This window comes from Actinoplanes sandaracinus (assembly GCF_030009775.1).
GTDB lineage: Bacteria > Actinomycetota > Actinomycetes > Mycobacteriales > Micromonosporaceae > Actinoplanes > Actinoplanes sandaracinus.
On record NZ_JASCTH010000042.1, the window covers coordinates 1 to 56090 of the forward strand.

The following is a 56090-nucleotide window of genomic DNA, read 5'->3' on the forward strand; positions in this document are numbered from 1 at the left end:
CGGCCCGGGACGGGCAGCCGGACCAGGCGGGCGGCCCACCGCTGCCCGTCCCGCCACGCGACCTCGTCGTCGCCGTCGCCGTCGCCGTCGCCGGCGGCGAGCTCGGACCACAGCCGGGCGGCCTGGGCGCCCGGGTTCTCGGCGGGATCGAGGTCCAGCCAGGTGGCGCGGGTCAGCGGCTGCTCGAACGCGAGGGTGCGCACCAGCCCACGGAGCCACGCGAGGTCGGGCTGTCCGGGCTCGGCCGACCCGGGCGTCGCACCGCCCCGGGTGACCAGCAACAGCCGCCGGGCGCCGGCGGCGGCCGCGTGGACGGCCGAACCGGCGAGGCGCAGCGCGGCCACCGGGTCGGGCAACGCGCCGGCGGGCGGCGCGATGAGCACGAGATCCCGGCCCGCCAAATACCCATCGGCCCCGGCCGGCTGATCTCCCGCCCCGGCCTCATCCGCTCCCGCAGGCTGCATGCCCGGCTCGTCCCGGTCTGCAGCCGGGGGCCGGACATCCGGCTCGTCCAGGTCCGCTCGCCGGGTGTCCGGCGGTGCCGCCGGGTCCGTCAGGACCGCCCGGACCAGCGGATCGTCGTCCCGGCCGAGCAGCGTGACCGCTCTGGCCGCGCGGTGGTCGGCCGTGGGGTCGTCGGACGCGGGGTCGTCGGACGCGGGCGCCGGTTGCCGCCGCCACGCCAGGCCGAGCAGTCCGTCCAGGAGCGCCGGCCGCGCGGCGTCGGGCGGACCGGCCCGATCCGGCACCGGGTCGATCCAATGCCGGTCGCCTCGCCACGGCGGCGCCGGCAGATCCAGGATTCTGGAGGGTCCGGCAGGCGGCCGATGCCCGTGCGCACAGACTGTCGCCAGGGCCCGGCCGAACGCGTCCGGGTCGTCACGGCGCAGCGTTCCGGTCACCAGCGGGTCGGGCACGCCGGCCGCGGCCAGTGTCTGGCCGATCGGGCGGACCAGCACCGGGTGCGGCGAGATCTCCAGGAAGAAGCCGAAGCCCGCGTGCGCCGCGCCCCGCACCGCGTCGGCCAGCCGCACCGGTTGCCGCAGGTTCGCCAGCCAGTATTCAGCGTCCAGGTCCGGTGTGCTGGGCGGAACGGGTGTCCCCGGCAGCACGGGTGGTTGGGGCAGCACCGTGGAGAAGAACGGCAGGCGGGGTTCGCGGGGCCGCAGGCCGCGCAGTGCCTCGCGCAACTCCGGCAGCAGCGGGTCCACCGCCGGGGAGTGCCCGGCTCCCTCCGTGGTCACCGTGCGCACGGCGTGGCCCCGCGCCGCCGCCCGTGCGGCCAGGACGTCCACCGCCTCCGGTGGGCCGGTGACGACCAGTTGACGGGGTGCCGCCAGCACGGCCACCGACACCTGCGGCAGGTCGCCGGCCAGGTCGGCCAGTTCCTCCTCGGACAGTTCCATGACGGCCATCGCGCCCGGGCCGACCGTGGCGAGCAGCCGCGCCCGGCGGACGATCAGCCGCACCCCGTCCTCCGGGGACAGCGCGTCCGCGACGACCGCCGCGGCCACCTCACCCATCGAGTGCCCGATCACGGCGGCCGGGCGCAGGCCGTGCCGGCGCCAGAGCGCGGCGAGCGCCACCTGCAACCCGAACGTGACGGGCTGGGCCTGCGCCACGGACAGCCGGGCGTCGCCGCTCAGGGCGTCACGCAGGCTCAGGCCCAGCTCGGCCCGGAAGGCGGGCGTCAGGTCGTCGACCGCCGCCGCGAAGGCGGGCTCTCGTTCCAGCAGCGCCCGGCCCATGCCCGGCCAGTGGGCGCCGTAGCCGGAGAAGACCCACACCCCGCCCTCGGCCGCGCGGGAACCGCTGCCGGTGGCCGACAGGGGGTGCGCACGCCCGGCGGCCACCGCGGACAGCCCCGCCACCAGCGTGGCCGGGTCGCGGGCCAGCACGGCGGCCCGCACCGGTCCGCGGTCGCCCCGGCGCGCCAGCGTCCCGGCGACGTCCCGGGCCAGACCCGCGTCACGGTCGCCCGCACCGGGCTCTTCGCCGTCGGCCCGGTCGGCCCGGTCGGCCTGATCGCCCCGGTCGGCCAACCAGGCCGCCAGTGCGCCAGCCTGGTCACGGACCCGGTCCAGGTCACGATCGGAGATGACACAGACGGCCGCCTCATCCCGCTCGGTCGCCGGCGAGTCCGGGAAAGCCACCGAATGATCCGGGTACGCCTCCAGGACGGCGTGCGCGTTGGTGCCGCCGAAGCCGAAGGCGGACACCCCCGCCCGGGCCGGCCGGTCACGTGCCGGCAGTGGTTGCGCCGCCACCGGCACCCGCAGCCCCCAGGCGTCCAGCGGGATCCGTGGATTGACGCGTTCGGCGTGCAACGTCCGCGGAACCATCCCGTGGCGCAGGGCGAGCACCGCCGTGATGAATCCGGCGACGCCCGCCGCCGCCTCCAGGTGCCCGATCCGGGACTTGACCGAGCCGATCAGCAGCGGGTCGCCCGCGGGCCGGCCGGCGCCGCAGACCGCGCCCAGCGCTCCGGCCTCGATCGGATCCCCCAGCGGGGTGCCGGTGCCGTGCGCCTCCACGTAGTCCACCGTCGACGGCGGCCAGCCGGCATCCGCGTACGCCTGGCGCAGCAACGCCTCCTGAGCCTTCGGGTTCGGCGCCACCAGCCCGTTGGAGCGCCCGTCGGAGTTCACCGCGCCGCCGCGCAGCACCGCCAGCACGCGATCGGAGTCCCGGACGGCGTCGGACAGCCGCTTGAGCACCACCACGCCGCAGCCCTCGCCGCGGACGATGCCGTCCGCATCGGCGGAGAACGGCCGGCACCGGCCACCGGCGGCCAGCCCGCCGGCCCGCCCGAACGCCACCGTCAGGGCCGGGTCCAGCATCAGGCTGACACCCGCCGCCAGGGCCAGGTCCGTCTCGCCGCTGCGCAGGTCGCGGGCCGCGAGGTGGATCGCCACCAGCGACGACGAGCAGGCGGTGTCCACGGCCATGCTCGGCCCCCGCGCGTCCAGCAGATACGACAGCCGGTTCGCCGCGATGCTGAGCGCCGCGCCGGTCGCGGTCCAGCCCTCCACCCGGTCCAGTTCCGCCGTGGTCAGGTGGGCGTACTCGCTGGCACAGATGCCCACGTAGACGCCGGTGCGGCTGCCGCGCAGCGCGGCCGGGTCGAGCGCCGCGTGCGCCAGGGCGTCCCATGCCACCTCCAGCAGCAACCGCTGCTGCGGGTCCATCAGCCGGGCCTCGCCGGGCGCGATGCCGAAGAACGCGGTGTCGAAGCGGGCCACGTCGCCGAGAAAGCCGCCCGCCCCCTGCACCGGGCCGGTGGCCAGACGCCGCTGCCAGCGCTCCGGCGGGACCGTGCGCACGGCGTCCCGGCCGTCCATCAGCAGCCGCCACAACCGGTCCGGATCGTCGGCGCCGCCCGGAAACCGGCACCCCATGCCGATCACGGCGACCGGTTCCGGCGTGGTGGGCGGGACACGCTGATCCGCCGGCGCCGGCTCGCCGGTCATCGCCCGCTCGATCGCGTTGACGGTCGGGTGCTCCCAGAGCAGGGTGGCGGGCAGCGGCCTTCCCAGCCGCGACTCCAGCAGCCCGGCCAGTTCGACGGCCTCGACCGACGAGATGCCGAACTCCACCAGCGGGCAGTCCCGGTCGATCTCCTCGGGCGCGAGCCCGCAGCGGCGGGCCACCCAGGCCGACACCGCGGCACCGACCGGCAGGTCGGGGGAGAGTTCGTCACGCATCGCCGGCACCCCCACGGCCTTCCGCCGCCGGGCCGAGCGCCAGGTACTGGTCCCGGCAGGCCGTTCGCGAGACCTTTCCACTGGTGGTCCTGGGTATGCTGCCCGGCTCGACCAGCACGACGTCGTGCAGGGCCAGGTCGTGGCGCCGCCACACGGCCCTCCGCACGGTGCGGGTGATCTCGTCCGGGCGCCAGTCCGCGGCGCCCGCCGACCGGGACCGCTCGGCCACCACGACCACGCCTTCGTGCTCCTCGACCGGCACCGTGAACGCGGCCACCCGGCCCAGCACCCCGCAGGCTCCGGCCGTGGTCTCCTCGACGTCCTGCGGGTAGTGGTTGCGCCCGGCGACGATCATCAGGTCCTTGAGGCGGCCGGTGACGTACAACTCGCCGTCGTGCCGGACTCCCAGGTCGCCGGTGCGCAGCCAAGGACCCTGCGGCAGCCCGTCCGGCACCGGCCCGGCGAGCGTCGCCCCGAAGGTCTGCTCGCTGTGTTCGGGCCGGCGCCAGTACCGGCGGGCCACATTGGGCCCGTGCACCCAGATCTCTCCCACCTGACCGTCCGGCACGGCCACCGCCCGGCCGAGGGCGACGATCGCGACGCGCTGGCCGACAGGGTGGCCACACGAGACGAGCGTGGCGTGGTCCGCTCCGGCTTCCGCGGGCACGGCCTGGCCGGCGCCGAGCCGGGCCCGGTCGAACGCCGTGGTCCGGGGCCGCCGGTCGAGGCCGTCGGCGGCGACGAAGACGGTCGCCTCGGCCAGCCCGTACGCGGGGGCGACAGCGTTCTCGTCCAGGCCGGTGCCCGCCGCCGTGAGCCGCCGCGCGAAGCGTTCGAGGGTGGCCGCCCGGACCGGCTCGGCGCCGTTGAGCCAGCGGAACACCCCGCGCAGGTCCAGTCCGGCCAGGTCGTCGTGGCCCAGCCGGCGCAGACAGTAGTCGTACGCGAAGTTCGGCGCCGCCGTGTACGCGGCCGGTTGTCCGGAGAGCAGCCGCAGCCAGCGGACCGGTTGCATCAGAAACGCCGCCGGGTCGAAGAACACCGCCCGGGTGCCCGCCCACATCGGGATGGCGACGGTGGCCAGCAGGCCCATGTCGTGGAACAGGGGAAGCCAGTTCACGCCGGTGACCGGCGACCGGTCACCGATCAGCGCCCGCTGGATCTGGTGCACGTTGGCGGTCAGATTGCCGTGCGTGATCTCCACTCCGGCCGGTGTGCGGGTCGAGCCGGACGAGTACTGCAGGTAGGCGACGTCGTCCCGGCGGACCGGTCCGGGCGGCGGGCCGGTCCCCGGGGAGCCGTCGGCCACCACGATGGTGGCCCGGCGTCGCCGGGCGGCGACGAACTCGTGGACGCCGGCGCTGCTCGCCGGGTCGGTCACGACGCAGGCCGGGGCGCAGTCCTCGTAGGTGGCGGCCAGCCGGTCGGCGTGCCCCGGCAGGCTGGGCGCGAACAGCGGCACCGCGATCATGCCCGCGTACCACGCCGCCGCCATCGCGACGACGTACTCCAGGCCGGAGGGCGCCAGGACGGCGACCCGCTCGCCGGGGCCGGCGACCCGGCGCAGCCGCTCGGCCAGCCCGGTCGCCTGCCGGTGCAGCTCACTCCAGGTGCATCCGTGCGGGACGCCCCGGGGATCGGCGAGATGGTCGACATAGGTGTACGCGAGGGTGTCCGGCCGGGTGCGGGCCCAGGTGGCGAGCCGGTCAGCCAGCGGCTCGTCGTTGCGCACCACGGCCAGCGTCATGGATTCTCCCCAGGGGTGGCGCCGGCGGCGTGCCGGCGGACTGGGGATCGAACGTAACGGCGGGATCCGGGACCCGGATCGAGCCCAACTGATCCAGTTTTCCGGCGATGTTGTCAGCGGCGTGACACCCCGCGGGCGGATCCATTTCCGTAGTGCCATTTCGACGATCGGCGTGGATATGATCCGGCACCCGGCTCCCGCCATCGCGATGGCGTATCGGAAGGAGCAACCATGGGCATGGCACCACTCGGTACGAGCGTTCCGGTCGGCCACATGCTGCGGCGATGCGCCGCGAACCTGCGAGCCGACATCGACATGGTCGTCGCCGACACGGTGCGCGCGGTGGAGTCGGGCATCCCGGAGTACGCGAGACCCGCCGACGAGGCCTACCACCGGACCCTGCACGCCGGCGTCGAGCAGGCGTTGCACGGTTTCCTGGGCATCCTGGAGCGGCGCGACGACACCACCTGGCGGGACGTGTACCGGGCGATCGGCGCCGGTGAGATGCGCGAGGGCCGCAGCCTGGACGCCTTGCAGGCGGCCATCCGGATCGGCGCCCGGATGGGCCTGCGGCACGTCGTCGAGTTCGCCGAGTCCGAGTCGCTGACCCCGGGCATGGTCGGCTCGCTCGCCGACGCGATCTGGTCGCACGTCGACGACCTGGCGGAGGCGGCCGCGGAGGGTTACGCGGAGGCCCGCGCCGCCGAGGTCGGCGATCTGGACCGGCGCCGCCGCCGGCTGCTCCACCTGCTGGTCGCCGATCCGCCGGCCGGCGACGAGGCGGTTGCGGCGGCCGCGCTGGCCGCCCGATGGCCGATGCCCCGGCGGCTCGCGGCCGTGGCGATCGCCCCGGGCGAGGTGCAGACCCTTCCGCCGGTCCTGCCGCCGGATGTGCTCGCCGACCCGCGGCACGCCGAACCGGTGCTGATCGTGCCGGACCCGGAGAGCCCGGCGCAGCTCCGTCTGATGGTCAACACTCTGGCCCGGTACCGGGTCGCGGTCGGCCCGGCGGTGCCGCCGGAGGCGGCGGGCCACTCGCTGCGCTGGGCCCGGCGCGCCCTCGATCTGCACGGCCGGGGCGTCATCGGCGGCGACGGCGTGATCTGGTGCCAGGAGCACCTGGGCATCCTGGCCGTCTTCCAGGACGAGGCGCTGCTCGCGGCGCTGGTCGAGCGGCGGCTCAGCCCGCTGGCGGCCATGCGGGCGAGCCAGCGGGAACCGCTCGTCGACACGTTGCTCTCCTGGCTGCAGCACAACATGAACGCCAACGCGGTGGCGGCACACCTGCACCTGCACCCGCAGACCGTCCGGCGCCGGCTGCGCCAGCTCGACCGGCTGTTCGGCGAGCGGATCCACGACGGCGACGCGCGGTTCGAGCTGGAGATCGCGCTGCTGGCCGAGCAGGCCGGACGGGCGGAGCGGGTCCGGCACGCGAAACGCGACGAGCCGGCGCCACACCCCGCCGCCGCGCGGGTCACCCGTCCGGGAGCTCCGGCCGTACGCCGAGCGCGTTGAGCGTGCCGGCCAGCATCGCGTACTGGCCGGCGAGCAGGCACAACTCGATGAGCCGGCGCTCGTCGTACGTCTCGCGCAGTCGTTGGAAGACCGCGTCGTCGAGGGTCCGGTGCGCGATGAGCTGGTCCGCGGCGTACAACAGGGCCCGTTGGTGCTCGCTCCAGCCGGGCGCGTCCGGGCCGGCGCCGACCCGGGCGATCTGCTCGGCCGTGAGGCCGGCCCGCCGTGCCAGCCGCACGTGCTGGTGCCACTCGTAGTCGCTGCCGCAGCCGACCGCGACCCGCAGGATCACCAGTTCCGCGTCGGCCCGGTCCAGCGTGCCGTAGGGCATCAGCCGCGCCGCGAACCGCAGCCAGGACCGGAACAGCCGTCGGTGCCGGCCCAGGGTGGTGAGGATGTTCGGCACCGGGCCGCCGAAGCGCCGCGCGACGGCGCGGCACAGCGCGGCGTTGATCGCGCCCAGTTCGGCGCGCGTCCCGGGCGGCACGCGGGGGTGTGCCGGGCGGCGGACGGGCCCGGGGAACGGGATCATCGCGGCTGTGTGGTGGTCAGCGGGGCATGCTCGGACCGGGCGATCGCCAGCGTTCGCGGCAGCCCGCGCCGCGCGCCGACGTCGACGATCCGCTGCGCGAGGGCCCGCACCGGCAGCACCGCGGCGACCCAGCCGGGCGCGATCACCCGGCGGGACCGGCGCGCGACGCCCCGCTCGATCGCGCCGACCGCGGCGTCGATCGGCGCCACGCGGGTGCCGGGCAGGTCCGGCAGCCGGCGCGCCGCCGCGGTGCCGAAGCCCCGTGCCGTCATGTCGGTGTCGATCTTGGCGAAGTACGCGACGCCGACCCGCGCGCCGGTCGCGTGCAGTTCGATGCGCAGCGTGTCGGCCAGTGCCTCGACGGCGGCCTTCGAGGCGCTGTAGGCGCCGAGCAGGGGCGGGTGCAGCGCCGCGGCCAGCGAAGCCACCGCGAGGGCGTAACCGCCGGGGTGGGCGATGTGCGGCGCCGCCGCGCGCAACGTGTAGTAGGTGCCGAGCAGGTTGACCCGCACGGTGCGCTCGAAGATCGACGGGTCGCCGCCGGCGAGCGGCAGTTGCGCGGCCACCCCGGCGTTGGCGATCACCACATCGAGACCGCCCAGCATGTCGGCGGCCGTCGCCACGGCCGCGTCCACCTGCTCGCGGTCGCCGACGTCGCACTCGTACCAGGGAGCCCCGCCGCAGTCCGCGGCGACCTGGCCGAGCCGTTCGGGCTCCAGCCCGGCCAGCGCGAGCCGGTAACCGCGCTGGTGCAGCCGGCGCGCGGTCGCCGCGCCGATGCCCCGGGCCGCGCCGGTGACGAGCACCCGGCGGCCGGCCGGCGTCGCCGTCATGACGCCACCGCGAAGCGGGCGAGGGCGGTGGAGACGATCTCCGGCCGGCCGCCGTGCTGCACCGGCGCCGCGGTGAGCACGTCCAGGTGCTCGTATCCCGGCGCGACCAGCACGTTGTGCTCGGGCGGCAGCGTCCGGCCGGCGAGCAGACCGTTGCCGGCCAGCAGCGTGATGACGGGGTTGGCGGTGAGCCCCCGCGGATGCGCCACGAAACGGGTGATCTCCGGCGCGGTGTGCAGCTGGATGTCAGTGACCAGCCTGGTGGGGAAGTACTGCTCGGTGAAATCCAGCGGGTGCTCGGCGAAGCTGCGGGCCAGTTCCGCCAGGTCGGTCACCTCTTCGGCGGGCGTGCTGAACAGCTCGCCGTCCGAGGTCCGGTAGGCCGGGTCGTCCGGCGCGCCGATCCGGTCGTAATTCCGCCAGGTGTACAGCGGCCCGTCCGGCTCGTCGGGAATTCCCAGCGGCCGGTCGCCGAGGAGGCCGGCGACCGGGCCCAGGGCCGGATCCCGGGTCAGGTCGGCCGGCACCGGGAAGTCCTTGTCGGCGATCCGGCCGCCGTCGAAGAAGCCGGCGCTGGCCGCCATGAACGACAGCGGCTGCGAATTGTCGTCGAGCAGGCTGCCCAGCACCGCCGCGTTGGTCATCCGGAAGTCGCGTGCCGACGGCGTACCGGTAAGGAAGGTCTGGAAGTCCTTGGAGAACAGGATGCGCTGGGTGGTGTCGATGGTGGGGTTCGACGGCAGCGCCGGCTGCAGTGTCTCGCCGTCCGGATCGGTCCGGGCCGCGAGCCCGGCGATGGCGAGCAGGTTCATGGTCTCCGCGTTGATGAGCGCGGACGCGGAGACGGTACGAGGCAGCACGCCGCTCTCCAGCCCGGCCTTCACGAGCGCGTACCCGAGGCCGACGTCCGGCAGCATCCCGTCCGGCGTCGCCCCGCTCAGGTCGGCCAGCGACGTCGAGATGGTGGTGTCGAGCGCGAAGTATCCGGCGCATTGGCGGTATCCGGCGTCGGCCGTCGTGCGCCGGTCGCCGTCGAAGTCCCAGACGGCGAAGTAGCCGGTGATCACCCCGCCCAGCGAGTGCCCGCCACAGTGCACCTTGCGCTCGCGGGTCGCCTGATCGGGCAGTTCCGCGACGAGTAGGTCGTACTCGTCGCGCACGGTCTGCTCCAGACCCACCCGGGCCAGCCAGCCGACCCTGCTGTCGTCCAGGAAGCCGGCGAACCGCCGGTCACCGACGGCCCGGCCGTGGTAGTAGTAGTCCAGCGCCACCCGCACGTCGCCGGCCGCCAGCCCGGCCCGGATGCCGGTGCGGTCCTCCAGGCAGTTGGAGCGCCGGTCCAGCGCCCAGAACTCGATGTGGCTGCCGCGCCGGGCCGCATCGGCGACGGTGTTGCGGGCGACGCTGTCGAAGGCGCCGGCGCCCTCCAGGATGCCCGGCTGGGCGATCAGGATCCGGTCCGCCTGCTCCGATCGCACCGGCCCGCCACGGTCCCGGTACCGCAGGTAGCGCAGCCAGTCGCAGCCTGACGGGCGCGGCCCGGCCGACGCGGGCAGCGGTATCCGCACGGCGACCTCGGTCTCCACCACGCTCGTGATGGGACTGCCGCCGGCGACGACGGTTTCGGTGCGCGCGGCGGCCCGGGCCGCCGGCGTGGGCATCAGCGCGCCCGCCAGCAGTGTGAGAACGACGAGACCGCGCGTGTTTCTGCTCGTCAACATCATGGCGTTCGGTCTATCAGCATGGATCGATGCCTGTCGTCGCACTGCGGTGACACGTTTGCCGCGGCGTCTTGTCACCGGCCCGACATCCCGCCACCGGCTGGTCGGTGAGCGTCGATTCCCCGATCAGCGAAGGAAGCAAGACCGACCAGGACGCACATCGCAAGGCCAAAGGTTCGAAAGATGGGCGGCCACCCGCCTTCGAGCCGCAGCAATACCGGCTCCGTCACGCTGTGGAACGCCCTGCCGAGCTAGATCGTGGTCGGAAGCGTCGCAGTGCACGAGAATTGTGTGGCGACCGGCCGATACCCGAGCCGAACATTGACCGCCAGCATCGGCAGGTTCGACTCATCGTTACTGGTGTAAGCCACCTTCGCCCCGACAGCCGCGGCCCGGTGCAAAGCGGCGGTCTTGACGAGTAGCGCCAGTCCTCGGCCTCGGTACTGGGGCACCGTGGCCGTGATCTCCGACCACACGCGGTCGCCGTCGCGCAGCACCAGCGAGAACGACGCGATCTTCGTCCCCATGACGGCCACCGTGCTCGCGTCGAAGTCCAGATCGGGATTCTCCCAAACGTCGCGCCGCCACGATTCATATGGCATCGGCTGAGGCGCGGCATCGCCGGGCTCGTCCGTCGCGGCGGCCATATCCGCCTCGTAGAACGTTGCTTCATCTACCTCGCTCAGGGGGACAAGCCGGATTTGGGCGGGACTCACGGGCAGATCTGGGAGAGCCGACAACTCCAACGCGGAGTAGCGGATCTCGCGGGTCGGTGCGAATCCGTGCCGGCGCGCGAAACCCACCGCCTCGGCTGTCGCGATGGTCGCCACCCGGCTGACGCCCAAACCTCGCAAGTGTTCCCGGGCGGCGCCGAAGAGCTCATTCCCGATGCCGCGACGGCGATGCGCGGCGTGCACGTGCAGCAGCGAGATGCGGCCGAACCCCGGCTCGGCCACACGCAGTTCCCGGTGCGCGACGACCCAGCCCACGACCCTTCCCGGCTCTGTGACGGCGACAAAGCTCGCCCGCTCCTCTCCAGCCGGCGGAGACTCGATCATGGCGCGAACCGCGCGCTCCCCGCGTACCAGATAGGGATAGACGGAGGCACGCAGCGCGACTACTGCCGGGGCATCGGCCGGTGCTGCCGGCCTGATCACAAGGGTGGACATAGCCGCTCACTCTAAAGTTCTCGCGGGGAAGGCACTGTCCCGGACGATATCTGTCCACACCGCACGACTCTTACGGTTGAAGCGATGAGAATCTGACCCGCCGTCGGCACGTCCCCGCCCGCCGTCTGCGGGTGACTCCGAGCAGTGGGGCCGGCGGGTCCTCGTCATAGCCGGGCGGCCGTGCGGATGAGCCCGGCGACGGCTCGGGAGCGGCCGTGCGGTGTCCTCGGTGTCGAACCCGGCGAGGGCGTCGAAGGGGCGCTGCATGAGCGCCACGTCCGCACGGCCGTCGCGCAACATCCGCGCCTGGTCTCCCATTCCGCACAGCAGCACCTCGATCTCGGCCGCCTCCGGTTCGGCGGCGTGGGCATCGAGAAGCTTCCGCAGCAGCTCGTGATTCGTGCCGGCCTTCGTCGCCAGCGTCAGGCTGTTCGGAAAGGACGCGGCGCGGCGGGTGCGGCGGGCGGCCGCTGCTGCCGCGTCGAGAATGGCGCGGGCCTCGTGGAGCAGCACCTGACCCGCGCCGGTGAGGGTAACGCCACGACGGTTGCGGTCGAACAGGGTGACACCGAGTCGCCGCTCGAGCTGCTGAATCGCCCGGGACAGAGGCGGCTGAGCGATGCCGAGGCGCTCAGCCGCCGGGCTGAAGTGCAGTTCCTCGGCGACGGTGACGAAGTACCTGAGTTCGCGCGTCTCCAGTGTGTCCACCGCGCCACGATACGGCGGTGATACCGGTCGGGTATGACAGCACACCTGATCGGTGTGGGGATCCCGATCGCCGGCGGCCAACATCAAGGTCATGAGCGACAAGAAGACCGCGCTGGTGACCGGCGCGAACAAGGGACTCGGGTACGAGATCGCGGCCGGGCTGGGCACGAGGAGCTACCGCGTGGCGGTGGGCGCCCGCGACAAGGCCCGTGGCGAGGCGGCAGTCAAGGCTCTGCACGCCGCGGGGGTGGACGCGTTCGCGGTTTCGCTGGACGTGACCAGTGACCGGAGCGTCACCGAGGCCGCGGAGCTGATCGGACGCCGGAGCGGGCGCCTGGACGCCCTGGTCAACAACGCCGGCATCTCGGGGGAGACGGGACCGGGATGGGTGCAGGATCCGACCACCCTCGACATCGCCGTCGTCCGTGAGGTCGTGGAGACCAATGTCTACGGTGTGATCCGGGTGACCAACGCGATGCTGCCGTGGTTGCGGCGCTCGGCGTCGCCGCGCATCGTCAACGTCTCCAGCAGCGTCGGATCGGTGACCTGGCAGGCGGACCCGGCCATCGAAGTCGGTCCGGTCATGGCGGCCTACTCACCGACGAAGTCGTACCTCAATGCCGTCACCGTGCACTACGCGCGACAGTTCACCGGCACGGGCATCCTCATCAACGCCGTCTGCCCCGGCCTGGTCGCGACCGACTTCACGGGTTTCCAGGGGCGGCCGCCTCAGCAGGCCGCGGCCGCCGCGGTTCGTCTCGCCACGCTGCCCGACGGCGGCCCGACCGGCTCGTTCTTCAACGACGACGGCCGCATCCCCTGGTGACGCCGAGGGCCCCGCGACGAACCGTCCGCCGCGAGCGGTACCCGGCCGGCCGAGCGGGAACATCGGCGCCTCGACCGGCTCGCCGCCCGTGGCCGGATCCGCCGGGTGCCGGGCCCCGGTCACCGGCTGAGACCGGGATCAGCCGGCCGGGACGAGGAAGTCGAGCCGGTGGTCGGCCATGCCGGGCGTGATCTCCAGGATCTCGGCGTCGACGACGCGATGCACGACGAACGGGTCCTCGGCCACCCGCCGCTGCAGCTCCGGCAGGGTGGTCTCGTGCGCGAGCACCGCGCCGCCGAGGCCGGGCCGGATGCCGCCGACCAGCAGGAACACCTGGTCGTCGAGGCCCTGCCGGATCCATTGCTGGTGGCCGGGCATGTGCTCGGCGGCGGCTGCCTTGTTCTCGGAGAACCGGAGTAACACGATGAACATGCGATTCCTCTCTACAGGGTGAGCCCGCCGGCGAGCCAGGCCTCGAGGCGGTCCACCTCACGGCGTACGAAATCGTCGTCGCCGAAGGCGTTGGCCAGGGTGGCGACGCCCTGGCTGAAGGCCAGGACGTGCAGGGCCATCGCGTCCGCGGTGGCCGGGTGATGGCCGAGGGCGGTGAATTGTCCGGCCAGCCAGTCGCGGAACAGCGTGAACAGGGCAACGGCCTCCGGCCGCGACGGGTGACGCAGCTTCGCCAGCTCCGCGGTAAGGGTGCCGACCGGGCACCCGAATTCGCGGATGTCCGCGCCATTGGTCAGCACGATGCGGATGAAGCGACGGATCCGCTGTGCCGGGTCGGCGGTCTCGGCTGCCCACTGCCGCAGCATGTCCCTCGTGGTCTCGATGCGGAAGTCGATCACCGCCGCAAGGATTTCGTCCTTGGTGCGGAAGTGGTAGTAGAAGTTGCCCCGCGAGATCCCCACCGTCTCGGCGATCGCCGTGAACGACGTGTGCTCGAAGCCCTGCTCGTAGAAGAGGCGGTCAGCCGCCTCGACGATCTGCGCACGAGTCGTCGCGCTCACTGCCATCACTGAGTCCCGTCGCACACCGGCCGTTGCTAGGACGGCCGTCCTAGCAAGGGAGATCCTAGGACGGCCGTCCTAGTCGCTGCCAACGGGGTGTCCACCGCGACCACCGCACCCGGCAGGGTGTCCCAGCGGTGGAGCCGAACGGACCGGCCCGCTGTCGACCTATTTCGACAGGGCAGGGCAGCAGCCCGGCGAAGTTTTCTCGCCGGGCCGCTGCCGTTTTGATTCAGCTGCCTATTGTTCGGTGTATTCGCAGTTGACGAACGTGTCGTTCCCCGCGCCGCCGTAACAGTAGTCGTAGCCGGGTCCCCCGTCGATGGAGTCGGCCCCGGCGCCGCCGTAGAGGCGATCGCTACCGGCGCCACCATACATGCGGTCGCCTCCGGCGTCGCCGTATTGGGTGTCGTCGCCGTTGTTGCCGTATTGGGTGTCGGATCCGGGCCCGCCGTATTGGGCGTCGTCGCCGGCGCCGCCGTATTGGGTGTCTGCCCCTGCCTCGCCGTATTGGGTGTCAGCGCCGGCGTCGCCATACTGGGTGTCGGCGCCGGGGCCGCCATTCTGCCGGTCGTTGCCGGCGCCGCCGTATTCGAAGTCGGCTCCGGCCTGCCCGTAGGTGGTGTCGTTTCCGTCGCCACCGCAGATGTAGTCCGATCCCATGCCGCCGTAGATGGTGTCGGCGCCCCCGAGCCCGTCCAGGTATTCGGCGCCGCCACTGCCTTGATACGTGTTCGCCGCATCGGTTCCGTACCAGTTCGCGGGCGCGCATCGGGAGTCCGCGCCCGGCGGCGCGACCGCGGTGGTCGGTGCGGCGGCCTGGCTGGGCAGAGCTGTCGCGAAGAGTCCGCCAGCGGCGAGAACGAAAGCACTACCCGTACGCGTCATCAGTCTCATTGATGATTTCCGCATCCTTGTCTCCTCCTGGCCGGGATGTTCCGGACGGCCAGAGTGCTCTCGCTGAATCTGTTTCCGGCCCATGAATAATTGGGCCGCTCGCAAAAGCGTGATCCGGAATCCGCCCGGGATTCATCTGACGCCTTGAGCATGCACCTGTTGAGGCGAAGATCGGAAGGCGGTTCCCCCAAAAAGAATGTGAAATATTTCTGACGACTGCCGTGGACGGTTTGTTACGCACGTTGATGGCCATCTTCACTCGATGGCGATCATGCGTTTTCGTGGAGGTGGGGAGTTGCCTATGTAAAGAGCTGTCTTCACTCTTCATATACGGGCGGCGGGCGTTGACCTCATTGGATCGCGAAGACGCATTCTGTCGATCATAATCTTGTCTTCGGATCGAAATATTAGACGCCCCCTGGTTTATGGAGGACTCTGGTGGCCGCCGCCCGGCTTGATCTCTTCCGGTGGGCATGGGGACGCAGCGGCATCCATCTCGCAGTGACTTGCCGGACGCTCGGGGGCATTGATCGAACCGCGGCCGTCGAGTATCGGAACGTCGCCGACCTGCGGTGTGGTTAGCCATGCGGTCGTACGGTGAAGGTAACTGTCGGCGGGGTGGCCAACTCGATCGTCGTCGTGACGCGCTTCTCGCAGCGCCTCCCGCCGTTGGAGCCATGGACGCAGCCGATGCGAGGGAGACATGGTGGCAACTTTTGACTCCGAGACCGACCTCCGGTTGCTCGTCGCCGCGGCGCGAGACGGCGTGCGTGAGGTGGAACTGTCCGGCAACCTCGACTTCTCCACCGTCGAACGTGCGCGACGGGAGTTGCTGGATCTGATACCGGGCACGCCCGTGTTGGCACTGAACGCGGCAGGGCTGTCATTCTGCGACGCGGCGGGGTTGCGGCTGCTGCTCCAACTGCATGATCAGGCAAAGGCGTGCGGGTGCCGGATCGTCGTGTGCGCCGCGTCGCCCGCAGTGGACTGGTTGCTGCGGTTGACCGACCTCGCCATGATCTTCGACTATCCGCCCGCCGCGCCGTCCGTCTGTGACGACCTGCCACGGACGCAGGAAACCCACAGGACACCGACGTGGACGAGTGATTCCTAGACGAGTGATGACCGGGGTCACCTGTGTGGACGTGGGTGGTTGCGGGGTGAATAGGTGAGGGTCTCCATGATCGACGTTGCCGAGCACCATGGCGGTCTGCAGTCGCTGCTGAACATCCGCTCAGAACGCACGAGCAGCTAACATCCGTCCTGACTCGATTCGATGCGCAGGGTACGGCTGGGAGGCTGGCCGTAGGCGGTGCGGTAGTCGACGGCGAACCGGCCGGGGTCGGCGAACCCCCAGCGGCGGGCGATCGCGGCGACGGTGTCGCCGCGGGCAGGGTCGCCGGTTTGCAGGTCGCGGTGCGCGCCGTGCAGTCGGGCGCGGCGTAGGTAGCCGGTCGGGGTGGTGTCGCCGTGCCGGGCGAACGCGGCCTGCAGCCCGCGCACGCTGATGCCGGCGGCGGCGGCGATGTCGTCGACGGTGATCGGCTGGTCGGCGTGCGCGTCGATGTAGGCCATCGCCCGGCGTACCGCGGCGGGCGGGACGCGGCCGGGCCCGGGGGTGTAGTCGATGCTCATCGTGGTGTTCGGGAACACCGCCAGCACCGCCGCCGCCACGGTGTCCACCGCGACAGCTCGCAGCAGCGGCTGACCGATGGCGGGGTCGGGCCCGGCGCACATCCGGCTCAGATACGCCAGGGTGCCCAGCCAGTGCCGTTTCATCTGAGCTGATACCGCCGCGAGCCCGTCGAACCGCAGGTTTGCCGGGTCGACGCCGAACCGGCGGGCGATGCGCGTCACCGCGGGCAGCGGGATCCGTATGGTCCGCACGGTGAAGTGGTCCCAGACCGCCTCGAGCGTCCGGTGAAGGGGGATCAGTGCGGCGTCGCCGGCGGCGAACTGGTCACGCTGGCCGAGGCTGAGGACGGCCGGCCTGCCCGGCTCGCTGCCGCCGGTCCGGTTCGCCAGCGATGCGGGCATCGCCGGGCTGGAGGCGTTGCAGGACACCTGGGACGAGGGCCCGGCCCGTGACGCCACCCGCCGGCACCGGCCGGTGCCGGCCACCGATCTGAAGACGCGTTCTGGCAGCGGTGCTGGCCCCGGTTCACCCCGGCCGCCCTCGATGCCGGGGTGCGCTCGGTGTACGCGCTGCCATTGCACGCCGGCGGAACCCGCCACCACGGTGCCCTCACCGTCTACCGGCACACCTCGGGCAGGTGGGACGACACTCACCAGGACAACGTCGAGACGTTCGCCACCGCGGCCACCGAACTACTCACCCTGCAACAGCGTGGCCTGGACCTCACCGGCGCGTTCAGCGACGCCCGCCGCGACGACAGCATCCTGCTACTGGCCGCCGGCACACCACGGGGCCCCCGACCCGATCCCACTCTGCCGCTGATCCGCTGGTTCCAGCACGCCACCCTGCCCGCCGTCCGCACACACCTGCACGCCGTCGCCACCCGCCACGGGCCGGCCCACGACCGGTACCGGTTCGTGCTGGCCGTCCACTATTCACCCCGGAACCACCCGCGTCCACGCAGGTGACCCCGGTCATCACTCGTCTAGTGTTCGTGGTTGACGAGGCCGAACTGTTGATCGAGGTCGGCGTGGAAGGCCGGCGGGGTCACCGTGGAAGTCAGGATGAATTCGTAGGCGGCGTCGTCGGGTCCCTGGGCGAGGAGATGGCCTCGGATCTCTACCTCGTACCAGCCGGGCGGCACGGCGACGTGGCGGTGTTCGGGGTGGTCAGGCGCCCAGGCGGTGAGGTGCCCGGCACCACACAGCAGCAGGGACCCGGTTTCGGTGCCCAGGACCCATCCGGGGGATGACAGCTGCGGGGTGGTCCACGGCGAGCGGTCCGAGGCATGTCGAACGAGCACGGTGTAGTCGCCGGCGTCGACGCCCATGACAGGTATGGCGATGCCGTCGTGGGCGACGCGGTCGCCCTGCTCGGTCGTGGTGAACACGTCCAGCAGATTCGTGCCCTCGGTGTTGCCGCCGAGGGCGTGGTCGAGGCGGGCCGGGTCGAGCAGCACGAAGCCGAACAGCTCGGGAAAGCAGCCGGTGAACCGCGCGACGGGAAACACCATGGCGGTGACGGTAGACGACCGGCGCCGGACACGATCGCCCGCCACCTTGAACCGCGCAAGGGGAAGGGTTCGATGTTCTCTTCTTTCCAGGCCACAAGAGGTTCAGTGTGAAGACAACGTGAATTCTCCACTCGGGCATGCGAGGGGATTGTTGCAGGGGATTGTTGCACGTATTAATAGTGATCTCAGACGTGCTCCATACTCGATGACAATGAGATTCCGCGGCCATGGGACTCGGATGCCGGCGGCTGAATACCCGATCGAGAGATTGTGCCTTGATAGGTGTCGCCGTTCGGGGCGACGATGGAGTGTCAGACTGCCCGACGAGGCGAAGGCATCCGTATGGAGCATCCCGTGCACGTCGAACTCACGGCGCCGGACACGGTCAGGATCGTACTCACCGGGCCGGTGATCCTGGTGCGGCACGGCGAGGTACTGGCGCTGGTCGAGCGGGCGTGGAAAGCGGATCCCGTCACGCAGGTGTTCGTCGACCTGAGCGAGGTCACGTCGCTGGACTCGTCCGGAGTCGCACTGCTGCTCCTGATACGCCGCCGCGTGCTTCGTGCCGGCAAGGCGTTCCGCCTGCACGGGGCGCGCCCCGAGGTGCGTCGGCACCTGGACCTGGCAGGCCTGACCATGTTGTTCGGATTGCCGCCGCTGAACGATGCCGGCCGCTCGGACGCCGGTCACCGGACCGCGGATACGTCCGAAGGAACGGGAAGCAGCGCCGAGGCCGTGGTCGAGATCCTCGCCGAACCGTTCGACCGTGCCGGAATAAGACTCGTCCGGCAACGACTGTCCAGTTACGCCGCCAGCTGCGGAATATCCGAGCAGGAACAGTACAAGCTGGTGCTCGCCGCGTCAGAGATCATGGCCAACGCGGTGCTTCACGGTGGGGGGTCCGGCCGCATCACTGCCAGCCGCCGGGGCGACCGTCTATGCCTGGAGGTCGTCGACCACGGCCCGGGCATCCCGCGCCACTATCTGGGTGAACGCCCCCGACCGCGCCCGGGCCGCATCGGTAGCTCCGGCCTGTGGCTGGCCGATCAGATATGTGAGCGCGTCGACATCGACACCGGGCGCGACGGCACCACGGTGCGGCTGGTCTTCGTTCTGTCCACGATCGACTAGGGCGGGTCCCGCCATGGACCGAGCCCTTGACGACATGACGAACAACGGCGGCGCCGCGGCACGAGAGCTCACGCCGCCGGACCTGCTCATGGCGGCCTACCGGACACTGGGCGGAACGCTCAACCTGCACCGCAACGCCGCTGCCGCCGTCCGGCTCGCCGTGCCTTCACTGGCCCGGGTGGCGGTACTGGTGCTCGCCGCCGACCGGCAGCAGGCGCAGTGGTGGATGGCGGGCCACCGGCCGGCGGCTCACCCACCGGATCACGAGAGCTACGGCGCTGTGGCCTGCTTGCCGAGCTGGATCGGGCGCATCCTCGCCGACGCGATCGGTGTCAAGGCGCACCCCGTGCCGAGTGGACGACGGTTCCTGCCTGACGGTACCGAGCACGACGGCCACGGAATGGTCGTGACGTTGTCGTGCGCATACCAGTGCCAGGGTGTGTTGGTGCTGCTGAGAGACGTTCGGCAGGAGACTTTCGCTGATGCCCATCAGTCGGTCGCGGTGGAGTTCGCCGCAGCTGTCAGCCGTGCCGTGACCGCGGCGATGCTCTATCGCGACCAGGTTCAGGTTGCCGACACACTGCGTGCCGCGCTGATGCCCACTCCGTTGCCGTACGTCGCGGGCATCGAGCTCGCGGCGTCGTACCGGCCGGCGCGCGAGGCGCTTCGTATCGGCGGTGACATCGTTCATGTCGAGCCCCTTGCCGAAGGGAGCGCGCTCTGTGTCCTTGGCGACGTGTGCGGTAAGGGCATCGACGCGGCGGTGGCCGGCAACCGTCTGCGACAGTCCCTCCGAGTCCTTCACCGGGTCACTCGCCAGCCTCTGGACATGCTGAACCTGTTGAATGACGCGACCTTCGATCCCGACACGGCAGAAGCGACTCAGTTCACCACAGTGATCATCGGCGTGGTACGGGCGATACCCGGGGGAGGCGCTCTGTTGCGCCTGGCGGCAGGCGGTCACCCAGCTCCGCTGGTGGTGCGGCGGACCGGCACGGTACAGCGAGTGCACATCGGCGGCATGATGCTCGGAGCCGAATGCCCCGCGACGTTCGCCGAGGCGGTAATCTGGCTTGCCCCGGGGGAGAGCTGCGTTCTGTACACCGACGGAGTGATCGATGCCGAGGGCGGGCCCCGGGGAGAGGCCTTCGGCCAGAACCGCCTCGTCGCGCTCCTGGCCGAGTACGCCGGCATGCCCGCCGCTCTGGTGGCGGAACGGATCGATCAACGCACGGACGACTGGTTGAACAGGGCCGACCATGACGACATCGCGGTGCTCGTCCTGAGGGCGCCTCAGCCGTTCGAGGCGTCACCGCACTGAACGTCGTCGCGGTATCGGGCGTCGCTCTCGGCCGTGAATGTTTCCAAACAATTGCAGATTTGTTAGCTGGTTCCAACGTTGAAGAAATTTGCAAAAATTGCGCGCCATCCTTGCTCATTTGTGACATCGAGTGCAAGGCTTTCCAGTGCGAGTTTCGGCTGGGACGGCCGACGCTGCGCGCTAGGCACTTGGTTGTATCGCCCCGTCTGCGATCACTGAGGAGCGTGCGCCATGGAGCGCATCCACTATTCAGGGTCCCCGCTACGGCGCAGCCATCGGTGTCCGCACCCGGCCGCTGGCATAGCAGGCTCTCCGCCAGTCGCAGAGAGCGCCTCATGAGCTACTGGGCTGTGGGCCGGCCCTGTGCAACCGAGTTCGACCTGCTGTGCAGTGTGGTGGCGGACGAGACCACGGCGGTCCTGGAGCTGACGGTCGACGGTTGCTGGGCGCGCCGGCGGGAACGGTTGACAAGGCCGGTGCTGGATACGTGCCTGGCCGGGCATCCGGCCGGGGTTCTGCTGGACCTGCGTCACCTCAAGGATCCGGCGGCGTGCAGTGGGTCGCTGTGGTTGACCGCGGCTTCCGGAGGTGACCGGATGCGGCCACCGGTGCCGATAGCGGCATGCCTGCCTGCGGCGACATCCCTGGCCGGCAAACTGACGCGACGGAGCGCGCGTCGCCGTATGCCGGTGTTCGCCGCCCTGGCCGACGCGCGTGCCGCGCTGGCCGGCCGTCGACCGCCGACCGATCAACTGCATTTCGGGATCTCTCCCACGACATTGTCCGCGGTCTCCTGCCGCCGGGCCGCCGACGAGGCATGCCGAGCGTGGCGCCTGCCGCAGCTACGCGATCGAGCCCGGCTCCTGCTGTCCGAACTGATCGCCAATGCTGTCGAGCACGCGGGCACCCGCATCGAGGTGACGATCTCGCGACTCGGCCCGGCTCCTCGCGGAACACTGTGCCGCAGCGCGGGCCTCCGCCTGGTGGTCTGCGACGAGAGTCCCCAGATACCGACGGTGCGTCATCTCGGAACCGACGGAGCGGAGCGAGAGCTTCTGACACGCGGTCTGGGATTACGCATCGTCGATGCGGCCGCCGACGCCTGGGGTGTGCTCCCCACCCGCTGCGGCAAAATGATCTGGGCCATCGTTCGGTGACGGCATGGCGGTCAGAACCCCGTCACGGGACAGCGCCATGACGGTTCCGATGGGTCGCCGGCCGGCTCGTGCCAGCACGACGATCCACGTCGTCAGGAGGACCGCGATGGCGGCGCAGGCAACGATCGCGTAGTACGGCACACGGACGGCCAGGATCGATGCGGCCAGGGCGGAACAGAGGCAGCCGAAGACCAGGCTGGGTCGACGATTTCGCACACGTACTCCTCGGGTGTCGGTGAAGGATTTGTCCGGGTCAGGAGCGCAGGTCGCGCCGGCGATAGCCAGCCACGCCGCCACCGGCCAGGAGGGCGGCCAGGCCGAGCATCACCGCCGTGGCGGCCCAGTCCGGGCCGGTGAGGGGGACGGGCGCGAGATGCGCGAAGGGGGAGAGCTCACGCAGCCACTGCGGTGCGGCGACGCTGTCGGCGATCACCAGCAACAGGAAGCCCCCGGTCGCGGGCAGCCCGCCGGCCACACCCACCCAGCCGGGCGCCCAGCCGGTGGCGAAAGCGGCCGCACCCACGCTGAGCAGCACGATCGGCAGGATGTTCCACACGCCGTGCAGGGCCGCCACCAAGGGGAGGTCCCCGCCGATCGCCGCGACACCGGCCCAGGTCGCCAGCCCGGCGACGGTGACCAGGACGGCGGCGGCCGCCGCCGTCGCGGCGAGGTCAACGCCGAGCAGCCGGGTACGGCTGACCGGCGCCGCCGCCAGCAGGCTCATCCGCCGGTCGGTCTCCGCGCTCACGAACGCCGCCATCCGCACCGCGGCGAACCCGCCGGCCGGCATGGCGAGGATCGCGAACAGGGTCGCCACGAACCCGGCGACGCTGCCGAGCCCGGCGAATCCGGCGCGGGCGGCCTCGTTCGCCAGGACCGGGTTGTCGGCCAGGAACTCCGTCACGGAGACCGTGGTCACCCCGATCAGCAGGAAGTAGGCGCCGACACCGAGGACCCAGCCGGTCAGCGGCCGCAGCGTGCGGCGGATCGCGAACAGTTCGACGCTGCCGAGCAGCCTCAGCCGGGCACGGCGACCGGATGCCGCCGCGATCAGCCCGCCGCGCACCTCCCGCCGGCCCGCTGCGGCCGGTACGGCCACGGCGACAACCGCGACGGCCGCGAGCAGAACCAGCAGCGGTACGGCCCGGTCCTGGACGTAGGGGCCGCTGAGGGCCAGGAGCCCGAACGGCGACAGCCAGCGCAGCCAGCCCAGTTCGGTGATGCCGTCGCCGATCATGCGGGCCAGCAGCGAGACCCCGAGCACCGCGACCGCCGAGCCGGTGGCCGGGGCCCGGGTGGCGAAGACCTGTGCGGTGAACGCGGCCACGGCGGCGAAGAACAGCCCGAGCAGCCCGGTGCCGATCCCGTGCACCAGCGCGCCGGTCAGTGGGGTGCCGGCTCCCAGCAGCACGCCCGTGATGCCGCAGCCGGTGGCGGCGGGAACGAGCATGACGACGGCCAGGTGGCGCACGACGGTGTGGCGCAACGCGATCCGGCCGGACAGCAGGACATCCCACCGGCCGGCGTCCTCCTCGCCGCGGGTGATGCGGGTGGTGGCCAGGATCGACCAGGCCGCCAGCAGTACGGCGGTGACGGTGCCGACCCGCCACACCGTGAACCCGCCCGCGGTGTCCAGACCCGCCGGAGTGCCGAACAGGGTGCGGATCGCAGGGTTCCCGGCGAGAGCCGCCAGGCTGCCGGCGGCGGCCGGATCCGCCATCACCCGCGCGTAGGTGGCCGCGACGAGCGCGGTCATCCCGGCGGCGAGAACGGCGACGATCGGCCCGGTACGGCGGATCTGCCGAATCGCCAGGCCGGTGACCGCCCGCCCCGGTGCGGGTGGAACCGGCAGGCCGGTGGCCGTGGGCGAGAGGGCGGTGGCGCTCATCGGGCCGTCTCCGTCCCGTAGTAGTCGAGGAAGATCTCCTCAAGACTCGGTTCCCGTACGGCCAGAGCGGTCACGTCGGCGGCGGCGAGAGCCAGCAGAGCCGGTGCGGGCGGGCCGGCGAGACTGAACCGCAGCCGCCCGTCGCCGGCGGATTCGACCGCCTCGATGCCGGGAACGGCCGACAACTGTGGCGCGGTCCCGGTGTAGGAGACGGTCACCTCGCAGCGGTGCAGGCCCCGCAGCCGGCCGATCGTGGCGACCTCGGCCAGGCGGCCGGCGCGCAGGATGCCGACCCGATCGCAGACGGCCTCGACCTCGGCGAGTTGGTGGGAGCTGAGGAAGACGGTCTGGCCACGGTCGCGCGCGGAGCCGACAGCGGTACGGAACTCGCGTTCCATCAACGGGTCCAGCCCGCTGGTCGGCTCGTCGAGCACGAGCAGCGGCGCCCGGGTGGCGAACGCGGCGATCAGGGCGACCTTCTGCCGGTTGCCGGTCGAGTAGGTACGGGCCGGTTTCGACGGATCGAGGGCGAACCGTTCGATCAGCTCATCCCGGTAGGCGGTGTCGGTACCCCGTCCGGTCCGGGCCTGCAGGTGCAGGATCTCCGCCCCGGTCAACTGCGGCCACAACGCCACATCGGCCGGTACGTAGGCCAGTGAGGCATGGGCGCGGGTCACGTCCCCGGCGTCGGTCCCGAACACCTCCGCGTGCCCGGCGCTGGGGCGGGCCAGGCCGAGCAGCAGCCGGATGGTGGTGGATTTGCCGGCGCCGTTGGGGCCGAGGAACCCGAACACCTCACCCGGCTCGACATCCAGGTTCAGGTGATCAAGGGCGGTCAGGCGGCCATACCGCTTCGTCAGTTCAACAGCGCGCAGCGCGGGAACGCTCATCGCGGGAGGTCCTTCCGGTCGACGTGGTTCTATGACCGCCGACCAGACTTCCCGGCACACCTGTCGCCCACCGTACTCGCGCCCGTACCCGGAGGGAAGCCCACCGGACGGCCGACGCCCCCGCTGGGGTCCTGTCCGTGCACGCCTGTGGACGTGTTGAGGTGCGTGTGCTCGGATTGTCGAATGCGCTTCGACGTCGACACGAAGGCCTCACCGGAGCAGGTGCGCCGCGCCCTCACCGACTTCACCGGCCGCCGGCTGCAGATATGGAACCGCACACTCGACCCGAAGACCTACGAGGTACGCGAGCAGGGCGACACCTGGGCGGTCGCCCGGGAAGGGACTCCTGGATCACCCTTCTGGGTCGTCGCCCGCTACGACTGGTCTGACGCCGCCGTGATCCGCTGGACGGTCGTGGAGAGCAGCTACGGGGGAGGGGGCGACGGTTTCGTACGGATCATGTCAGAAGGCGAAGGAGGCACCCGGCTTCACGCGGAGTGGACCACTACCGGAGCCCGCATCTCGCAACGGCCGCTGCTGTTCCTGCTGCATCATGGCCCGGCGGGCCGGCTGATCTCGCGGCTGTGGGCTTCTGCGCTGGACCGATACGCCGAGGATGATCGGCGCTGACGAAGCTTCCGGCGGCCACCAGAGCCCGAATCTCGTGAGCGATGCCACCGTGCGGCCGCGAGTCCGTACCGGCCAGCACGGTCACCCCCGCCTCGACGGCGACCGCGCCACCCGCCGCATGCTGCGAGTGCACCGCCAGGCGCCCGCCGACCGCATGCACGCGTGTGACCGCATCGCGCAGCACGTCCACCGGCAGGATGTCGTCGCCGGGCTTCCAGTCGATCACCACTTTGGCCCAGCCGGTGCGGGCGGCCTGCTCGGCTGCGACGGCCGGCAGGTCGGCCGGCTCGGGACGACGGCCCCAGCCCGGCATGAACTGTCCCTGCTGAGCGAGCCAGGGGCCGGCGTGGAAAGCTCGCGGGCTTTCGTCGGGAAGACCGAAGCCGCGGACTCGTAACACTGCCACCACACCATCCCGCACCGCATCCCGCCCCCATGGGCAGGCAGCCAGCATGCCATCTCGTCAACGTCTCGAACGGCGTGGCCGGCTCGCAGGCCGGGCGGACCTATGGGGCGTCGGAGGTGTAGTCGAGTGTGAAGGGTGGCGCGGAGTCATGCAGCGGTGTCACGCTGCCGTCGGGGCCGGAGGCATAGGCGTGGCCGTCCTGCACGTAGAAGTTCCACGACGGGCGCAACGACAGCTCCTCTCGCGCCTGGCCGATCCATCCCTGCGTCAACGACCACCGCGCCAGCCACGTCGGCACTGCCAGCATCAGTTCATACATGGCGTCGTCGAGAACGAACGTGCGCACGAACAGGCCGAGCGAGCCCGGCCGGTTCACGTACGGCCGCTGAGCGACCAATGACCGAACGCTACCGCCCGGCAGAGGATCGTCCTGCTCGGTGACCAGGCAGGGCCAGTCGATCTCCAGCTCAGGCTCTTCGGGCAGCCGGTCGGCAAGACCGAGATGGAAACGAAGCTCAGCCAGGAACGACGCCGGCGCGTCGGGCCGCAGGCGCAGCGAGAGCGTCCATTCGTAGTGCAAGCTCACCGGCTTCGACCCGCCCCAGGCTCAACGTGATCCACTGGCATGCCCCGTCAATGTAGCCGTCCTCAAGCGACCCGGGACCGGCGTAACCCGGCTGCGCCGGGCGGTGGAGGCCGCACGCCGACGGCGGCAACCGTTCGGTGACGATCACGCTCCGGTTCTGCGATCATCGCTGCGCGATACCCGGCCGAAGTCAGAGGTGAGCCCGCGGACAGCGGGTGCCGCACTTCGGAAGGGCCTGTTCTTGCGCCAGCTTCTTCGCCGCCTCGCCGTGACCGCCCTCCTCGCTCCGGTCGCCGCCATCGGCGCCACCACGATGATCGCGAGCCCGGCCGAGGCCGTTCCGGCGGAGTCCGGCCTGTCGCACCCCGGCCCGTGGAATAACGGCTCGTCACAGCCCGGTTCGTGGAAGAACGGCCTGTCGCACCCCGGTTCGTGGAAGAACGGCCTGTCGCAGCCCGGTTCGTGGTGGAACGGCTCCTGGAAGCCCGGCCCGGCCAAGCGCGGCCCGTCGTGGCCGATCCCGGCCCAGCCGACCACGCCTGCTCCGGCCAAGCCCGCTCCAACCACGCCCGTCCCGGTGACGCCTGCTCCGACCAAGCCCGCCCCTGCGGCGCCCGCTCCGACCACGTCCACCCCGGGAAACTCCACCGAGCAGGCCCTGCAGACCGAGATCAACCGCCTGATCAACGTCCAGCGCAGCAGCAACGGCTGCGCCGCCCTGACGGTCAACGAGCAGCTCACCGCTGCCGCCCGTAGCCACAGCGCCTGGATGGCCCAGACCGGCACGTTCTCCCACACCGGCAGCGGCGGCTCCACCTTCGTCACCCGTGTCAAGGCCGCCGGCTACGCCCAGCCCTCCGCGGAGAACATCGCCATGGGCTACCGCACCGCCGCCGAGGTCGTCGACGGCTGGATGAACAGCTCCGGTCACCGCACCAACATCCTCAACTGCCAGTCAAAGGCCGTCGGCGTCGGCGTCGTCCACGCCGCGGACGGTTCCCCCTACTACACCCAGAACTTCGGCTACTGAGCCGGTGAATGCCGTGATGCCCCAGCCGCCCCCCAGCGGCTGGGGCATCACTTTTCGGCGTACGTCACCTCCCGCCGGAAGGTGACCATGACCCCGTCGCGGTCGCCGTCATCCGTTCTCGGCGGGTGGGGCGGCTATCGGCAGGCGGACCACGAAGGCGGTTCCGCGGGTGATGGTGTCGTCGAGGGTGATGGTGCCGCGGTGGCGTTCGACGATGGTGCGGGTGATCACCAGGCCGAGGCCGGTGCCGGGGATGCGGCGTTCGACGGCGGACGAGGCGCGGTAGAACCGGCGGAACAGGTGGGGCCGGTCGGCGGCGGGAATGCCGATGCCGTCGTCGGCCACCGTCCAGGTGATGTCCGTCGGCGTCACAGCGGCAGTGACCGTGATCGTGCCGCCGCCGGGCGTGTACTTCACGGCGTTGGACAGCAGGTTGTCGGCGACCTGCCGGATTCGGTACGGGTCGGCGTACACCTCGATGTTCTCGGGAACGTCCACCCGGACGGTCTGTCTCTTGTCCTCGGCTGTCGGCCGGACCGCCTGCACCGCCTCGTGAATGATCGCGGTCAGGTTGGTGTCGGCCAGTTGCAGGGCGAGGTTGCCGGATTCGAGACGGGCGAGGTCGAGCAGGTCCTCGGCGATCACGCTGAGCCGCTGGGCGCTGCGGGCGATGGTCCGGAGTTGTTCGCGTTGCTCGGTGACGGTGAAGGTTTCGAGGTCCTCGTCCAGGAGGCTGGTGGCCGCGGTGATGACGGCCAGGGGGTTGCGGATCTCGTGGGTGACCAGCGCGAGAAACTCGTTTCTGGTCCTGGCGAGTTCCACGGCGAGTTCTTCCGATCGTCGGCGCTCCAGATATTGCCCGACCTGAGCGGCGATACCGGCGAGCAGAGCGGTCAAGGTGTCCTCGGGGTCTTCGATGTGGTCGCCGTAGACACACAAGGCGCCGAGGGCGTGGCCGGCGGCGCTGACCGGCACACCGACGGCCACGTGCAGGCCGATCGTGGCGGCCGCGCGGCTGCGGAAGGACACTTTGTCGGCGGCGAGATCCGGGATCCAGACCGCGCCGGCTCGCTGGTGGACCCGGCCGGGCAGGCCGACGCCGAGTTCCAGCTCGTCGACCGCGAAGGCGCCGAGCCTCTGACCTGTGGCGGCGTGCCGGGCGGTGCAGCACAGCAGGCGCCGGTCGTCGTCGGCGAGCCACAGTTCGGTGACCTTCCACCCCATGTTGGCGCCGACGGCCTCGGCCACGCGGGCAGCGGCGGCGTGGCTGGAGCCGGCTTCGATCAAACCGCGGGCGACCGCGGCCTCGACCGCGGCGAACCGGCTGACCCGCTGCGCGATGGTGACGTCCTGGGCGAAGGCGTGGAACAACGGTCCGCCCGGCTCGCTGGTGGCGGCGAGCACCATCTCGATGGGGAACTCGTGACCGTCGGCATGCACGGCGAAGAGATTCAGGCGCTTGCCGAGCACGGTCCCGGGGCCGCCGGCGGCCAGCCTGGCGAGTGCGGCGCGGTGCGCCGGCCGGAACCGTGGCGGGATGATGAGGTCGGCGAGGTCCCTGCCGCACACCTCATCGCCGCGGTGACCGAAGACGTCCCGCGCGCCACGGTTCCACGCCACCACGTCCCCGGCGGCGTCGATGGCGACGTAGGCCAGCGGAGCGACCGCGAGAACCTGCTGCGCGTCGGTGATCATCCGGTTGTCGCAACGCGCTGACTCTGCTGCCGGTTGCATGTGTGCCTTCCTCGAGGCGGTCGGCGGAAGATCACATGGATATGAGGTGCGGATCGCGGCATGCCGTCATCGCGGCGGCATGCCGATGGGAACCGCGCTGCGGGTGTGCAGACGGTCTCCATGGTCGACAAGGGCAGCATGCGCCTTCTCGGACGGCCGCGACCTGATTTCGGGCCTAACCGAGGTGGGCGGCCTGTCGCGAAGGCCGGCGGCGGGCACACGAAGTCAGCTCAGTACCCGGTACGCGGGCGAAGTATTCACATCGACGCAAGAGAAAGATTCACCGGTTCCGTCCTGATCTCCTGCTCGATGATGAGGCCCATGAGTTCGGCAACGGCAAGCGAAGCCGCTGGAACCGCCACGGTGCGGCGCCGGTTGAGCAATGTCCGGATCGGCCCCAAGATCACGGTGGTGGTCCTGCTGGTGGCAGTGCTCGGTGGCGCCGTGGGCCTGTTCGCTCTGGCGCAGATGGCCCGGCTGGCCGATGCCAGCGAGGGCGTGTTCGCGCAGACGGTGCAGACGCAGGCGGTGGCCGACCTGCGATCGGCGTTCAACCGGGCGCGGATCAACTCGCTGGACTACGTCTTCGCCGACGACGCCGGCCGCGCGGAGGGCGCGCTCAACGCGACCATCGAGGCAGCGCGCGCGGGGGAGGCGGGCAAGGGATTCGCCGTGGTCGCCAGCGAGGTCAAAGATCTGGCGCAGGAGACGGCCCGCGCCACCGAGGACATCAGCCGGCGCATCAACGCCATCCAGGCCGACACCGACGCCGCGGTCACCGCGATCGCGGACATCGGCGAGGTGATCAGCCGTATCAACGACTACGCCACCACCATCGCCGCCGCCGTCGAACAGCAGACCGCCACCACCGGCGAAATGGGCCGCAACGTCAGTCAGGCCGCGCACGGATCCGGGCGCATCGCCGCCGACATCAACAGCGTGGCGGCCACCGCGAACAGCACCACGGCCAGCGCCGACGAAGCCCGCCATGCCGCCGCCGAACTCGCCGGCATGGCGCAACGGCTCGGCGCGGCCGTCAGTAACTACCGAGTCTGACCACACCCGCACGACACCGGGATCTGAAGGATGCAGCCTCTACCTCGGCCTGTACCTCGGCCGACAACCGAGAACGACCCTCAAGACGTCGTCAACCAATGCCTGGCCGCGGCCCTGCAGGCGCACACCGCGCTGGGCTCGACCACGCACACCGTCGCCGTGACCGCCGAGCGGTATCCGGATGTGGCAGCCGATTTGAGCGCCGCCGCGGACGCCCTCACCACCATCCGCGACAACCTTCTGCGCTGGGCCGACGACCTGGCCGCCCACCACCGCCTGTAGGAGCGGCCAGGCACTCCCTTCCGGGAGGACGAAGGTGCCGCCGCTGGCCGTAAGGCCCGGTCAATGTGGGTGATACGGCCGTGGCAGCCGCATGCCCCGCTCGGCCATGAGCCGGCGGACCCGGTCCGGATGGTTCGTGATGATCCCGTCGACGCCGTGATCGATCAAAGCGCCGACGGTGGCGGGATCGTCGCAGGTCCACGGAATGACCTTCAGGCCGCGGGCGTGGGCCCGGGACACCATCGCGTGGTCGGCGTAGAACCGGAAACCCGGATCGCCGACCTTGCCGTTCGGCGGGAAGCCGTAAACCGGAGACAGCGCACGGACGCCCGCGATGCTTGCGGCGGCCCGGACGACGTCACCGCCGAAGTCGTCGATGTCGATGCCGCCGAGCCATGGAGAGGCGCCGGGCAGGCCGATCTGCAGAAAGTCGTGGTTGGCCAGCGCGACCAGCGGCCAGCGCGGCGCGAGCCGGTGCATTTCGGCGAGCGCGCCCCAGTCGAAGGACTGGATGGTGACCTGTCTTTCGATCCGGGCGGCGCGGACCTGGTCGTACACCCGCCGGACGAACAACCGCCGGGGAGCCGTCTGCTCGGGCGCGCCGGCCTCGACCTTGGTCTCGATGTTGAGCGTCAGATGTTTGGCGTCGTACGCCCGCACCAGGTCGAAGACGTCCTTGAGTTCGGCCATCCGCGCTCCCGCGACGACCTCCTGCTCAGGGAAGCCGGGCAGCTGCTGGTAGCCGCAGTCCAGGGTCTTGATCTGCGCCAGCGTCAGGTCCTTGACGTACTCGCCGACGTAGGGGAACAGCGGGTCGCCTGCCGTGACCGGCGCCGTGTCGCGGCATTTCACCGCACTGACCTGCCGGTCGTGGGTGACGACGACCTTCTCGTCCTTGGTGACCTGCGTGTCCAGTTCCAGGGTGCTGACGCCGAGCCGCATCGCTTTGGCGAAACCCCGCAGCGACCCCTCGGTCGTCATGCCGAGGCCGCCGCGGTGGGCCTGCAAGTCGAAGGTGACCGTGCGGGCCGGGACCGCCCGGACCTGAGCGGCGGAGGCGGACACCACCCCGGAAGCCAGAAGCGCCGCGATCGCGGCCCCGCCCACCAGAACACGACCTACCAGAACACGATGCGCCGACATGGCACCTTCATTCCGCTTCGTGATCAGCCGGGCCGTCGCGTGCCGATGACCCATGACCGAGTGTATCGATATCCGACGATCTCGTATCCGGCGCCGTCGTTCTGGCGAGTGAGTGATCCGGCCGAGTCGTCAGCCGGGTCCGTCCACTAAGGTCGGCGACATGACGCCAGCCCTGACCACCAGTGCCTTCGACTCGTTGCGCCTCGACGCCGTGCCCGACCAGGAGGCGCTGCGCCGGGTCTACGAACTCCCCGGTGAAGCGGCCGTGCGCAAGCAGATGACCGAGCTCACCGAAGAGACCCGGCGGTTGATCCACTGCTCGTCGCTGGTTCTGGTCGCCAGCGTGGACGCCGACGGCAACTGCGACGTCACCCCGCGCGGCGGCCCCGCCGGGTTCGTCAGCGTCCTCGACGCGACCACGGTGGCGATACCGGACGCGACCGGCAACAAGCGTCTGGACACCCTGCAGAACGTCATCGCCACCGGACGGACCGGGCTGCTGTTCGTCATCCCGGGGCGCACCACGACGCTCAGGGTGAACGGCCGGGCCTGCGTCTCCACCCGGCCCGAGCTGCTGTCGCAGCTGACCGCCGTGGGCAAGCCGCCGGCCAGTGCGCTGGTCGTCGGCATCGAGGAGGTCTACCCGCACTGCCCCAAGGCGCTGCTGCGCGGCGCGGCTTGGAAGCCGGAGCAGTGGCTGCCGGCGGACGCCCAGCCGACCTCGGCCGAGGTGACGCTGGCCCAGCTGCGGATGCCGGAGCTGACGATCGCCGACATCGAGCAGAGGGAGGCGGACGCGCTGAAGTACCGGTACGAGTGACGGACCGGTTCATCCACGCCGGATGAGGCGGCGCGCGGGCCCCGGGGCCGAGGCTCTGAACCGGTAGTCCGTGTCCTGAAGGAGGACCTCATGACCGGTATGAACCCCCCCGGCGACCCCCGGCCGAGCCCGACCGTGAACGGCGGCAGGCTGTGGGCCGGCGGCGCGGCCACCGCGGCCGTCGCGGCCCTGATCGCCGTGGCCGGCGTCCTGTTGGGGCGAGGACTGTTCGGCGTCGATGTGCTGGCTCCCCAGGGGCAGGGTGTCTGGGGTGACGCCTCCACCGGCTGGTACGCGCTCGGTGCGGCGCTCTCGGCCCTGGCCGCGACCGGCCTCGTTCATGTGCTGATCCTGACCACACCCCGGCCGATGCGGTTCTTCGGCTGGGTCATCGCGCTGGCGACGGTGGTGGGGATGCTGGCGCCGTTCGTCACGGACGAGAGTCTCGGCTCCCGGATGTACACCGCGGGACTGAACTTCGTGCTCGGGGTCGCGATCGGTTCGCTGGTCGCCGGAACGGCCAAGACGTCGATCGTGCCGGTGGCGGCGCGCCCAGCCGCCCGGCCCTATCCCCGCCCGTACCGCTGACGCCGTTCGCCCGGATCGGATGAGCCGGCCGCGCGGAGCGTCGTGCCGGCGCTGGACAGTGCCCGACAGAGAAGGAGCATCCGATGGCCACCATGACCTCCCCCGCGGACGCCGGTGCGGCGCCCGCGTTCCATGTGCTCTCCGTCCCGGAGGCGCTCGAGGCGGAACGGGTCGATCAGCACCACGGCTTGGCCGCCGACGAGGCGAACCGGCGCCGCGAGCGGTACGGCCCGAACCGGTTCACCGAGGCGAAGAAGGAGCCCTGGTGGCGTGCCTTCGTCCGGCAGTACGCCGATCCGATGCAGATCGTGCTGCTCGCCGCCGGCCTCGGCAGCCTCTACCCGCTCAAGCAGTGGGGGACCGGCATCATGCTGCTCGCCCTGACCCTGCTCAACGCGGCGCTGGGCCTGCACCAGGAGGGCAAGGCCGCGGCCGCCGTCGACGCCTTGCAGAAGATGATGATCGTGAAGGCCCGGGTACGCCGCGACGGCATACTGGCCGAGGTGCCGGCCGAGCGGCTCGTCCCCGGTGACGTGGTCCTTCTCGAGGCCGGTGACGTGGTCCCGGCCGACGGCCGGCTGCTGCGGGCGGCCACCCTGGAGATCGACGAGTCGGCGCTGACCGGGGAGAGCCTGCCGGTGGCGAAGGACATCGTCGCGGTGGCGTCGGCCGACACCGACCTGGGCGACCGGTCCGACATGGCCTACATGAACACCAACGTCACCCGGGGCGCGGGCGAGCTGCTGGTCACCGCGACCGGTATGAACACCGAGGTGGGCCGGATCTCCGGCATGCTGCAGACCGAGAAGGACGCGGAGACGCCGCTCACCCGCCAGCTCGGCCGGCTCACCAATCAGATTCTGGTCATCGCCGGGATCGCCCTGCTCGCCTCGGTGCTCATCAACCTGGCCCGGGGCAACGAGTTCACCGTGGTGTTCACCGCCGCGGTGGCGTTCGCGGTCTCGGCCATCCCGACCGGCCTGCCCGCCGTGGTCACCACCATTCTGTCGCTCGGCACCCAGATGCTCGCCAGGGCGAACGCGATCGTCAAACGGCTGCGCTCCACCGAGACGCTGGGCTCGACCTCGGCGATCAACTCGGACAAGACAGGCACGTTGACGCTCAACCAGATGACCGCCACCGAGATGGCCATCCCGGGGCGGCGGTACACGATCTCCGGCGGCGGGTACTCGACCGACGGTGTGATCAAACGGGTGGCCGGCGAGCCGGACGTTCCGCTCGAGGAGTTCCTGCTGCCGATGATCCTCGCCTCGGACGCCGTGGTCAGCGACGGGCAGCTGATCGGCGACCCGACCGAGGGCGCGCTCGTGGTGCTCGCCGAGAAGGGCGGACTGGACGCCGAAGCCACCCGCAAACGCTATCCGCGGGTGGCCGAGCTGCCGTTCGACGCCGCGTACAAGATGATGGCCACCTTCCACCGGATGACCGGCGCGGACGACCGCGAGGTGATCCGGTGCTTCGTGAAGGGCGCGCCCGACCAGATGCTCGCCCGCGCCTCGGTCGACGACGAGACCGCCGTCCGGTACCTGGCCGAGAACGTCCGGCTCGCCCGGCAGGGGCTGCGGGTGCTGGCCACCGCCCGCAAGGACTTCGACCCGGCCACCTTCGACCCCGATGCCGATCTGCTGGCGCTGCTGGACGGCCTGACCCCGCTCGCCCTGGTCGGGATCGTCGATCCGCCGCGCCCGCAGGCGCAGGCCGCGATCACCGAAGCCCATGCGGCCGGCATCGAGGTCCGCATGATCACCGGTGACCACGCGGTCACCGCCGCCGCGATCGCCGGCAAGCTCGGCATCCGTGGGCGGGCGATCACCGGCACCGAGTTCGCCGCGATGAGCGACGAGGAGGCGGACCGGGAGATCGGCGGCATCGGAGTGATCGCCCGGGTCACCCCGGAGCACAAGGTACGCCTCGTCGAGGTGCTCAAACGCAAGGGCCACATCGTCGCGATGACCGGCGACGGGGTGAACGACGCTCCGGCGCTGAAGAAGGCCGACATCGGCATCGCGATGGGGATCACCGGCACCGAGGTCAGCAAAGAGGCCGCCGCGATGATCCTCACCGACGACGACTTCGCCACCATCGTCAAGGCCGTCGAACTGGGCCGGGCCCTCTACGCGAACCTGAAGAAGTACATCTTCTTCCAGATGGGCGTGCTGGTCGGCATGATCGTCACCTTCCTGGCGGCCAGCATCGGCAACATCGCCGCCGGGGTGCCGTTCCTGCCTCTGCAGAGCCTGTGGCTCAACTTCACCACCCAGGTCTTCCAGTCCGTCGGGCTCGGCTACGGCAAGGCCGAGTCGAACGTGATGACCCAGAGGCCGCGACGGTCGGACGAGCCGCTGCTGAGCCGGAGCGCACTCGGCTGGCTGGGCTTCCTCGGGCTGGTGATGGGCGCGATCACCCTGCTGGTGATCTGGTGGGCCGACCGCGCGTACGACCTGGACACCGCCCGGACCATGGGCCTGACCGCCTTCTCGATCGCGAACCTGGCCTTCTCTCTCACCGTGCGTGCCGAGATCCGGTCGGTGTTCAGCCTGGACACCTTCGGCGACCGGCGATTCTTGATCACCACCGGGATGTCGGCGGTGGCGATCGTGCTCGCCACCGAGTTCGGCCTGTTCCAGAAGATCCTGCACACCACCAGCCTGGATCTCGGGCAGTGGCTCATCTGCCTGGTCGCCGGGATGCTCGTGATCGCGCCGACGGAGATCCGCAAGATCTTCCTGCGGCGCCGTACGGAAGGGAGCTCACGATGAGAGTGCCCCCGCTGCAGCGATGGGGTGACGTGGTGATCGGCGCGGCGGTCCGCACCGCCGAAGGCGCCGGTGATGCGCTGGCCGGCCTGCGGACCGCCGGTCTTCGTGCGCGACTGACCGGGCTGGCCGAGCGCGGCGCGGCCGAGCGGAGCCGGATGTTCGACATCGCGATCACCACTCTCGCCACCTCCGCGATGGTCGAGAGAGTGGTGGAGATTCAGCTCGACCGGGTGCTGGAACTGCTGGAACGGGAGCCGGACCGGATCCGGGCCCTGGTCCGCGGTCAACGCGACACCATGGTCGGTGAGGCCATCGGGCGGGTCCGGACCGGAGCCGCGGCAGGCGATGCCGCAGTCGATCGGCTCACTCTGCGATGGCCGGGCCGCGGCGGGGCGCCCGAGAACCTGCCGTGAGCGAGTACGCCGGACTGGTCAGCCGGTCGGCGGCGTACCTGGTGGACGCCGTGGTCGTGACCGTGCTGACCGGCACGTCGGCGATGGTCTTCGTCCTGGTCGCCCTGTTCGTCGGCGCCGATGCCCAGGATCTGGCCGGGCTCGTGGTCTCGTCCGTTGTCGTGTTCCTGCCGGCGCTACTGGCTCTCTACTGCGCGTTCTTCTGGATGCTGGCCGGGCGCACCCCGGGGATGGCGGTGTTCGGCCTGCGCGTCGTGGATCGCGACGGCCGGCCACCGCGCTGGCTCGCCGCCATGGTCCGCGGGCTGCTGCTGGCGTACCTGCCGGTGCTGGCGCTGTGGCTGCTGGTGGACCGGCGCCACCGGGGCCTGCACGACAAGGTGGCCCGCACCTCGGTGGTACGGGCGCTCACCCGCCGGGGATGAGGCGCCCGTACCGTCCCGGGGCGCACCTTCGACAGGTGCTGACCATGGGAGTCGAAGAAGAGTTCCTACTACTGGATCCGGACGGGGCGGTGGCGCCGGAGGCGTCCGCCGTGGTCCGTCACACCGGCGGGGACGACCGGATCAAGCCGGAGTACATGGCCTACCAGGTGGAGACCGCCACGTCGGTCTGCACCGGGCTCGACGAGCTGCGCCAGGAGCTCACCGGGTTGCGGCTGATCGCGGCCCGGGCCGCCGACCGGGCCGGGGTCCACCTGGTGGCCAGCGGGTCGCCGCCGTTCCGGGCGGGCCCGATCGATGCGCTCACCGACGGCGACCGCTACCGGCGGCTCGCCCACCTCTTCCCGGAGGCGACGCGGGCCGGGGCCACCTGCGGCTGCCACGTCCACATCGGCGTGCCCGACCGGGAACTCGCCGCCGCGGTCCTCACCCGCATCCGGCCCTGGCTGCCGGCCCTGCTGGCGCTGACCGTGAACTCACCCGTCGCCGATGCCGGCGACACCGGATGGTCCAGTCACCGATACCGGACCCAGCTGTGCTGGCCCACTTTCCGGCCGCCCGGTGTGTGGGCCAGCGCCGCACGGTACGACGCCGAGGTGCGCTCACATGTCGCGTCGGGCGCGGCCCTCGACGCGTCCGGGATCTACTTCCTGGCCCGCCTCTCCTCCCGTTACCCCACCATCGAGGTCCGTGTCGCCGACACCGGGCTCAGCGTCGACGACACGCTGCTCTTCGCCGGTGTGACCCGGGCACTGATCGGCACCCTGATCGAGGACGTCCGGCAGCGCATGAAAGTGGTCCCCGCCCCGGACGCTCGAGTCAGCGCGGATCTGCTCAGCGTCGCGCGCGGCGGTGGCCGCATGGGGAAGGACGTGGCCCGGTTGCTGGCGAAGATCACCCCGCAGCTCGACGGGAGCGGCGACACCGGCGAGGTCTACGCCGGCGTCGAGCGGCTGCGGCGCGAGGGCACCGGCGCCGAGCGCCAGCGCCGGCTCTGGCGGCAGCACGGTCCCACCGGCGGTTTCGTGGCCGCTCTGGCCGCCGAGACCACACCCGCCCTGGCACTGCACGCGTGAACAGGGCCGCCCGGCTCATCGATGAGCCGGGCGGCCCGTCATATCGGCCACGACGAGGCGCACCGGCCACCGTGGCGGGCATGCACGACGGCGACCGGCGCGGGTCTCAGGACGCGAGGATGCGCGTCTTCTGTTGTTCGAACTCGGCGTCGGTGAGGACGCCCTGCGTTCTCAGCTCACCGAGCCGGCGGAGCTGGTCGAGTCTTGCCGACGTCGGGTCGGGCCGCGGCTCGGCGGGCGCCGGCTCCGCGTACTCCTCCTGCTGGTCCTCGGACTGACGGGACCAGCGGCCCATCTGGCGGCGCGACACGCGGTGGGAGACCGCTGTCGCGGTTCCCGCGATCACCGCGGTCCGGGCCATGCCCCGGAGAAGACCGGGCATCGTCGATCACCTCCCACCGGTGGCCGGGACCGCGCGGGCGGCCTTCGGCTCACTGTCGTCAAGAGCGGAGAGCAGCGCCTGTACGGGAATGCGCCCGCCGGCGACGAGTTGTGCCCCGTTGCGCCGCAACCGGGCCGCGAGCGGAGCCGCCCACGTGTTCTCGTAGACCAGGATCACCGCCGCGGAGCCGGGCTTGAGCACCGTGGCCGCTTCCCGCAGGTCGTCGCCGCCGAGCATGCCCGAGGACGCGCCGTGGAACACTCCCATGCCGCTGCGCTGAACCTCCTGATCCTCCAGGACGGTCACCTCGCCGTTCGTCTCGTGGCGGACGAACAGGATGTCCAGCACCCGGATGATCTTCCGTTCCACCAGGTCGAACAGCAGCGGGAACGCGGTGCCTCGCAGTGTTCCCTCGGGGAACTCGACGCACAGGTAGTCGATGGGTCCCATCTCCTCCAGTTCCATGCCTCCCCCTTCAGCCGGTGACGCTCTGGCTGTGCCGGCGGTTGCTGACCGCCGTCTCCACGCCCAGCCCGATCAGAGCCCCGCCGGCCGCCGCGACCAGCGGCAGCACCACGAGGATCCCGTAGTCGGGGCGGGGCGGGCGGCCACGCAGCACGCCGTACGCGGCGACCGCGCGCTGCCGGGCATTGGATCTCCTGCTCATCGCACTCCTTTGATCGTGGTGGTCAGACGGTCGGCCGGGACACGGCTGTGCCAGGGCACGCCGGGAATGTGGGTGAGGGCCACGATGCTGCCGTCGGAGGCGGCTACCGGGCCGGCCAGGTCCTGAACCCAGCGGTGCTCCAGAAGGACGGCGAGAGCGTCGGTGTCCTTGTCGACCATCCCGGCCACCTCGTCGATGTCCGATTCGGTGATCAGTCCGCTGGCCAGCCGGGCCATTCCGGTCGGATCGCCACGCAGGCACGCCAGTTCGCTCAGTTCCACCGCGCACGCTCCGCCGGCCGCGTCGGTGCGGATCACGAGCACGTCGACGATACGCATCTGGCCTGCGACGACCAGCCGGTCCAGCGTCGCACGGACGCCGTCACCGAGCCGGTTCGCAGGAAACGACAACACCATGAGTTCCAGCGGGCCCAATGCCATGTGCTCAGCCTGCTCGCCGAGCGCGGTGGAGCACGTCATCCGCCGGGGATGAACCTCGCGCACCGATCACGCCGGGTCTCCCGTGCGGGGCGGCTTCATCCGCGCCGGATGAGGCGTGCGGAGGGCCGCTTCGACAAGCGTCGGCGCAGGCCGGTGAGCGCCTGCGAGGAGGACACGATGACGATCCCGCCGTCCCCGTCACCAACGGTCGGGCACGCGAGTGCGCCGGGCGTTCCGGAGAACGACGAGCTGGAGCGCCTGCGTGCCGAGGTCGCCGCGCTGCGTGCCCGGCTGGAGGCCCGGCCGCCCAAGCGGGTGGGCGGCGCCGCCGTCCGCCGGGCCGTCGCCGCCGTTCTCGCCGTCCTCGCCGCGTTCGCGCTGGTGACCAGCGTGGTCGGGCTGTGGGCGGCGCGGACCACACTGAACACCGATCGGTGGGTGGCGACCGTGGCGCCGCTTCCTCAGGACCCTCGGGTCAATGCCGCGGTCGCCGAGTACGCCACCGCCGAGGTGTTCCGGGTGCTCGACGTCGAGCAGCGGCTGCGCGCCGTGCTGCCCGAGCAGGCGGCGTTCGTGGCCGGGCCGATCACCGGCCAACTGCGCGGCCAGGTCCGCGCGACCGTGGCCAGGGTGCTCGGCAGCGACCGTTTCGCAGCGATCTGGGTCGACCTGAACCGGCAGCTTCACCAGCGGATCCTCGCCGTCGTGGAGGGCACCAGCGCGGTGGTCACGGCCCGGGAGGACCGCGTCGAGATCGACCTGCTGCCGCTGATCAACCAGGTGCTGCGGGAGTTGAGCGCCCAGTTGCCGACGCTGTTCGGCAAACAGATCGCCTTGCCGGACCTCAGCAGCGGCGCCATCCCGGAGAACCTTCGGCTGCGGGTGGAGGAGGCGCTGGGGGTGACCCTGCCGGCGAACTTCGCACAGTTCACCGTCTACGATGCCGGGCGGTTGTGGGAGGCGCAGCAGGGTGTCGCGGCCGCGAAGCGCTACCTGACGCTCTTCGTCGCCGGGACGATCCTGCTCCTGGTGGCCGCGTTCGTGATCTCGCCGCGGCGACGCCGCACCGCCGTCCAGTTCGGTGTCTGGCTGGTGGTGGCCGCGGTGGCCGTCACCGTGGCGTTGCGGGCGGTCCGGCGGGAGATCATCGCCGCGGTGCCCGCCGGAACCTATCGCGACGGCGTGGACGCGGCGATGACCGTCGTGTTCAGCCTGCTGCGGGACCGCGGCGCTCAGATGATCGCGATCGGTGTGGCGATCGCCTTGCTCGCCTATCTGGTGGGGCCGGGCCGGATCCCGGTGCGGCTGCGGGGCGGGGCCCGGCGCGCGGCGGCCGCCGGGTGGCGGCGGACACGAACGGGCGGCGCCCTCGCGGTGACCCGCGGGCCGGGTCTCATCGCCCGGCATCTCGATCCGGTACGCGTGGCCGGCCTGGTGGTGGCGGCCATTCTCGCGCTGACGTTCTCCTCGTGGACGTCCTTGCTGGTCATCGTGATCCTGCTGGCGGCGTACGAGGTGGCGGTGACCGTGATCGCGCGCCGTCGCGCGGCTGATCCCGGCTTCGTCGCCTGAGGAGCCTCCGGACGCGGCGACCGCACGCCCCCGGCCGAGGTAGAGCTCGGGGGCGTGTGGTCGGCGGTGTGCGTCAGATGCCGTCCGCGGCGGCGATCCGGCCGTCGCGGACGGCTCCGGCGAAGGCGGCGTGATCGGTCTCGGTCTGGTCGGCGTAGGTTTCGGCGAACGTGACCAGAGCCCGCTCGAAGCGGTTGCCGCCGCCGAGATAGGACGCGATCGCGATGCGGTCGCCCCCGCGGGCATGGGCGCGGGCCAGCGTCCATCCGCAGAGCTGGCCGTAGGCGCCCAGCCCGGCCGGGTCCATCGCGCCGACCACGGCGCTGCCCTTCCAGTCGCGCAGTTGCCGCACGTAGAAGTCGCGGGTGCGCCCGTCGAAACCCGCGACGCTGTGCCATCCGAGGAAGATGTCGCTGGCCGCTTGCATGATCCGCTGGCCGGCGACGACCCGGTGGCCGTCGCTGTCCCAGAGCGGTTCCGCGTCTCCCACGGCGGTGGCCAGGACCGACGGTCCCGCCTCCTTGATCTGCAGCAGAAGGGGGTCGCCGTCGTCGCGGCCGGTGAGCAGGACGATCCAGCACCGGGTGCCGACGCTGCCGACGCCGACCACCTTGCGGGCCATGTCGACGAACTCGAAGGCGTCGAAGAGGCGCCGCCGGTCGTCGGCGAGGCTGTCGCGGTATCCGGCCAGCAGTTCGCGGATCTGGTCCTCCAGGTGCTTGCGGGCCAGGTCGGGCACCAGGTCCCCGACCGGGGTCAGCAGCGGCGGGTCGGCGGCGATCCGCCGCTGCCCGTCCACCAGCGTGGTCAACTTGCGGTACGCGTGCAGGCTGTCCCGGGCGCGTGCCTTGATCCCGGCCCGGGCGAGGCGCCTGCCGCGTTTCCTGCCGAGTTCACGGCCGACCCGCGCGCGCAGCTCATCGATGTCGGCGCGCGCGTACCAGACGTCCAGTTCCCGCATCGCCGCGAAGTCGATCATCGCCTCGCGGTACCTGCGGGCCGTGGCCAGCACGACCGCCGACCGTTCCTTGCGTTTGAACCCGTTGGCCCGGCCGGCCAGGGCAAGGCTGGCCACGAGTCGCTTCACGTCCCACTCGAACGGCCCCGGGTGCGTCTCGTCGAAGTCGTTGAGATCGAAGACGAGGCGGCGCTCCGGTGAGGCGTAGAGCCCGAAGTTGGCCAGGTGGGCGTCACCGCACAGGTCCCCGACCAGCCCGGACGAGGCCGCGGCGGCCAGATCGGCCGCCATGATCACGGCGGCGCCGCGATAGAAGGCCAGCGGGGACGCCAGCATCCGGCCGTGCCGGATCGGCAGCAGCTCCGGCAGGCGCCCGGCCTCCTGTCCGGTGAGCAGCGCCACCGGGTCGGTCCGGCCGCTTGCCGGGACGAACTCGGCGAGCCGCTTCAGGGGGAGACGGTCGCGGGCGGCGGATCCGGCCGCGGCGCGCGCGGCCGGGTCGGCGTGGGTGGGCATGGCGGTCACCGCCGTCCGCCGCCGCCGAAGGTCTCCAGAAGGATCTCCTGCTCACCATCGGTGAGGTTGGTGGCGATCAGCCACTTGCGCAGGCCGTGGAAACGCTCGCCGAGGCGGTCCAGATCGCCGTTCTCGGTGACCAGGAACAGCGCAGACGTCCCCTCGGTGACCTCGGCGCGGATGGTCTCCAGTTGCTCCCGGTCGATGCCGGTTCCCTCGGTCGCCCGCACCAGCGCGCCGATGCCGGCCCCGACCGCGCCGCCGACGACCGGCGCCAGGAAGAGGCCCCCGATGACGACACCCCAGAAGGCGCCCCAGCCGGTGGTCCGCCACGTGCTCTCGTGCTGGTGGTGGGTCGCGGCCTGGGCCGCGCCCTTCGGCCAGACCACCACCGCGTAGTCGATGATCTTCACCAAGCCTTCCGCGGCGGCATGCCGCAGGATGGTGACGGCCTGCTCGGCGCGGTCGGGCTCGTCGAACTTCCACACCGTGAACGTGGTCATGACTGCTCCTCTGGTTTGCCGACGCCGTCATCGTCGGCCCCGCCGGTCCGCCCTCACCTCATCCCGGGGGAGCGACCCGGCGGGTGGGCCGCCGGCGAGGAGGCCGTTCAGCCAGCGGGTCGACGGGTCGATGTCGACCAGCAGACCCTTGGCGAGCAGCGTGAGCGGGATGGCCAGCAGGGCGCCGAGCGCGCCCAGGACCCAGGCCCAGAACACCAGGGACAGGAACGAGACGGTCGCGGACAGTCCCACCGCGTCACCGACGATCTTCGGTTGGATCACCGACTGGATGATGAAGTTGACCCCGCAGTAGACGGCGACCACCCACAGCATCAACTCCGGCCCGCCCTCAAGCAGACCGAGCAGCGCGGGCGGAACCAGCCCGATGACGAAGCCGATGTTGGGAATGTAGTTGGTGATGAACGACAGCAGCCCCCACAGCAGCGGCAGCGGGATCCCCAGGCCCCACAGCAGCACCGTGTCGAAGACCGCCACGATCAGCCCGAACACCGTGGACACCAGCAGGTAGCTGCGGGTTCCCCCGGCGAACGAGCGCAGCGCCGCGACCACCTGTGGCCGCTCGGGCGCGACGGCCCGCAGCCGGGCCGGGAAGTGCACCGTGTCGAGGCACATGAACAGCAGGACGGCGAGCAGGAACACGGCGTTTGAGAACACCCCGGCCACGCCGCCGAACAGGGCCTCGGCGAAACGCACGAGGGAGCCGGTGTCCACCCCCGCCACCGCGCCCCGCAACTGCTCCACGTCGACGCCCAGCCCGCCGAGCGTCCGCACCAGATCGTCGCGGAGCGCCACGAATGGGGCCTGGTACTCCGGCAGGAGATCGACCAGCCTCGCGACCGAGATCGCCAGCGCCCCGCCGAGCGCGAACAACCCCAGGTAAACGGTGGTGACGGTGACCGTCAGGGCCAGCCAGGCCGGAGCGCCGCGCCGGCGCAGCCAGGCCGTGAGCGGACTGACCGTGACGGCCAGCATCAACGCCAGGAACACCGGCCCGACCAGCTCGGCGACGCCGCGCAGCCCGGCCACCACCACCACGGCGCATGCCGAGCCGAGCAACACCAGCACGCCACGGGGAAAAGCCGGCGGGCCGGCCGGGCCTGCGCCGTTGGCGCGTGCGGCAAGCCGCGGCAGGTGCTGCCGCGGCTGCCGGACCACCAGGCGGGTCATGCTCCGCACCGGCCGGGACCGCTCCCTCGTTCGGTCCCGGCCGGGCGGAAGTCAGTACTTGATCTCACGGCCGTGGACGGTGAGGGCATAGATCACCAGTACGTCCATGACGATCACGATCGTGGACCAGATCGGATAGGCCGGAAGGAACGCCATGTTCACCAGGGAACTCAGCACCGCGATGACGACGCCGACCACGCGCGCCCAGGTCTGGCCGGCCAGGATGCCGAGCCCGGCGCCCACCGCGGCCAGGCCGAGGCCGAGATGGGTCCAGCCGTAGGCGCTGTAGTCCACCGGCACCACCAGACCACTGCTGGTGGTCAGGTAGAAGTCGTCGCGGAACAGGGCGACCAGCCCTTCGATCGCCTGGAAGGAGCCGAGCATCAGCAGCATGACGCCGGCGAAGACCACCAGTCCCACCCATCCGCTCGGCCGCCGCCGGCCGGAGGGCACGTACGGCTCGTCGTACGACTGCCGCGCCTCTGTGTCGGTCATGATCTCTCCCAAGTCAGGGGATTCGACGTTGCGGACCGATCATGTGGCCGGGCGTCGGCGGGCACGCCATCCGCAGCGGATGAAACACCCGCCACGCGGCGCAGGCAGATCACCTCCACACCCGACCGGTCCAGCCGGGTGAGCAACCGCTGAAGGTCGGCGTCGGTGAGCTTCCCGCGGATGGTGCACTGCCGCGGCAGGGTCCGGTGGCGCAGGCCACCGAGCGCCATCCGGAGCAGCGGGCCGAGGAATCCGTATACCCGGATCTGATAGTGCTCGTGCATAACTTCTCCCTTGTGCCGGTGCCGGACGGTTCCCGGCGACCCTTCCGGGCCGACCCGGGACGCTGCCTCCCCCCGCCTGGATGAGCGGGCGGGCGACCGATCGCGAGTTCACCCCTGCGGGGGGAGGACCGTCGATGTCCGCCGTGGCTGACTGATCGGGACTCGCAGGTAGGAGAGGAGCACGACATGGCAACTCTGGTGGCCATCGGGTATCCCGACGAGACCACGGCGACGGCGGCGTCGCTGGAGGCGAACCGCCTGGCAAGGGATCTGATCATCCAACCGGACGCGATCGCGACGATCATCCGGGACCGGGAGGGCAAGTTCCACGTGACGACCAACCATCACGCGGTGGGAGGAGGCGCCACCTGGGGCATGTTCTGGGGCCTGTTGTTCGGGATGCTGTTCTTCATCCCGATTCTCGGCATGGCCGTCGGCGCGGGCCTCGGGGCTCTGACCGGCAAGCTCGCCAAGGGCGCCATCAACCGGGAGTTCCAGGACCGGATCCGCGAGGAGTTGCAGCCGGGCACCTCGGCGCTGTTCCTGGTGGTCGAGTCGGTCACGCCGGACAAGGCGGTGGAATCGCTGAGCAGGTTCGGCGGCACGGTGCTGAAGTCCTCGCTTCCGAAGGAGACCGAGGCCGAACTGCAGGAGGCGCTGCACGGCGGCGAGCAGCGGTAGAACGTTCCGGCACACCGGACGCCGCCCGGATCTCCGGGCGGCGTCCTCGTGTCTTCGCGCCGGCCGTCCTTCTCCAGACCGCGTTTGCCTCATGAGACAAACGCGATCGGATAGTGCCGACGGCGGTTGCGGGTGAAACGGATGTCAGTTTCCGAGGTGGTCGGCACTATTGACCGCACTTCTGTGCACCACTACGGTCCGTCGACCGACAGGGCGGCGAACTCGGTGTACGCCTGGGGTGAACTCACCGAGCCGGCCGAACTCGGACTGGTTGTCGACGTCTGTCGACGTCACCGCAGGCCAGGACAAACCATCCAGGCCACCGTTCGCCCGCACCCCGGCCCGCTGTTCGCCCTACGCCTGACCGATACCTGCTGTTCACGGCTGGTAGCCGGAGCTCAAGCGCGCTCTGACTGAGGCAGGGAGGCTTGACCTTGACGTAACGTCAACGTCTCTAATGGGGCCATGCGTATCGGCGAGTTAGCCGCGCTGGTCGGAGTGACCACCCGTACCGTGCGCCACTATCACCATCTCGGGTTGCTGCCCGAGCCGGAGCGGACCCCCGGCGGCTACCGCGACTACCGGCTGCGCGACGCGGTCCTGCTCGCCCGGGTCCGCCGCCTCGCCGAGCTCGGTCTGTCCCTCGATGAGATCCGCGACGTGCTCGCCGACGACCAGGGCCGCGAGCTGCGCGAGGTGCTCACCGATCTGGACGCCGACCTGGCCCGCCAGCAGGACGCCATCGCCGCCCGCCGGGCCCGGCTGGCCGCGCTACTGGCCGAGGCCGACCTCAACCTCGACACCACGGTCGCCCCCGACCTGGGGGACCTGCTGCACGACATCCACCCCGCCGGCTCCGCGTTCGCCGCGCTCGATCGCGACATGTTGTCGCTGATCGACACCGGCGCCGACCCGGCCGCCCGGGAACAGATCATGGCGATGCTCCAGCCGCTCACCGCATCGGACGCGCGGGGCCGGGGCCACGCCCTCACCGCGCGGATGGACGCGATTGCCGGTGCGGACCCGTCCGATCCGCGGGTCGCCGCGCTCGCCGCCGAGTTCGCGGCCCATCTGCCCGCCGAGATGGCCGCGGCGATGGTGGCCGGCCTCGAACAGGCGGAGACCAGCCACTGGCTGGCCCTGATGACCTCCGAACTCGCCCCAGCCCAGGTCGAGGTGCTGCGCCTGATGGTGACGATGCTCAAGGAGCGCGCATGATGCTGAAGATCGCCCGAGTGGCTCTTTTCGCGATTTTGCCGGCGGAGGTGATGCTCGTCGTCCTGCTGGTCTCCGGCGTCGCGCTGCCCCGCCCGGTCGTCATTGCCGCCGAGCTGGTCGTGCTGACAGTTCTCCTGCTGGAGGCGTCGGTGCTGTGGCGGCGTTACCGCGCTCTGCGGCAGGACGGCGCCAGGCGCAGATCGGCGCTGCGCGGCGCATGCGAGCAGATCGTGCCCGAGAAGGTACGGCGGGTCATGGGTTTCGAGGTCAAGGGCATGGTCAGCCTGATGCTCTGGGCCGGTCGTCGCCGACACGGGGTGCCGCCGGGCGCCGTGACACTGTCGTATCACCGCGAGCAGACGATGCTCATGTCCGGGTTCCTGTTCGCCTGCGTGGTCGAGCTCGTATGCGTGGAGGTCCTGCTGCGCGCGCTGGACGCCCCGGCTGTGCTGCGCGGAGTGCTACTCGCGCTAGGCGCGTACGGCGTCCTGTTCGCACTGGCCGTCATCGCTGGCCTCATCACCCGCCCGCACGTCGTCACCGCAGACGAGCTGCGCCTCCGCTACGGCGTGTTCTTCGATCTGCGCATCCCTCGTCACCTCGTCGCCGGGGTGCAGCACATGCGCAACTACAACGAGACCGGCACGATGACGACGGACGGTGATTGCCTGGTCTTGGCTGCGAACAGCCAGACCAACCTGATCGTCGAGCTCGCCGAGACCGTTGTCGCGGTACGCCCGCTGGGGCGGCGCGAGCATGTCCGCGTACTGCGGTTCTTCGCCGACGACCCGTCGGCCGCCGTCGAGGCGCTACGGCGGTCCCGGGACTCGGCTGCCATCGGGCCAGCCGGTCGGGCAGGGTGGCGGGCGCCACCTGGGTAGGCAGTTCCGGCATCTTTGAAGCACGCGTCCGATATGAGTACACCACAATCCCCACCAACGCCACCCGCCCCGAGCTCGACGAGATGATCGCGTTCGTCCGCGACGGCGGCACCGTCCTCGTGCACGCGATGGACCGCCTCGCCCGTAACCGCGACGACCTTGCCGCCTTCTCCGGCTTAGCGGGACTCTCCGAACGTTGGTCCTCAAGGGCCTTGTCAGTGCGGGCGTCGACGGTCACGAGCAGTGTGGCCACGAGGAACAGCAGACCTCCGACCAGAAACCACGGCTCGTACAGGCCGACGGACAAGCGCAGCGTGGTCGCCGACCTGCGAGCCGATCACCGATGCGTGGTGCTCGAGCTCCCACTCGGAGCGCATCGCCTGCCGATGAACGCCGACGCCGACTCAGCTCGCGTGGCCTGGCCACGCTCGGTCAACTTCGGTCTCATGGTCAAGCGCCCGGTGCCCGACGGCATCATGGACGCCTGGCTGGCGCCGTCCCTCGGTTCCAGCGAGATCCGCCGCGACCTGCTCAAGTACCTCCGCGCCACCCGCCGCGGCGAGTACGTGGAAGCCGCCGGGAAGCTCGCCGGACTCACCAAACCGGCTCTGGTGCGGTGGGGGCCGGAGAACGCCATGATGCGCCCGGAGAACGGAGGCGGCCTGGTCGAGGTCGCCGACAGCTTCACCCTCATGCCGGAGGACCAGCCGCAGGTGTGCGCCAAGGAGATCCGTTCTTTCGTCACCGGTCCCTGACAGGCGCGGGGACGGGACGTCGCGGTCGGGTGGCCGGCGACACCTGCCCGGTCATCGGGTGCTCCGGTCGACGCGCATGACAATCTCTCAACGCCACCTGGCGCGGCTGGATACGAGCAAAATCAACGCGTTTCATCCCTGGCGGGGGACGTGGGAGGCGCCTGGGGGGCCGAGCCTGACCGCATGTCCATCACCGAGACGGAAACCGGCGCCGAGCAGCGGCGCCTTCACGACACCGACACCGCGGCCGCGCCATGGCGGCGGTGGGGGCCGTACCTCAGCGAACGGCAGTGGGGCACGGTCCGCGAGGACTACAGCCCGGGCGGCGACGCCTGGGAGCACCTCAGTCATGACGCGGCGCGATCCCGGGCGTACCGGTGGGGCGAGGACGGCATCGCCGGGTTCAGCGACGACCAGCAGTCGCTCTGCCTGGCGCTGGCGATGTGGAACGGCCGCGACCCGATCCTCAAGGAGCGGTTCTTCGGCCTCACCAACGCCGAGGGCAATCACGGCGAGGACGCCAAGGAGCACTGGTTCTACGTCGACGCCACGCCGACCCACTCCTACCAGCGGATGGTGTACAAGTATCCGCACGCCGCCTTCCCCTACGAGGATCTGGTCGCCACCAACCGGGCACGCGGCCGCGGCGAGTTCGAGTACGAGTTGCTCGACACCGGAATCTTCGCCGAGGACCGGTACTTCGACGTGGTCGTCGAGTACGCGAAAGCCGGCCCGGAGGACATCCTGGCGCGGGTGACGGTGCACAACCGGGGCCCGGAGGCGGCGAGTCTGCGCCTGCTGCCCACCGTCTGGTTCCGCAACACCTGGTCCCGGGACCGCCCGGAACCGAAGCCGGTGCTGGGGGCGAGACCCGGCACGCCCGGGCTCTCCGTCGCCGAAGCCGTCCATCACCGGCTCGGCAGCAGGTGGTTCGGCGTGCTGGGCGGGCCCGCCCTGCTGTTCACCGAGAACGAGTCGGCCGGATCCGGGCCCTACGTGAAGGACGCGTTCGACCGCTACGTCGTGCACGGGGAGACCGGTGCGGTGAACCCGTCCGGCACGGGCACCAAGGCCGCCGCGGACATCAGCCTCGACGTGCCGGCCGGCCGGTCCGCCACGATCCGGTTCCGCCTCAGCGACGAGCTCTTCACCGGCGCCGCCGGTGACACTCGTGCCTTCGACGCCGTCGTCGACCGGCGGCGGGCGGAGGCCGACGAGTTCTACGGCGCTCTGCTCGCCCCGCAGCTCGGTGACGCCGAGCGCCAGGTGGCCCGGCAGGCGCTGGCCGGGATGTTGTGGAGCAAGCAGTACTTCGGCTACGACGTCGAACGCTGGCTCACCGAGCACGGCCGGGACCCACTGGCCGCGCGGGACATCCGCAACGGCGACTGGTTCCACATGATCTGCCACGACGTGATCTCGATGCCGGACACGTGGGAGTACCCCTGGTTCGCCGCCTGGGATCTGGCGTTCCAGTCGATCGCGCTGGCCATGGTCGACGTCGGTTTCGCCAAGGGTCAGCTCGACCTGCTGCTGAGCCGGCGCTACCTGCACCCGAACGGCCAGATCCCGGCCTACGAGTGGAATTTCAGCGACGTCAACCCGCCGGTGCACGCCTGGGCCACCCACCTGGTCTACGAGCTGGACAAGAGCCGCAACGGCCGGGGTGACCACGCGTGGCTGGAGGGCGTCTTCCACAAGCTGTCGAAGAACTTCACCTGGTGGGTGAACCGCAAGGACCACGACGGCAACAACGTCTTCCAGGGCGGCTTCCTCGGTCTCGACAACATCGGAGTCTTCGACCGCAGCGCGCCGCTGCCCACCGGCGGCTACCTGGACCAGGCCGACGGCACCGCGTGGATGGCGCTCTACTGCCAGAGCATGCTGCAGATCGCCCTGGAACTGGCCGTCCAGGATCCGGTCTACCTGGAACAGGCGCAGACGTACTTCGAGCATTTCGCCTGGATCGCGGTCGCGGTCGGCCACGAGACCGGCAGCGCCGCCATGTGGGACGAGGAGGACGGCTTCTTCTACGACCTGCTCCGGCTGCCGGACGGCCGCGCCGAACGGCTGCGGGTGCGTTCCCTGGTCGGGCTGCTTCCGCTCGCCGCGGTCACGGTGTACGAGACCGCGGTGACCTCGCGCTACCCGCAGCTGATCGAGGGCGTGCAGGACTTCGTGAACCGGCACCCCAGCGTCAGTTCGGTGCTGTCCCGGGGCCGGGCACAGGGCCGGCAGGGTGAGCACCTGCTGGCGTTGTTCGACGAGAGCCGGCTGCGGCGAATCCTGACCCGGCTGCTCGACGAGGAGGAGTTCCTCAGCCCGTACGGCATCCGCTCGCTCTCCCGGCACCACCGTGACCACCCGTTCGAGTTCCGGGTGGCGAACCGGACCTACACGGTCTCCTACCAGCCGGCGGAGTCGGACAGCGGCATGTTCGGCGGCAACTCCAACTGGCGCGGGCCGATCTGGTTCCCGGCCAACGCCCTGGTGATCCGGGCCCTGATGAACCTGTACGTCGGTTACGGCGACGACTTCACGGTGGAGTGCCCGACCGGTTCCGGGGTGAAGATGACGCTGTTCGAGGTGGCGCGGGAGATCTCCGAGCGGCTGACCCGGATCTTCCTGCCCGGTCCGGACGGCCGTCGTCCCTGCTATGGCGGCCAGGACATCTTCGCGACCGAGCACTGGCGCGACCTCATCACCTTCAGCGAGTACTTCCACGGCGACAACGGGGCCGGCCTGGGCGCCGCCCACCAGACCGGCTGGACCGGCCTGGTCGCCGTCTTCCCGAACGTCTTCGCCGGACTGGCCGGTGTGGACCTGCTGGACCACGGCATGACCGGGGTCCTGCACGAGATGCCCGGAAGGGGCGATCAGCGATGAACGGATGGCCGTCGGCGCCGGCGATCTACGAGATCTCCACATGGCCGTGGCTGACCGGCCTGAGCCGGCGTTACGGACGTGAGGTCACCCTTGGTGACGTGCCGGGCGAGGTCTGGGACGAGGTGGCGCTGCCCGGTGTGGACGCGGTCTGGCTGATGGGCGTCTGGGAGCGCAGCCCCGCCGGCCTGGCGGTGGCGCGGGCCGACGAGTCGCTGCAGGACTCCTTCCGGGCGGCGTTGCCTGATCTGAGCCCGGCCGATGTGGTCGGTTCGCCGTACTGTGTGCGCCGCTACCGGGCCGACGGGCGACTGGGCGGCCCGGCCGGGCTGGCCGCGGCCCGGGCCGAATTGCGGGCCCGCGGCGTCCGGCTGGTGCTGGACTACGTGCCGAACCACGTGGCGCCGGACCATGTGGCGACCTTCGAGCATCCGAGCTGGTTCGTGCAGGGCTCCCCGGCCGACCTGGCCCGGGACCCGCGGGGCTGGTTCACCGCGGCCGGGCGGGTCCTCGCGCACGGCCGGGATCCGTACTTCCCGCCGTGGCCGGACGTCGCACAGCTCAACGCCTTCGACGCCGGGCTGCGGGAGGCGACGGCGGCGGTGCTCGGCGAGATCGGGGAGCAGTGCGACGGCGTCCGCTGCGACATGGCGATGCTGCTCACCAACGAGGTGTTCGCCCGCACCTGGGGCACCAGTGTGGGGCCGGCTCCGGCGGAGGAGTTCTGGCCGTTCGTCCTCGACCGGGTCCATGCCCGCCATCCGGACCTGGTGCTGATCGCCGAGGCGTACTGGGACATGGAGTGGACGCTGCAAAGGCAAGGCTTCGACTTCTGCTACGACAAGCGCCTCTACGACCGGCTGGTGCATGAGGACGCGGAGTCGCTGCGCAAGCATCTCGCCGCGGACCGGGACTACCAGGACGGGCTGATCCGGTTCCTGGAGAACCACGACGAGCCTCGGGCGGCGGTGACGATGCCGGGCGGGCGGGGCCGGGCGGCGGCGGTGGCCGTCGCCACCCTGCCGGGAGCCGTCCTGTGGCACGACGGGCAGTTCGACGGCAGGCGTACGCGTCTGCCGGTGTTCCTGGCCCGTTTCCCGGACGAGCCCGCGGACCCGGACCTGGCGGCGTTCTACCGCCGTCTGCTGGCGGTGGCCGGGCCGGTGCGGCGGGGGGAGTGGCGGATGCTCGAAACCCGGGGATGGCCGGACAATCCGTCTCATCGCGACGTGCTGGCCTGGGCCTGGCATGACGAGGCGCCCCACCACCTGGTCGTGGTCAACTTCAGTGACCATTCGGCGCAGGCACGGATCGAGCTGCCCTGGCCCGCGCTGGCCGGGCGCTCCTGGCAGTTGACCGATCTGCTGGACGGCCGGGTCTTCGAGTGGGACGGCGACGAACTCGCCGGGGCGGGGCTCTACGTCGACCTGCCCGCCTGGGGATCACATATTGTGACGCTCCGTTAATAGGACGGACACGGAAAGTCGCCGGACTATCCGATCCGGACGATGTGCGGCTTCTGCGCCCGGACGAATCTGAACGAGAAGATCAGACGGGGTGACATCGGAGGTCGCAGCGTGCCCATCGAAGCGTTCACTGATCCGGACAATTCCCTTCTCGCCTCCAAATTCGTCGTCCCCGCGGCCCCGCCCTTCATGGTGGCCCGGCCCGCCCTGCTCGACCGGGTGACCGAGGGCGTCCAGGCCCCGGTCACCCTGATCACCGGGCTGGCCGGGAGCGGCAAGACGCAGCTGCTGGCCTCCTGGGCGCGCAGTGGGGCGGTGAACTGGCCGGTCGCGTGGATCACCCTGGAACAGGGCGACGAGCAGGTGACGACCTTCTGGACCTACGTGTCCGAAGGGCTGCGCCGGGCGGGGGTGCCGGTCCCGGTCGTGCCCGGCGGTGTGGTCACCCGAGCCGTCCTCGGCCGTCTCGCGGCGGCCGTCGCCGATCATCCCAGCCCGGTCGTGCTGATCCTGGACGGAGCCTCCCAGCTTCCCGGCCGGGACTGGGCGGCCGGGCTGGAATACCTGCTCAGCCACGTGGACCGGTTACGCGTGGTGCTCACCGGCCGCTGGGACCCGCCGCTGCCGCTGTACCGGTACCGCCTGGCCGGGCAGTTGCACGAGATGCGCACCGCCGACCTGGCGTTCACCTTGCCGGAGGTGGACCGCCTGATGCGCCTGCACCGCGTCGACCTGGCCGAGCCTGAACTGGCCGCCGTCCTGGAACGCACCGAGGGCTGGGCCGCCGGGATCCGGCTCTGCGCCTGCGCTCTGCAGGGCAGCGCCGACGTGCGGAGCCTGGTCGGCACCATCAGCGGCGACCAATCCACCATCGCCGAGTACTTCGTCGGTGAGGTGCTGCGCCTGCAACCGCCGGAGACCCGGCGTTTCCTGCTGGAGACCAGCATGCTGGGCACCTTCTCCCCGGAGCTGGCGGCCGCGGTCACCGCCAACTCCGCGGCGCCGCGCATGCTGGCCGAGTTGACCAGGGTCAACGCGTTCGTCCAGCCGGTCGGCGCGGGCACCGGCATGTACCGGTACCACCAGCTGTTCGCCGAACTGCTGCGCGCCCAGCTCGCCTGGAGTGAACCGGACGAGGTCACCCTGCTGCACCAGCGGGCGGCGATGTGGCTGGCCGCCCGGGGACACCTGACCGAGGCGGCCGGGCACGCGGTACGAGCCGGCGACTGGGGTGGCGCGGCCGGCATGGTGATCGACGACTACGCCTTCGGCGACCTCGTCATCGCGGGCAGCACGGGACGGCTGGGGGCGCTCTTCGCCCAGCTTCCCGAGCACCTCGAGGCGCCCGAGGCGGTGCTGATCCGCGCCGGGCTGGCGTACGGCGACGGCGACCACTCCCGCGCGGCCGAACAGTTCACCTACGCCGGCAAGCTTCTCGGCGCGCGCGGCGGCGCGTTCGGTGACGGGCTCACCCTGGCCTGCCTGCTGATGCGGTTGCTGCTGCTGCCCTACGGGCCCGAAGCGGAGCAGGTGGCCCAGCTCGCCCCGGCCGCCAAGGCCCTTCTCGAGGGGGCGCCGGAGCACCGGCTCGCCCGGCACCCCGAACTGCGGATGCTGCTGCTCGCCGCCGAGGGTCTGGCCCGCAGCGGCAGCGGATCGGTCGACGAGGCGGCCCGCGCGCTGGCGGAGGCGGCCGAGACGGCGCTGCCCGGGGCCGAAGCCGTGCGGCTGTCCTGCCTGGAGCATCTGGCGCTGCTGGAGGCGTACCGCGGGCGGCTGGGCCGGGCCGAGACGATCGGACGCCAGGCGGTCGAGCTGGCCACCCGGTGCGGGCTGGGCCGGGATCGATGGCCCGCGACCGCCGAGGTGGCACTGGCCTGGGTGGCGCTGGAGCGCTATGAGATCGAGAGCGCGGACCGGCATCTGAGAGCCGCGCAGCCGCTCTGCGGGCCCGGGGTCACCGGCCCGGCGCCGACCGGGTTCGCGCTGGTCCGGGCACGCCGCCTGCAGACCCGGGGTGAGTTGCGGCAGGCGGTCGACGTGCTGGCCGCCGCCGGTGAGAACAGCGACGGGGCGCCCCGGTGGCTCACCGGCGAGATCCGGCTGAACCAGGCCCGCCTGCTGATCGCGGCGGGCCGGGTGGGCGAAGCCGGCGAGTTGCTGGCCGGCTGCCCCGAGCGGGCCACCCCGGACGCGGCGGTGACGCGGGCCGCGGTTCTGCTGGCACAGGGGCAGCCGGCCGCGGCGCAGGAGGTGGCCCGCACCGTCGTCGATGCCGCCGGGGTTCCCGCGCCGGTCGCTCTCGACGCCTGGCTCCTGCTGGCGATGCTGGCGGCCGGGCGTGAGGACGCGCCCGGCGCCCGGGAGTCGTTGCGCAGAGCCCTGCGGGTGGCGGCCCCGGAGTCGTACCGCCGGCCGGTGCACCAGGTGTGGAGCGAGCTTCGCAAGCTGCTGCGCGACGACGAGCGGCTGGCGTGGCAGTACCGGTCGCTGGGAGCCGCTTCCGAAGGCGGGGCCGCGGTCACCGACCCGGTCGTGGTGGAGCGGCTGAGCCGCCGGGAACTGGACGTGTTGCGCGGCATGGCCGAGATGCTGCCGACCGAGGAGATCGCCGCGTCGATGTACGTATCGGTCAACACGGTGAAGACCCACGTCCGCAGCATCCTGCGCAAACTGTCCGCGTCCCGGCGCAACGAGGCCGTGCGCCGGGCACGGTCGCTCCACCTGATCTGAGGGCGCCGTGCCACCGGGCCGTGGGCGCGAGCGCGGAGGTCACCACGATCTCGGCGCGGATCCGGACGGTCCACCGCGGCGGAGAGGCGCCGAGGGGGACGAAGTGGGGCGCACGGTGGCCCGGGCGGCAGGGCCGTGCATCGAAGCTAGTGATTGTTTCGGCCGGGAACGGCGTTCACAGCGATGGACACCGCCGGGGTCACCGTTTCGCGGACGGTGTCCACCGGCATGTCCTCCGGGGTCTTTGGGGGCAAGATGCGAGATCATGTACGCGTTCGCGCGGCCGTGTCGATTCCGGTGGTCCACACCGTGCCACCGCGGCTTCCGGCCGGATTGATCTGGCGGCCACGGCTGGCCGCGGCCGTCGACACCGGCGTGCAACGGGCGGCGACGCTGCTGTGTGCCGGCCCCGGCTGGGGCAAGACCGCGCTCGCCGCCTCATGGGCCGTGGCCCGGTCGTTGTCCGGCCCGGTCGCCTGGCTCACCCTCGACGCGCAGCACAACGACCCGTACGCGTTCTGGTCCGACCTGATCCTCGCGCTTCGCACCGCGGGCGCGATCCCGCCCGGACGTTCCTTCCCGGACCGCGGACCGACCTCCGTAGCGCAGGAGCCCGCCTTCCGCCGGGCCTTCGCCGCCGGTGTCACCGGCCTGTCGGCGCCGGTGGTGGTGGTTCTCGACGGCCTGCACGAGGTGACCGACCGGCGGGTCGTCAGCGGCATCAGCGGGATGCTCCAGCATCTCTCCGAGCGGCTGCGATTCGTGCTGATCTCCCGCCGGGCGCCGGCTCTGCCCGTGCACCGGCTGCGGGTCACCGGCGACCTCACCGAGATCCGCCAGGCGGATCTCGCCTTCCGCCTCGACGAGGCCGCCGATCTGCTCGGCGTCCGGGGCCGCACCATGGCGCCGGGGACGCTCGCCGAGATCGTCCGGCGGATGGAGGGATGGGCGGCGGGTCTGCGGCTCGCCTTCGACACCCCGGATCCGGCCGGAGCCGACGAGATCGTCGAGGACTACCTGATCCGGGAGGTGATGTCGGAACGGCCCGCGGACATCCGGCGGTTCGTGATGCAGACCAGCATCACGGACCGGATCTGCGGGGACCTCGCCGACGCGGTCACCGGCGGATCGCGGGGCCACGAGACCCTGGAGAGCCTGACCCGGGAGAACATGTTCGTGGAGCGGTCCGGCGCCGGCCGATGGTTCCGGTACCACCCGCTCTTCCGGTCGGCACTGCGACGGCGCGTCGCCCGTCAGTTGCCCGACGCGCTGCCGGAACT

The 56090-nt window shown here is 71.2% G+C and carries 53 protein-coding genes and 2 pseudogenes (1 of these 55 running past the window's edge); 29 read left to right on the forward strand and 26 right to left on the reverse strand.

Going from position 1 to position 56090, the window contains the following annotated elements; all coding sequences use genetic code 11:
• Both QLQ12_RS42085 and QLQ12_RS42090 read right to left on the reverse strand, forming a co-directional pair.
• Positions 1-3704, reverse strand: a 3704-nt coding sequence (locus tag QLQ12_RS42085; RefSeq protein ID WP_282766665.1) for a type I polyketide synthase, incomplete at its 3' end; no start/stop codon positions are given.
• Positions 3697-5451 carry a fatty acyl-AMP ligase gene (locus tag QLQ12_RS42090; protein ID WP_282766666.1) on the reverse strand — a complete coding sequence of 585 codons (1755 nt, stop codon included), beginning with the start codon at positions 5449-5451 and terminating at the stop codon, positions 3697-3699. The genes QLQ12_RS42085 and QLQ12_RS42090, both read right to left, overlap by 8 nt.
• Before the next feature lie 231 nt (positions 5452-5682).
• Between QLQ12_RS42090 and QLQ12_RS42095 the strand changes: the two genes are divergently transcribed.
• A complete protein-coding gene (locus QLQ12_RS42095; RefSeq protein ID WP_282766667.1) occupies positions 5683-6966 on the forward strand; it encodes a PucR family transcriptional regulator in 1284 nt (427 codons plus the stop codon).
• On the opposite strand, the gene QLQ12_RS42100 is transcribed toward QLQ12_RS42095, so the two are convergent.
• Genes QLQ12_RS42100 through QLQ12_RS42110 form a run of 3 tightly spaced genes read right to left on the reverse strand, consistent with a single transcriptional unit; the run spans position 6926 to position 10055 of the window.
• On the reverse strand, positions 6926-7498 hold the full coding sequence (locus QLQ12_RS42100) for a carboxymuconolactone decarboxylase family protein (protein WP_282766668.1): 573 nt from the start codon (positions 7496-7498) through the stop codon (positions 6926-6928). The genes QLQ12_RS42095 and QLQ12_RS42100 overlap by 41 nt on opposite strands.
• On the reverse strand, positions 7495-8331 hold the full coding sequence (locus tag QLQ12_RS42105) for an SDR family NAD(P)-dependent oxidoreductase (RefSeq protein WP_282766669.1): 837 nt from the start codon (positions 8329-8331) through the stop codon (positions 7495-7497). The genes QLQ12_RS42100 and QLQ12_RS42105 overlap by 4 nt, the downstream gene beginning before the upstream one ends.
• The gene (locus tag QLQ12_RS42110; protein WP_282766670.1) at positions 8328-10055 is read right to left on the reverse strand and encodes a hypothetical protein; all 1728 of its coding nucleotides are present in this window, start codon (positions 10053-10055) and stop codon (positions 8328-8330) included. Before QLQ12_RS42110 ends, QLQ12_RS42105 begins: the two co-directional genes overlap by 4 nt.
• 134 nt (positions 10056-10189) lie before the next feature.
• Between QLQ12_RS42110 and QLQ12_RS42115 the strand changes: the two are divergent.
• A pseudogene (locus QLQ12_RS42115) lies at positions 10190-10318 on the forward strand (IS5 family transposase); the annotation flags it as partial.
• On the opposite strand, the gene QLQ12_RS42120 reads toward QLQ12_RS42115, so the two are convergent.
• The gene (locus QLQ12_RS42120; protein WP_282766671.1) at positions 10304-11221 is read right to left on the reverse strand and encodes a GNAT family N-acetyltransferase; all 918 of its coding nucleotides are present in this window, start codon (positions 11219-11221) and stop codon (positions 10304-10306) included. The pseudogene QLQ12_RS42115 and the gene QLQ12_RS42120 overlap by 15 nt on opposite strands.
• Before the next feature lie 6 nt (positions 11222-11227).
• Positions 11228-11929: a LysR family transcriptional regulator gene (locus QLQ12_RS42125; protein ID WP_407651701.1), complete on the reverse strand. Its 702-nt coding sequence runs from the start codon at positions 11927-11929 to the stop codon at positions 11228-11230.
• Positions 11930-12020: 91 nt separating this feature from the next.
• Between QLQ12_RS42125 and QLQ12_RS42130 the strand changes: the two genes are divergently transcribed.
• Positions 12021-12755, forward strand: coding sequence for an SDR family NAD(P)-dependent oxidoreductase (locus QLQ12_RS42130; protein WP_282766672.1), 735 nt, complete (start codon positions 12021-12023; stop codon positions 12753-12755).
• Between the two features lie 138 nt (positions 12756-12893).
• On the opposite strand, the gene QLQ12_RS42135 is transcribed toward QLQ12_RS42130, so the two are convergent.
• From QLQ12_RS42135 to QLQ12_RS42145, 3 genes are all read right to left on the reverse strand, one after another.
• A complete protein-coding gene (locus QLQ12_RS42135; protein ID WP_282766673.1) occupies positions 12894-13187 on the reverse strand; it encodes a YciI family protein in 294 nt (97 codons plus the stop codon).
• A gap of 11 nt (positions 13188-13198) precedes the next feature.
• A complete protein-coding gene (locus QLQ12_RS42140; RefSeq protein ID WP_282766674.1) occupies positions 13199-13768 on the reverse strand; it encodes a TetR/AcrR family transcriptional regulator in 570 nt (189 codons plus the stop codon).
• A gap of 240 nt (positions 13769-14008) precedes the next feature.
• Positions 14009-14665: a calcium-binding protein gene (locus QLQ12_RS42145; RefSeq protein WP_282766675.1), complete on the reverse strand. Its 657-nt coding sequence runs from the start codon at positions 14663-14665 to the stop codon at positions 14009-14011.
• A 739-nt stretch (positions 14666-15404) separates the two neighbouring features.
• Here QLQ12_RS42145 and QLQ12_RS42150 point away from each other — a divergent pair.
• Positions 15405-15779: an STAS domain-containing protein gene (locus QLQ12_RS42150; protein ID WP_282766676.1), complete on the forward strand. Its 375-nt coding sequence runs from the start codon at positions 15405-15407 to the stop codon at positions 15777-15779.
• Between the two features lie 137 nt (positions 15780-15916).
• On the opposite strand, the gene QLQ12_RS42155 is transcribed toward QLQ12_RS42150, so the two are convergent.
• On the reverse strand, positions 15917-16702 hold the full coding sequence (locus QLQ12_RS42155) for a helix-turn-helix transcriptional regulator (protein WP_282766677.1): 786 nt from the start codon (positions 16700-16702) through the stop codon (positions 15917-15919).
• Positions 16703-16861: 159 nt separating this feature from the next.
• Between QLQ12_RS42155 and QLQ12_RS42160 the strand changes: the two genes are divergently transcribed.
• Complete coding sequence (locus tag QLQ12_RS42160; RefSeq protein ID WP_282766678.1) at positions 16862-17269, forward strand: hypothetical protein; 408 nt, start codon at positions 16862-16864, stop codon at positions 17267-17269.
• A 17-nt stretch (positions 17270-17286) separates the two neighbouring features.
• Here QLQ12_RS42160 and QLQ12_RS42165 read toward each other — a convergent pair whose 3' ends face one another.
• Entirely contained in the window at positions 17287-17814 is a 528-nt protein-coding gene (locus QLQ12_RS42165; protein WP_282766679.1) for a hypothetical protein, read from the reverse strand.
• A 354-nt stretch (positions 17815-18168) separates the two neighbouring features.
• Here QLQ12_RS42165 and QLQ12_RS42170 point away from each other — a divergent pair, with 354 nt between their 5' ends.
• From QLQ12_RS42170 to QLQ12_RS42180, 3 genes are all read left to right on the forward strand, one after another.
• On the forward strand, positions 18169-18945 hold the full coding sequence (locus QLQ12_RS42170; protein ID WP_282766680.1) for an ATP-binding protein: 777 nt from the start codon (positions 18169-18171) through the stop codon (positions 18943-18945).
• A 34-nt stretch (positions 18946-18979) separates the two neighbouring features.
• Entirely contained in the window at positions 18980-20266 is a 1287-nt protein-coding gene (locus QLQ12_RS42175; protein WP_282766681.1) for a PP2C family protein-serine/threonine phosphatase, read from the forward strand.
• Positions 20267-20601: 335 nt separating this feature from the next.
• Positions 20602-21423, forward strand: a complete 822-nt coding sequence (locus QLQ12_RS42180) for an ATP-binding protein (protein WP_282766682.1) — start codon at positions 20602-20604, stop codon at positions 21421-21423.
• 253 nt (positions 21424-21676) lie between these two features.
• Here QLQ12_RS42180 and QLQ12_RS42185 read toward each other — a convergent pair whose 3' ends face one another.
• Together QLQ12_RS42185 and QLQ12_RS42190 are read right to left on the reverse strand one after the other, a co-directional pair.
• The gene (locus QLQ12_RS42185) at positions 21677-23311 is read right to left on the reverse strand and encodes a hypothetical protein (RefSeq protein WP_282766683.1); all 1635 of its coding nucleotides are present in this window, start codon (positions 23309-23311) and stop codon (positions 21677-21679) included.
• The gene (locus tag QLQ12_RS42190) at positions 23308-24201 is read right to left on the reverse strand and encodes an ABC transporter ATP-binding protein (RefSeq protein WP_282766684.1); all 894 of its coding nucleotides are present in this window, start codon (positions 24199-24201) and stop codon (positions 23308-23310) included. Before QLQ12_RS42190 ends, QLQ12_RS42185 begins: the two co-directional genes overlap by 4 nt.
• A 183-nt stretch (positions 24202-24384) precedes the next feature.
• Here QLQ12_RS42190 and QLQ12_RS42195 point away from each other — a divergent pair, with 183 nt between their 5' ends.
• Both QLQ12_RS42195 and QLQ12_RS42200 read left to right on the forward strand, forming a co-directional pair.
• Complete coding sequence (locus QLQ12_RS42195) at positions 24385-24831, forward strand: SRPBCC family protein (RefSeq protein ID WP_282766685.1); 447 nt, start codon at positions 24385-24387, stop codon at positions 24829-24831.
• 34 nt (positions 24832-24865) lie between these two features.
• Positions 24866-25228 carry a hypothetical protein gene (locus tag QLQ12_RS42200; RefSeq protein WP_282766686.1) on the forward strand — a complete coding sequence of 121 codons (363 nt, stop codon included), beginning with the start codon at positions 24866-24868 and terminating at the stop codon, positions 25226-25228.
• 109 nt (positions 25229-25337) lie between these two features.
• Here the strand turns inward: QLQ12_RS42200 and QLQ12_RS42205 are convergent, their stop codons facing one another.
• Positions 25338-25823 carry a hypothetical protein gene (locus QLQ12_RS42205; protein ID WP_282766687.1) on the reverse strand — a complete coding sequence of 162 codons (486 nt, stop codon included), beginning with the start codon at positions 25821-25823 and terminating at the stop codon, positions 25338-25340.
• A 241-nt stretch (positions 25824-26064) separates the two neighbouring features.
• Between QLQ12_RS42205 and QLQ12_RS42210 the strand changes: the two genes are divergently transcribed.
• Positions 26065-26853, forward strand: a complete 789-nt coding sequence (locus tag QLQ12_RS42210) for a CAP domain-containing protein (protein WP_282766688.1) — start codon at positions 26065-26067, stop codon at positions 26851-26853.
• A 108-nt stretch (positions 26854-26961) separates the two neighbouring features.
• On the opposite strand, the gene QLQ12_RS42215 is transcribed toward QLQ12_RS42210, so the two are convergent.
• The gene (locus QLQ12_RS42215) at positions 26962-28587 is read right to left on the reverse strand and encodes a sensor histidine kinase (protein ID WP_282766689.1); all 1626 of its coding nucleotides are present in this window, start codon (positions 28585-28587) and stop codon (positions 26962-26964) included.
• Positions 28588-28908: 321 nt separating this feature from the next.
• On the opposite strand from QLQ12_RS42215, the gene QLQ12_RS46945 reads away from it, so the two are divergent.
• Together QLQ12_RS46945 and QLQ12_RS42230 are read left to right on the forward strand one after the other, a co-directional pair.
• Entirely contained in the window at positions 28909-29643 is a 735-nt protein-coding gene (locus QLQ12_RS46945; RefSeq protein WP_328518345.1) for a methyl-accepting chemotaxis protein, read from the forward strand.
• Positions 29644-29673: 30 nt separating this feature from the next.
• On the forward strand, positions 29674-29925 hold the full coding sequence (locus QLQ12_RS42230; RefSeq protein WP_282766690.1) for a hypothetical protein: 252 nt from the start codon (positions 29674-29676) through the stop codon (positions 29923-29925).
• Positions 29926-29985: 60 nt separating this feature from the next.
• Here QLQ12_RS42230 and QLQ12_RS42235 read toward each other — a convergent pair whose 3' ends face one another.
• Positions 29986-31068, reverse strand: a complete 1083-nt coding sequence (locus QLQ12_RS42235) for a glycerophosphodiester phosphodiesterase family protein (protein WP_282766691.1) — start codon at positions 31066-31068, stop codon at positions 29986-29988.
• Positions 31069-31228: 160 nt separating this feature from the next.
• Between QLQ12_RS42235 and QLQ12_RS42240 the strand changes: the two genes are divergently transcribed.
• The 6 genes from QLQ12_RS42240 to QLQ12_RS42265 all read left to right on the forward strand — a co-directional run bounded on the left by QLQ12_RS42240 (position 31229) and on the right by QLQ12_RS42265 (position 37188).
• Complete coding sequence (locus QLQ12_RS42240) at positions 31229-31888, forward strand: MSMEG_1061 family FMN-dependent PPOX-type flavoprotein (RefSeq protein ID WP_282766692.1); 660 nt, start codon at positions 31229-31231, stop codon at positions 31886-31888.
• Between the two features lie 90 nt (positions 31889-31978).
• A complete protein-coding gene (locus QLQ12_RS42245; RefSeq protein ID WP_282766693.1) occupies positions 31979-32476 on the forward strand; it encodes a DUF6069 family protein in 498 nt (165 codons plus the stop codon).
• Positions 32477-32559: 83 nt separating this feature from the next.
• On the forward strand, positions 32560-35256 hold the full coding sequence (locus QLQ12_RS42250; RefSeq protein WP_282766694.1) for a cation-translocating P-type ATPase: 2697 nt from the start codon (positions 32560-32562) through the stop codon (positions 35254-35256).
• Positions 35253-35669, forward strand: coding sequence for a hypothetical protein (locus QLQ12_RS42255; RefSeq protein WP_282766695.1), 417 nt, complete (start codon positions 35253-35255; stop codon positions 35667-35669). The genes QLQ12_RS42250 and QLQ12_RS42255 overlap by 4 nt, the downstream gene beginning before the upstream one ends.
• A complete protein-coding gene (locus QLQ12_RS42260; RefSeq protein WP_282766696.1) occupies positions 35666-36094 on the forward strand; it encodes an RDD family protein in 429 nt (142 codons plus the stop codon). The genes QLQ12_RS42255 and QLQ12_RS42260 overlap by 4 nt, the downstream gene beginning before the upstream one ends.
• A gap of 44 nt (positions 36095-36138) precedes the next feature.
• The gene (locus QLQ12_RS42265; protein WP_282766697.1) at positions 36139-37188 is read left to right on the forward strand and encodes a carboxylate-amine ligase; all 1050 of its coding nucleotides are present in this window, start codon (positions 36139-36141) and stop codon (positions 37186-37188) included.
• 106 nt (positions 37189-37294) lie between these two features.
• Here QLQ12_RS42265 and QLQ12_RS42270 read toward each other — a convergent pair whose 3' ends face one another.
• Genes QLQ12_RS42270 through QLQ12_RS42285 form a run of 4 tightly spaced genes read right to left on the reverse strand, consistent with a single transcriptional unit; the run spans position 37295 to position 38716 of the window.
• Positions 37295-37570, reverse strand: coding sequence for an SHOCT domain-containing protein (locus tag QLQ12_RS42270; protein ID WP_282766698.1), 276 nt, complete (start codon positions 37568-37570; stop codon positions 37295-37297).
• A 6-nt stretch (positions 37571-37576) separates the two neighbouring features.
• A complete protein-coding gene (locus tag QLQ12_RS42275) occupies positions 37577-38035 on the reverse strand; it encodes a DUF6325 family protein (RefSeq protein ID WP_282766699.1) in 459 nt (152 codons plus the stop codon).
• 10 nt (positions 38036-38045) lie between these two features.
• Entirely contained in the window at positions 38046-38237 is a 192-nt protein-coding gene (locus QLQ12_RS42280; RefSeq protein WP_282766700.1) for a hypothetical protein, read from the reverse strand.
• Complete coding sequence (locus tag QLQ12_RS42285) at positions 38234-38716, reverse strand: DUF6325 family protein (RefSeq protein WP_282766701.1); 483 nt, start codon at positions 38714-38716, stop codon at positions 38234-38236. The genes QLQ12_RS42280 and QLQ12_RS42285 overlap by 4 nt, the downstream gene beginning before the upstream one ends.
• Before the next feature lie 138 nt (positions 38717-38854).
• Here QLQ12_RS42285 and QLQ12_RS42290 point away from each other — a divergent pair, with 138 nt between their 5' ends.
• Positions 38855-40249, forward strand: a complete 1395-nt coding sequence (locus tag QLQ12_RS42290) for a hypothetical protein (protein WP_282766702.1) — start codon at positions 38855-38857, stop codon at positions 40247-40249.
• 73 nt (positions 40250-40322) lie between these two features.
• Here the strand turns inward: QLQ12_RS42290 and QLQ12_RS42295 are convergent, their stop codons facing one another.
• Genes QLQ12_RS42295 through QLQ12_RS42315 form a run of 5 tightly spaced genes read right to left on the reverse strand, consistent with a single transcriptional unit; the run spans position 40323 to position 44193 of the window.
• Positions 40323-41723, reverse strand: a complete 1401-nt coding sequence (locus QLQ12_RS42295) for a DUF2252 domain-containing protein (RefSeq protein WP_282766703.1) — start codon at positions 41721-41723, stop codon at positions 40323-40325.
• Positions 41724-41728: 5 nt separating this feature from the next.
• A complete protein-coding gene (locus QLQ12_RS42300) occupies positions 41729-42226 on the reverse strand; it encodes a DUF1269 domain-containing protein (RefSeq protein ID WP_282766704.1) in 498 nt (165 codons plus the stop codon).
• A 27-nt stretch (positions 42227-42253) separates the two neighbouring features.
• Complete coding sequence (locus QLQ12_RS42305) at positions 42254-43414, reverse strand: AI-2E family transporter (protein ID WP_282766705.1); 1161 nt, start codon at positions 43412-43414, stop codon at positions 42254-42256.
• A 51-nt stretch (positions 43415-43465) separates the two neighbouring features.
• The gene (locus QLQ12_RS42310) at positions 43466-43909 is read right to left on the reverse strand and encodes a DUF7144 family membrane protein (protein WP_282766706.1); all 444 of its coding nucleotides are present in this window, start codon (positions 43907-43909) and stop codon (positions 43466-43468) included.
• Positions 43906-44193: a hypothetical protein gene (locus QLQ12_RS42315; RefSeq protein WP_282766707.1), complete on the reverse strand. Its 288-nt coding sequence runs from the start codon at positions 44191-44193 to the stop codon at positions 43906-43908. Before QLQ12_RS42315 ends, QLQ12_RS42310 begins: the two co-directional genes overlap by 4 nt.
• Before the next feature lie 186 nt (positions 44194-44379).
• Here QLQ12_RS42315 and QLQ12_RS42320 point away from each other — a divergent pair, with 186 nt between their 5' ends.
• From QLQ12_RS42320 to QLQ12_RS42360, 9 genes and pseudogenes are all read left to right on the forward strand, one after another.
• Positions 44380-44874: a DUF1269 domain-containing protein gene (locus QLQ12_RS42320; protein ID WP_282766708.1), complete on the forward strand. Its 495-nt coding sequence runs from the start codon at positions 44380-44382 to the stop codon at positions 44872-44874.
• A gap of 465 nt (positions 44875-45339) precedes the next feature.
• Positions 45340-46092, forward strand: a complete 753-nt coding sequence (locus tag QLQ12_RS42325) for a MerR family transcriptional regulator (protein ID WP_282766709.1) — start codon at positions 45340-45342, stop codon at positions 46090-46092.
• A complete protein-coding gene (locus QLQ12_RS42330; protein WP_282766710.1) occupies positions 46089-46973 on the forward strand; it encodes a hypothetical protein in 885 nt (294 codons plus the stop codon). The genes QLQ12_RS42325 and QLQ12_RS42330 overlap by 4 nt, the downstream gene beginning before the upstream one ends.
• Positions 46952-47128, forward strand: a pseudogene (locus QLQ12_RS47270) (recombinase family protein); the annotation flags it as partial. The gene QLQ12_RS42330 and the pseudogene QLQ12_RS47270, both read left to right, overlap by 22 nt.
• Before the next feature lie 195 nt (positions 47129-47323).
• Positions 47324-47728, forward strand: coding sequence for a hypothetical protein (locus QLQ12_RS42340; RefSeq protein ID WP_282766741.1), 405 nt, complete (start codon positions 47324-47326; stop codon positions 47726-47728).
• 183 nt (positions 47729-47911) lie between these two features.
• Positions 47912-50614 (forward strand): MGH1-like glycoside hydrolase domain-containing protein, encoded by a 2703-nt coding sequence (locus QLQ12_RS42345; RefSeq protein ID WP_282766711.1) that lies wholly within the window; start codon positions 47912-47914, stop codon positions 50612-50614.
• The gene (locus QLQ12_RS42350; RefSeq protein WP_282766712.1) at positions 50611-52077 is read left to right on the forward strand and encodes an alpha-amylase family glycosyl hydrolase; all 1467 of its coding nucleotides are present in this window, start codon (positions 50611-50613) and stop codon (positions 52075-52077) included. The genes QLQ12_RS42345 and QLQ12_RS42350 overlap by 4 nt, the downstream gene beginning before the upstream one ends.
• Positions 52078-52188: 111 nt before the next feature.
• Positions 52189-54810 carry a LuxR C-terminal-related transcriptional regulator gene (locus QLQ12_RS42355; RefSeq protein ID WP_282766713.1) on the forward strand — a complete coding sequence of 874 codons (2622 nt, stop codon included), beginning with the start codon at positions 52189-52191 and terminating at the stop codon, positions 54808-54810.
• A gap of 255 nt (positions 54811-55065) precedes the next feature.
• A protein-coding gene (locus QLQ12_RS42360; protein WP_282766714.1) for a LuxR C-terminal-related transcriptional regulator crosses the window boundary here: on the forward strand, positions 55066-56090 show its start. It continues 1606 nt past the right edge of the window; 1025 of the gene's 2631 nt are visible here — the first part of the coding sequence; the start codon lies at positions 55066-55068; the stop codon falls past the right edge of the window.

Coding starts and splice junctions, on each gene's coding strand:
- QLQ12_RS42090 (WP_282766666.1), bottom strand. CDS start 5,451: ATGACGCTGGCCGTGGTGCGCAACGACGAGCCGCTGGCTGACCGGCTC.
- QLQ12_RS42095 (WP_282766667.1), top strand. CDS start 5,683: ATGGGCATGGCACCACTCGGTACGAGCGTTCCGGTCGGCCACATGCTG.
- QLQ12_RS42100 (WP_282766668.1), bottom strand. CDS start 7,498: ATGATCCCGTTCCCCGGGCCCGTCCGCCGCCCGGCACACCCCCGCGTG.
- QLQ12_RS42105 (WP_282766669.1), bottom strand. CDS start 8,331: ATGACGGCGACGCCGGCCGGCCGCCGGGTGCTCGTCACCGGCGCGGCC.
- QLQ12_RS42110 (WP_282766670.1), bottom strand. CDS start 10,055: ATGATGTTGACGAGCAGAAACACGCGCGGTCTCGTCGTTCTCACACTG.
- QLQ12_RS42120 (WP_282766671.1), bottom strand. CDS start 11,221: ATGTCCACCCTTGTGATCAGGCCGGCAGCACCGGCCGATGCCCCGGCA.
- QLQ12_RS42130 (WP_282766672.1), top strand. CDS start 12,021: ATGAGCGACAAGAAGACCGCGCTGGTGACCGGCGCGAACAAGGGACTC.
- QLQ12_RS42135 (WP_282766673.1), bottom strand. CDS start 13,187: ATGTTCATCGTGTTACTCCGGTTCTCCGAGAACAAGGCAGCCGCCGCC.
- QLQ12_RS42145 (WP_282766675.1), bottom strand. CDS start 14,665: ATGAGACTGATGACGCGTACGGGTAGTGCTTTCGTTCTCGCCGCTGGC.
- QLQ12_RS42155 (WP_282766677.1), bottom strand. CDS start 16,702: ATGCCCGCATCGCTGGCGAACCGGACCGGCGGCAGCGAGCCGGGCAGG.
- QLQ12_RS42165 (WP_282766679.1), bottom strand. CDS start 17,814: ATGGTGTTTCCCGTCGCGCGGTTCACCGGCTGCTTTCCCGAGCTGTTC.
- QLQ12_RS42175 (WP_282766681.1), top strand. CDS start 18,980: ATGACGAACAACGGCGGCGCCGCGGCACGAGAGCTCACGCCGCCGGAC.
- QLQ12_RS42180 (WP_282766682.1), top strand. CDS start 20,602: ATGAGCTACTGGGCTGTGGGCCGGCCCTGTGCAACCGAGTTCGACCTG.
- QLQ12_RS42185 (WP_282766683.1), bottom strand. CDS start 23,311: ATGAGCGCCACCGCCCTCTCGCCCACGGCCACCGGCCTGCCGGTTCCA.
- QLQ12_RS42190 (WP_282766684.1), bottom strand. CDS start 24,201: ATGAGCGTTCCCGCGCTGCGCGCTGTTGAACTGACGAAGCGGTATGGC.
- QLQ12_RS42195 (WP_282766685.1), top strand. CDS start 24,385: ATGCGCTTCGACGTCGACACGAAGGCCTCACCGGAGCAGGTGCGCCGC.
- QLQ12_RS42215 (WP_282766689.1), bottom strand. CDS start 28,587: ATGCAACCGGCAGCAGAGTCAGCGCGTTGCGACAACCGGATGATCACC.
- QLQ12_RS46945 (WP_328518345.1), top strand. CDS start 28,909: ATGAGTTCGGCAACGGCAAGCGAAGCCGCTGGAACCGCCACGGTGCGG.
- QLQ12_RS42230 (WP_282766690.1), top strand. CDS start 29,674: ATGCAGCCTCTACCTCGGCCTGTACCTCGGCCGACAACCGAGAACGAC.
- QLQ12_RS42235 (WP_282766691.1), bottom strand. CDS start 31,068: ATGTCGGCGCATCGTGTTCTGGTAGGTCGTGTTCTGGTGGGCGGGGCC.
- QLQ12_RS42240 (WP_282766692.1), top strand. CDS start 31,229: ATGACGCCAGCCCTGACCACCAGTGCCTTCGACTCGTTGCGCCTCGAC.
- QLQ12_RS42245 (WP_282766693.1), top strand. CDS start 31,979: ATGACCGGTATGAACCCCCCCGGCGACCCCCGGCCGAGCCCGACCGTG.
- QLQ12_RS42250 (WP_282766694.1), top strand. CDS start 32,560: ATGGCCACCATGACCTCCCCCGCGGACGCCGGTGCGGCGCCCGCGTTC.
- QLQ12_RS42255 (WP_282766695.1), top strand. CDS start 35,253: ATGAGAGTGCCCCCGCTGCAGCGATGGGGTGACGTGGTGATCGGCGCG.
- QLQ12_RS42265 (WP_282766697.1), top strand. CDS start 36,139: ATGGGAGTCGAAGAAGAGTTCCTACTACTGGATCCGGACGGGGCGGTG.
- QLQ12_RS42270 (WP_282766698.1), bottom strand. CDS start 37,570: ATGCCCGGTCTTCTCCGGGGCATGGCCCGGACCGCGGTGATCGCGGGA.
- QLQ12_RS42275 (WP_282766699.1), bottom strand. CDS start 38,035: ATGGAACTGGAGGAGATGGGACCCATCGACTACCTGTGCGTCGAGTTC.
- QLQ12_RS42280 (WP_282766700.1), bottom strand. CDS start 38,237: ATGAGCAGGAGATCCAATGCCCGGCAGCGCGCGGTCGCCGCGTACGGC.
- QLQ12_RS42285 (WP_282766701.1), bottom strand. CDS start 38,716: ATGACGTGCTCCACCGCGCTCGGCGAGCAGGCTGAGCACATGGCATTG.
- QLQ12_RS42290 (WP_282766702.1), top strand. CDS start 38,855: ATGACGATCCCGCCGTCCCCGTCACCAACGGTCGGGCACGCGAGTGCG.
- QLQ12_RS42295 (WP_282766703.1), bottom strand. CDS start 41,723: ATGCCCACCCACGCCGACCCGGCCGCGCGCGCCGCGGCCGGATCCGCC.
- QLQ12_RS42300 (WP_282766704.1), bottom strand. CDS start 42,226: ATGACCACGTTCACGGTGTGGAAGTTCGACGAGCCCGACCGCGCCGAG.
- QLQ12_RS42305 (WP_282766705.1), bottom strand. CDS start 43,414: ATGACCCGCCTGGTGGTCCGGCAGCCGCGGCAGCACCTGCCGCGGCTT.
- QLQ12_RS42310 (WP_282766706.1), bottom strand. CDS start 43,909: ATGACCGACACAGAGGCGCGGCAGTCGTACGACGAGCCGTACGTGCCC.
- QLQ12_RS42315 (WP_282766707.1), bottom strand. CDS start 44,193: ATGCACGAGCACTATCAGATCCGGGTATACGGATTCCTCGGCCCGCTG.
- QLQ12_RS42320 (WP_282766708.1), top strand. CDS start 44,380: ATGGCAACTCTGGTGGCCATCGGGTATCCCGACGAGACCACGGCGACG.
- QLQ12_RS42325 (WP_282766709.1), top strand. CDS start 45,340: ATGCGTATCGGCGAGTTAGCCGCGCTGGTCGGAGTGACCACCCGTACC.
- QLQ12_RS42330 (WP_282766710.1), top strand. CDS start 46,089: ATGATGCTGAAGATCGCCCGAGTGGCTCTTTTCGCGATTTTGCCGGCG.
- QLQ12_RS42345 (WP_282766711.1), top strand. CDS start 47,912: ATGTCCATCACCGAGACGGAAACCGGCGCCGAGCAGCGGCGCCTTCAC.
- QLQ12_RS42350 (WP_282766712.1), top strand. CDS start 50,611: ATGAACGGATGGCCGTCGGCGCCGGCGATCTACGAGATCTCCACATGG.